This window comes from Actinoplanes sp. NPDC023936 (assembly GCF_040639325.1).
Taxonomy (GTDB): Bacteria; Actinomycetota; Actinomycetes; order Mycobacteriales; family Micromonosporaceae; genus Actinoplanes.
In genome coordinates, this window is the sequence record NZ_JBEZZR010000009.1 from 182,180 (window position 1) to 233,994 (window position 51,815).

59 protein-coding genes and 1 pseudogene (1 of these 60 cut by a window edge) are annotated in these 51,815 nt (G+C 71.2%); 37 read left to right on the forward strand and 23 right to left on the reverse strand.

Features of this window, described 5'->3' with window-relative positions:
- A protein-coding gene (locus AB0F72_RS15295) for a TIGR00730 family Rossman fold protein (RefSeq protein WP_360430639.1) crosses the window boundary here: on the reverse strand, positions 1-110 show its 5' end (the start). The gene continues 439 nt to the left of window position 1, outside the view; 110 of the gene's 549 nt are visible here — the first part of the coding sequence; it begins with the start codon at positions 108-110; its stop codon lies beyond the left edge, outside the window.
- A 1-nt stretch (position 111) separates the two neighbouring features.
- Positions 112-885, reverse strand: a complete 774-nt coding sequence (locus AB0F72_RS15300) for a TIGR00730 family Rossman fold protein (RefSeq protein ID WP_360430641.1) — start codon at positions 883-885, stop codon at positions 112-114.
- Positions 886-1,042: 157 nt separating this feature from the next.
- On the opposite strand from AB0F72_RS15300, the gene AB0F72_RS15305 reads away from it, so the two are divergent.
- Positions 1,043-1,222 carry a hypothetical protein gene (locus AB0F72_RS15305; protein ID WP_360430643.1) on the forward strand — a complete coding sequence of 60 codons (180 nt, stop codon included), beginning with the start codon at positions 1,043-1,045 and terminating at the stop codon, positions 1,220-1,222.
- Positions 1,223-1,256: 34 nt separating this feature from the next.
- On the opposite strand, the gene dapE is transcribed toward AB0F72_RS15305, so the two are convergent.
- On the reverse strand, positions 1,257-2,327 hold the full coding sequence (dapE, locus tag AB0F72_RS15310) for a succinyl-diaminopimelate desuccinylase (protein WP_360430645.1): 1,071 nt from the start codon (positions 2,325-2,327) through the stop codon (positions 1,257-1,259).
- Between the two features lie 34 nt (positions 2,328-2,361).
- On the opposite strand from dapE, the gene dapD reads away from it, so the two are divergent.
- A complete protein-coding gene (dapD, locus tag AB0F72_RS15315) occupies positions 2,362-3,342 on the forward strand; it encodes a 2,3,4,5-tetrahydropyridine-2,6-dicarboxylate N-succinyltransferase (RefSeq protein ID WP_360430647.1) in 981 nt (326 codons plus the stop codon).
- 34 nt (positions 3,343-3,376) lie between these two features.
- Here dapD and AB0F72_RS15320 read toward each other — a convergent pair whose 3' ends face one another.
- A complete protein-coding gene (locus AB0F72_RS15320) occupies positions 3,377-4,213 on the reverse strand; it encodes a LysR family transcriptional regulator ArgP (RefSeq protein WP_360430649.1) in 837 nt (278 codons plus the stop codon).
- Between the two features lie 71 nt (positions 4,214-4,284).
- Here AB0F72_RS15320 and AB0F72_RS15325 point away from each other — a divergent pair, with 71 nt between their 5' ends.
- From AB0F72_RS15325 to AB0F72_RS15345, 5 genes are all read left to right on the forward strand, one after another.
- On the forward strand, positions 4,285-4,884 hold the full coding sequence (locus AB0F72_RS15325) for a LysE/ArgO family amino acid transporter (protein WP_360430651.1): 600 nt from the start codon (positions 4,285-4,287) through the stop codon (positions 4,882-4,884).
- Positions 4,885-4,919: 35 nt separating this feature from the next.
- Positions 4,920-5,972: a MerR family transcriptional regulator gene (locus AB0F72_RS15330; RefSeq protein ID WP_360430653.1), complete on the forward strand. Its 1,053-nt coding sequence runs from the start codon at positions 4,920-4,922 to the stop codon at positions 5,970-5,972.
- An 86-nt stretch (positions 5,973-6,058) separates the two neighbouring features.
- A complete protein-coding gene (locus AB0F72_RS15335) occupies positions 6,059-6,853 on the forward strand; it encodes a methyltransferase domain-containing protein (RefSeq protein ID WP_360430655.1) in 795 nt (264 codons plus the stop codon).
- A 308-nt stretch (positions 6,854-7,161) separates the two neighbouring features.
- Positions 7,162-7,842, forward strand: a complete 681-nt coding sequence (locus AB0F72_RS15340; protein ID WP_360430657.1) for a hypothetical protein — start codon at positions 7,162-7,164, stop codon at positions 7,840-7,842.
- Positions 7,843-8,062: 220 nt separating this feature from the next.
- Positions 8,063-9,061 carry an SDR family oxidoreductase gene (locus AB0F72_RS15345; protein ID WP_360430659.1) on the forward strand — a complete coding sequence of 333 codons (999 nt, stop codon included), beginning with the start codon at positions 8,063-8,065 and terminating at the stop codon, positions 9,059-9,061.
- 34 nt (positions 9,062-9,095) lie between these two features.
- On the opposite strand, the gene AB0F72_RS15350 is transcribed toward AB0F72_RS15345, so the two are convergent.
- Genes AB0F72_RS15350 through fdxA form a run of 3 tightly spaced genes read right to left on the reverse strand, consistent with a single transcriptional unit; the run spans position 9,096 to position 11,196 of the window.
- Positions 9,096-9,764, reverse strand: a complete 669-nt coding sequence (locus AB0F72_RS15350) for an SIMPL domain-containing protein (RefSeq protein WP_360430661.1) — start codon at positions 9,762-9,764, stop codon at positions 9,096-9,098.
- A gap of 8 nt (positions 9,765-9,772) precedes the next feature.
- On the reverse strand, positions 9,773-10,873 hold the full coding sequence (gene dapC / locus AB0F72_RS15355) for a succinyldiaminopimelate transaminase (protein ID WP_360430775.1): 1,101 nt from the start codon (positions 10,871-10,873) through the stop codon (positions 9,773-9,775).
- A complete protein-coding gene (gene fdxA / locus AB0F72_RS15360; RefSeq protein ID WP_360430663.1) occupies positions 10,870-11,196 on the reverse strand; it encodes a ferredoxin in 327 nt (108 codons plus the stop codon). Before fdxA ends, dapC begins: the two co-directional genes overlap by 4 nt.
- Before the next feature lie 82 nt (positions 11,197-11,278).
- Between fdxA and AB0F72_RS15365 the strand changes: the two genes are divergently transcribed.
- On the forward strand, positions 11,279-12,256 hold the full coding sequence (locus tag AB0F72_RS15365; protein ID WP_360430665.1) for a GNAT family N-acetyltransferase: 978 nt from the start codon (positions 11,279-11,281) through the stop codon (positions 12,254-12,256).
- Here the strand turns inward: AB0F72_RS15365 and AB0F72_RS15370 are convergent.
- The 3 genes from AB0F72_RS15370 to mshB form a co-directional block, all read right to left on the reverse strand.
- Entirely contained in the window at positions 12,253-12,720 is a 468-nt protein-coding gene (locus tag AB0F72_RS15370) for a hypothetical protein (RefSeq protein WP_360430667.1), read from the reverse strand. The two genes, AB0F72_RS15365 and AB0F72_RS15370, sit on opposite strands and share 4 nt — an antisense overlap.
- 65 nt (positions 12,721-12,785) lie before the next feature.
- The gene (locus tag AB0F72_RS15375; RefSeq protein ID WP_360430669.1) at positions 12,786-13,298 is read right to left on the reverse strand and encodes a hypothetical protein; all 513 of its coding nucleotides are present in this window, start codon (positions 13,296-13,298) and stop codon (positions 12,786-12,788) included.
- On the reverse strand, positions 13,295-14,188 hold the full coding sequence (gene mshB, locus AB0F72_RS15380; protein WP_360430671.1) for an N-acetyl-1-D-myo-inositol-2-amino-2-deoxy-alpha-D-glucopyranoside deacetylase: 894 nt from the start codon (positions 14,186-14,188) through the stop codon (positions 13,295-13,297). Before mshB ends, AB0F72_RS15375 begins: the two co-directional genes overlap by 4 nt.
- Before the next feature lie 93 nt (positions 14,189-14,281).
- On the opposite strand from mshB, the gene AB0F72_RS15385 reads away from it, so the two are divergent.
- The 18 genes from AB0F72_RS15385 (at position 14,282) to AB0F72_RS15470 (ending at position 33,790) form a co-directional block, all read left to right on the forward strand.
- Complete coding sequence (locus tag AB0F72_RS15385; protein ID WP_360430673.1) at positions 14,282-16,144, forward strand: prolyl oligopeptidase family serine peptidase; 1,863 nt, start codon at positions 14,282-14,284, stop codon at positions 16,142-16,144.
- 17 nt (positions 16,145-16,161) lie between these two features.
- On the forward strand, positions 16,162-16,686 hold the full coding sequence (locus AB0F72_RS15390) for a Uma2 family endonuclease (RefSeq protein ID WP_360430675.1): 525 nt from the start codon (positions 16,162-16,164) through the stop codon (positions 16,684-16,686).
- Between the two features lie 31 nt (positions 16,687-16,717).
- Positions 16,718-18,154, forward strand: a complete 1,437-nt coding sequence (locus AB0F72_RS15395) for a TldD/PmbA family protein (protein ID WP_360430677.1) — start codon at positions 16,718-16,720, stop codon at positions 18,152-18,154.
- Entirely contained in the window at positions 18,151-19,629 is a 1,479-nt protein-coding gene (locus tag AB0F72_RS15400) for a metallopeptidase TldD-related protein (protein ID WP_360430679.1), read from the forward strand. The genes AB0F72_RS15395 and AB0F72_RS15400 overlap by 4 nt, the downstream gene beginning before the upstream one ends.
- Before the next feature lie 199 nt (positions 19,630-19,828).
- Positions 19,829-20,617 (forward strand): hypothetical protein, encoded by a 789-nt coding sequence (locus AB0F72_RS15405; protein ID WP_360430680.1) that lies wholly within the window; start codon positions 19,829-19,831, stop codon positions 20,615-20,617.
- Between the two features lie 84 nt (positions 20,618-20,701).
- Positions 20,702-22,597 (forward strand): fumarate reductase/succinate dehydrogenase flavoprotein subunit, encoded by a 1,896-nt coding sequence (locus tag AB0F72_RS15410; RefSeq protein WP_360430682.1) that lies wholly within the window; start codon positions 20,702-20,704, stop codon positions 22,595-22,597.
- Entirely contained in the window at positions 22,594-23,583 is a 990-nt protein-coding gene (locus AB0F72_RS15415; protein WP_360430684.1) for a succinate dehydrogenase/fumarate reductase iron-sulfur subunit, read from the forward strand. The genes AB0F72_RS15410 and AB0F72_RS15415 overlap by 4 nt, the downstream gene beginning before the upstream one ends.
- A gap of 29 nt (positions 23,584-23,612) precedes the next feature.
- Positions 23,613-24,344 carry an alpha-ketoglutarate-dependent dioxygenase AlkB gene (locus tag AB0F72_RS15420; protein WP_360430686.1) on the forward strand — a complete coding sequence of 244 codons (732 nt, stop codon included), beginning with the start codon at positions 23,613-23,615 and terminating at the stop codon, positions 24,342-24,344.
- 420 nt (positions 24,345-24,764) lie between these two features.
- Positions 24,765-25,466: an ABC transporter ATP-binding protein gene (locus AB0F72_RS15425; RefSeq protein ID WP_360430688.1), complete on the forward strand. Its 702-nt coding sequence runs from the start codon at positions 24,765-24,767 to the stop codon at positions 25,464-25,466.
- 94 nt (positions 25,467-25,560) lie between these two features.
- Entirely contained in the window at positions 25,561-26,280 is a 720-nt protein-coding gene (locus AB0F72_RS15430) for an ABC transporter ATP-binding protein (RefSeq protein WP_360430690.1), read from the forward strand.
- A complete protein-coding gene (locus AB0F72_RS15435; protein WP_360430692.1) occupies positions 26,280-27,158 on the forward strand; it encodes a branched-chain amino acid ABC transporter permease in 879 nt (292 codons plus the stop codon). The genes AB0F72_RS15430 and AB0F72_RS15435 overlap by 1 nt, the downstream gene beginning before the upstream one ends.
- A complete protein-coding gene (locus tag AB0F72_RS15440) occupies positions 27,155-28,183 on the forward strand; it encodes a branched-chain amino acid ABC transporter permease (protein WP_360430694.1) in 1,029 nt (342 codons plus the stop codon). The genes AB0F72_RS15435 and AB0F72_RS15440 overlap by 4 nt, the downstream gene beginning before the upstream one ends.
- A gap of 2 nt (positions 28,184-28,185) precedes the next feature.
- Positions 28,186-29,454 (forward strand): ABC transporter substrate-binding protein, encoded by a 1,269-nt coding sequence (locus AB0F72_RS15445; RefSeq protein ID WP_360430696.1) that lies wholly within the window; start codon positions 28,186-28,188, stop codon positions 29,452-29,454.
- Positions 29,455-29,500: 46 nt separating this feature from the next.
- On the forward strand, positions 29,501-30,250 hold the full coding sequence (locus AB0F72_RS15450) for an SDR family oxidoreductase (protein ID WP_360430698.1): 750 nt from the start codon (positions 29,501-29,503) through the stop codon (positions 30,248-30,250).
- On the forward strand, positions 30,247-31,020 hold the full coding sequence (locus tag AB0F72_RS15455) for an SDR family oxidoreductase (RefSeq protein ID WP_360430700.1): 774 nt from the start codon (positions 30,247-30,249) through the stop codon (positions 31,018-31,020). The genes AB0F72_RS15450 and AB0F72_RS15455 overlap by 4 nt, the downstream gene beginning before the upstream one ends.
- Positions 31,017-31,997 (forward strand): phosphotransferase family protein, encoded by a 981-nt coding sequence (locus AB0F72_RS15460; RefSeq protein WP_360430702.1) that lies wholly within the window; start codon positions 31,017-31,019, stop codon positions 31,995-31,997. The genes AB0F72_RS15455 and AB0F72_RS15460 overlap by 4 nt, the downstream gene beginning before the upstream one ends.
- 6 nt (positions 31,998-32,003) lie before the next feature.
- Positions 32,004-33,209, forward strand: coding sequence for an acyl-CoA dehydrogenase family protein (locus AB0F72_RS15465; RefSeq protein ID WP_360430704.1), 1,206 nt, complete (start codon positions 32,004-32,006; stop codon positions 33,207-33,209).
- Positions 33,206-33,790: a TetR/AcrR family transcriptional regulator gene (locus AB0F72_RS15470; RefSeq protein WP_360430706.1), complete on the forward strand. Its 585-nt coding sequence runs from the start codon at positions 33,206-33,208 to the stop codon at positions 33,788-33,790. The genes AB0F72_RS15465 and AB0F72_RS15470 overlap by 4 nt, the downstream gene beginning before the upstream one ends.
- A 552-nt stretch (positions 33,791-34,342) precedes the next feature.
- Here AB0F72_RS15470 and AB0F72_RS15475 read toward each other — a convergent pair.
- The 4 genes from AB0F72_RS15475 to AB0F72_RS15490 all read right to left on the reverse strand — a co-directional run bounded on the left by AB0F72_RS15475 (position 34,343) and on the right by AB0F72_RS15490 (position 38,241).
- Entirely contained in the window at positions 34,343-34,930 is a 588-nt protein-coding gene (locus AB0F72_RS15475) for a DUF6886 family protein (protein ID WP_360430708.1), read from the reverse strand.
- 184 nt (positions 34,931-35,114) lie between these two features.
- Positions 35,115-36,203 (reverse strand): alcohol dehydrogenase catalytic domain-containing protein, encoded by a 1,089-nt coding sequence (locus tag AB0F72_RS15480; RefSeq protein ID WP_360430710.1) that lies wholly within the window; start codon positions 36,201-36,203, stop codon positions 35,115-35,117.
- Positions 36,200-37,612: an aldehyde dehydrogenase family protein gene (locus AB0F72_RS15485; RefSeq protein ID WP_360430712.1), complete on the reverse strand. Its 1,413-nt coding sequence runs from the start codon at positions 37,610-37,612 to the stop codon at positions 36,200-36,202. The genes AB0F72_RS15480 and AB0F72_RS15485 overlap by 4 nt, the downstream gene beginning before the upstream one ends.
- A complete protein-coding gene (locus AB0F72_RS15490; protein ID WP_360430714.1) occupies positions 37,609-38,241 on the reverse strand; it encodes a TetR/AcrR family transcriptional regulator C-terminal domain-containing protein in 633 nt (210 codons plus the stop codon). The genes AB0F72_RS15485 and AB0F72_RS15490 overlap by 4 nt, the downstream gene beginning before the upstream one ends.
- A 112-nt stretch (positions 38,242-38,353) precedes the next feature.
- Here AB0F72_RS15490 and AB0F72_RS15495 point away from each other — a divergent pair, with 112 nt between their 5' ends.
- Positions 38,354-39,895: a long-chain fatty acid--CoA ligase gene (locus AB0F72_RS15495; RefSeq protein WP_360430716.1), complete on the forward strand. Its 1,542-nt coding sequence runs from the start codon at positions 38,354-38,356 to the stop codon at positions 39,893-39,895.
- Here AB0F72_RS15495 and AB0F72_RS15500 read toward each other — a convergent pair.
- The gene (locus AB0F72_RS15500) at positions 39,884-40,306 is read right to left on the reverse strand and encodes a (deoxy)nucleoside triphosphate pyrophosphohydrolase (RefSeq protein WP_360430718.1); all 423 of its coding nucleotides are present in this window, start codon (positions 40,304-40,306) and stop codon (positions 39,884-39,886) included. The genes AB0F72_RS15495 and AB0F72_RS15500 overlap by 12 nt on opposite strands.
- 185 nt (positions 40,307-40,491) lie before the next feature.
- Between AB0F72_RS15500 and AB0F72_RS15505 the strand changes: the two genes are divergently transcribed.
- Together AB0F72_RS15505 and AB0F72_RS15510 are read left to right on the forward strand one after the other, a co-directional pair.
- Positions 40,492-40,803, forward strand: coding sequence for a 4a-hydroxytetrahydrobiopterin dehydratase (locus AB0F72_RS15505; protein WP_014447501.1), 312 nt, complete (start codon positions 40,492-40,494; stop codon positions 40,801-40,803).
- A 24-nt stretch (positions 40,804-40,827) separates the two neighbouring features.
- Positions 40,828-41,190, forward strand: a complete 363-nt coding sequence (locus AB0F72_RS15510) for a PH domain-containing protein (protein WP_360430721.1) — start codon at positions 40,828-40,830, stop codon at positions 41,188-41,190.
- 34 nt (positions 41,191-41,224) lie between these two features.
- Here AB0F72_RS15510 and AB0F72_RS15515 read toward each other — a convergent pair whose 3' ends face one another.
- The gene (locus AB0F72_RS15515) at positions 41,225-42,115 is read right to left on the reverse strand and encodes a hypothetical protein (RefSeq protein ID WP_360430723.1); all 891 of its coding nucleotides are present in this window, start codon (positions 42,113-42,115) and stop codon (positions 41,225-41,227) included.
- A 203-nt stretch (positions 42,116-42,318) separates the two neighbouring features.
- Between AB0F72_RS15515 and AB0F72_RS15520 the strand changes: the two genes are divergently transcribed.
- Complete coding sequence (locus AB0F72_RS15520) at positions 42,319-42,516, forward strand: hypothetical protein (RefSeq protein ID WP_360430725.1); 198 nt, start codon at positions 42,319-42,321, stop codon at positions 42,514-42,516.
- A 139-nt stretch (positions 42,517-42,655) separates the two neighbouring features.
- Here the strand turns inward: AB0F72_RS15520 and AB0F72_RS15525 are convergent, their stop codons facing one another.
- The 3 genes from AB0F72_RS15525 to AB0F72_RS15535 form a co-directional block, all read right to left on the reverse strand.
- Positions 42,656-43,330, reverse strand: a complete 675-nt coding sequence (locus AB0F72_RS15525) for a peptidase E (RefSeq protein ID WP_360430777.1) — start codon at positions 43,328-43,330, stop codon at positions 42,656-42,658.
- Between the two features lie 62 nt (positions 43,331-43,392).
- Positions 43,393-44,226, reverse strand: a complete 834-nt coding sequence (locus AB0F72_RS15530; RefSeq protein ID WP_360430727.1) for a nucleotidyltransferase domain-containing protein — start codon at positions 44,224-44,226, stop codon at positions 43,393-43,395.
- Positions 44,227-44,271: 45 nt separating this feature from the next.
- Positions 44,272-45,156 carry a G5 domain-containing protein gene (locus tag AB0F72_RS15535; protein WP_360430729.1) on the reverse strand — a complete coding sequence of 295 codons (885 nt, stop codon included), beginning with the start codon at positions 45,154-45,156 and terminating at the stop codon, positions 44,272-44,274.
- A 243-nt stretch (positions 45,157-45,399) separates the two neighbouring features.
- Here AB0F72_RS15535 and AB0F72_RS15540 point away from each other — a divergent pair, with 243 nt between their 5' ends.
- Positions 45,400-45,876, forward strand: a complete 477-nt coding sequence (locus tag AB0F72_RS15540) for a MarR family transcriptional regulator (protein WP_360430731.1) — start codon at positions 45,400-45,402, stop codon at positions 45,874-45,876.
- Between the two features lie 44 nt (positions 45,877-45,920).
- Entirely contained in the window at positions 45,921-46,568 is a 648-nt protein-coding gene (locus tag AB0F72_RS15545) for a phosphoesterase PA-phosphatase (protein WP_360430733.1), read from the forward strand.
- Here the strand turns inward: AB0F72_RS15545 and AB0F72_RS15550 are convergent.
- Entirely contained in the window at positions 46,534-47,016 is a 483-nt protein-coding gene (locus tag AB0F72_RS15550; protein ID WP_360430735.1) for a GNAT family N-acetyltransferase, read from the reverse strand. The genes AB0F72_RS15545 and AB0F72_RS15550 overlap by 35 nt on opposite strands.
- Positions 47,017-47,060: 44 nt before the next feature.
- On the opposite strand from AB0F72_RS15550, the gene AB0F72_RS15555 reads away from it, so the two are divergent.
- Entirely contained in the window at positions 47,061-47,657 is a 597-nt protein-coding gene (locus AB0F72_RS15555; RefSeq protein WP_360430737.1) for a TetR/AcrR family transcriptional regulator, read from the forward strand.
- A gap of 9 nt (positions 47,658-47,666) precedes the next feature.
- On the opposite strand, the gene AB0F72_RS15560 is transcribed toward AB0F72_RS15555, so the two are convergent.
- Both AB0F72_RS15560 and AB0F72_RS15565 read right to left on the reverse strand, forming a co-directional pair.
- Positions 47,667-47,960 (reverse strand): DUF1905 domain-containing protein, encoded by a 294-nt coding sequence (locus tag AB0F72_RS15560; protein WP_360430739.1) that lies wholly within the window; start codon positions 47,958-47,960, stop codon positions 47,667-47,669.
- Between the two features lie 31 nt (positions 47,961-47,991).
- On the reverse strand, positions 47,992-48,483 hold the full coding sequence (locus AB0F72_RS15565; RefSeq protein WP_360430779.1) for a GNAT family N-acetyltransferase: 492 nt from the start codon (positions 48,481-48,483) through the stop codon (positions 47,992-47,994).
- A gap of 123 nt (positions 48,484-48,606) precedes the next feature.
- Between AB0F72_RS15565 and AB0F72_RS15570 the strand changes: the two genes are divergently transcribed.
- A complete protein-coding gene (locus tag AB0F72_RS15570) occupies positions 48,607-49,188 on the forward strand; it encodes a Uma2 family endonuclease (RefSeq protein WP_360430741.1) in 582 nt (193 codons plus the stop codon).
- Between the two features lie 27 nt (positions 49,189-49,215).
- Here AB0F72_RS15570 and AB0F72_RS15575 read toward each other — a convergent pair.
- A pseudogene (locus tag AB0F72_RS15575) lies at positions 49,216-49,617 on the reverse strand (XRE family transcriptional regulator); the annotation flags it as partial.
- Between the two features lie 307 nt (positions 49,618-49,924).
- Here AB0F72_RS15575 and AB0F72_RS15580 point away from each other — a divergent pair.
- The 3 genes from AB0F72_RS15580 to AB0F72_RS15590 form a co-directional block, all read left to right on the forward strand.
- Entirely contained in the window at positions 49,925-51,115 is a 1,191-nt protein-coding gene (locus tag AB0F72_RS15580) for a helix-turn-helix transcriptional regulator (RefSeq protein WP_360430743.1), read from the forward strand.
- A gap of 223 nt (positions 51,116-51,338) precedes the next feature.
- Complete coding sequence (locus AB0F72_RS15585) at positions 51,339-51,551, forward strand: hypothetical protein (RefSeq protein ID WP_360430745.1); 213 nt, start codon at positions 51,339-51,341, stop codon at positions 51,549-51,551.
- Positions 51,548-51,815, forward strand: a 268-nt coding sequence (locus tag AB0F72_RS15590) for a hypothetical protein (protein WP_360430747.1), incomplete at its 3' end; no start/stop codon positions are given. The genes AB0F72_RS15585 and AB0F72_RS15590, both read left to right, overlap by 4 nt.

The following is a 51,815-nucleotide window of genomic DNA, read 5'->3' on the forward strand; positions in this document are numbered from 1 at the left end:
ACCAGCACGTGCCCGCGCTCGGCGAGGACCCGGCCGGTCTCCTCGGCCAGGTCGAGCCAGCGCTGTTCGAGTGTGGTGGAGGAGGCGCAGAACACGCAGACCGCTGCCACGTCAGAGTTTCCCCTCGGCGAGCGCCGCGTCGGCGTCCACGATGATCCGGACCGCCTCGGCGACGTCGTCGGTGACCTGTAACAGTTCGAGATCCATGGCGTTGATCTTGCCCTCGTCGAGCATCCGGCGCTTCATCCAGTCGAGCAGGCCGCCCCAGTACTCGACGCCCATCAGGATGACCGGGAAGCGGGTCACCTTCTTCGTCTGGACCAGCGTGATCGCCTCGAAGAGCTCGTCCAGCGTGCCGAACCCGCCGGGCAGCACGACGAAGGCCTGCGCGTACTTCACGAACATGGTCTTGCGGACGAAGAAGTAGCGGAAGTCGATGCCGACGTCGACCCAGTCGTTGAGGCCCTGCTCGAACGGGAGCTCGATGCCGAGCCCGACGGACATCCCGCCGGCCTCGGTGGCTCCCCGGTTCGCCGCCTCCATGACGCCCGGACCGCCGCCGGTGATCACCGCGTAGCCGGCCTCGGCGAGGGCCGCGCCGAGGCTCTCGGCCAGCTCGCACTCGAAGCTGTCGGCGCCGCTGCGGGCCGAGCCGAAGACGCTCACCGCGGGCGGCAGGTCGGCCAGGGTGTCGAAGCCCTCGACGAACTCGGAGAGGATGCGCAGCGCCCGCCAGGCGTCCTTGGTCTTCCACTCGCCGCGGTGATGCGAGTCGAGGAGTTTCTCGTCGGCCGTGCTCGGCGGGATGGAGTCGCGGCGCAGAGTGACGCCTCCACGGTGACGCTCCGGGCCTGGACTCGATCGCCCGTTGGTGCTCTCCGTCATGCGTCAAAGGTAGTGCGGACGGTCAGTACCCGGTGAATAACCGGGTGCGTTTCGACAAGAGGATTGCGACCCGCAGACCTTTTTGCCAGATTGAAGCAACCGACCGTAGCCCTGTGACGTCTGTACTGTTACCGACCCCAATCACTGGCAGGTGCCTGTGACAAACCGATACGAGCGCCTCAAGATGCAGCGCCGCATGCAGCGCCGGATCCGCCTGGTGGTGGAGGAACGGCGGATGGCTTTCGCGGCACGTGACACCGAGCCCGTGGTGGATCCCGAGGCGACGATGGAGATTCCGCTGCGCGCCGTCGGCCGCGTCGCGGTGCAACCGGGTTAGGGCGCCGGCCGGCGGTCAGGGCGCCAACCAGCGGTCAGGGCGCCAGCCAGCGGTACAGCGTGGCCGCGCCGTCCCTGATCTTGCCGATCTCGACGTGCTCGTCGGGGGCGTGCGCCAGCGCCGGGTCGCCGGGTCCATAGTTGAGCGCCGGGATGCCGAGCGCCGCGAACCTGGCCACGTCGGTCCAGCCGAGCTTCGCGGCCGGCTCGATGCCGATCGCGCCGAGGAAGTCACGGGCCGGCGCGGCGTCGAGCCCGGGCAGCGCGCCCGGCGCCGAGTCGGTCACCTCCAGCTCGTACCCCTCGAAGACCTCCCGCAGGTGATCCAGGGCCTGCTGCTCGGAGCGGTCCGGCGCGAACCGCAGGTTGACGTCGATCCAGGCCTCGTCGGGCACCACGTTGCCGGCGATGCCACCGGAGATCCGGACCGCGCTCAGCCCCTCCCGGTACGTGCAGCCGTCGATCGTCACGGTCCGCGCGTGGTAGCCCTCGAGCCGCCGCAGCACCTCGCCCATCGCGTGGATCGCGTTGACGCCACGCCACGCCCGCGCGGTGTGCGCCCGCCGGCCCTGCGTCCGTACCCGCACCCGCATCGTTCCCTGGCAGCCCGCTTCGACCACCCCGTACGTCGGTTCCAGCAGCACCGCGAAGTCGGCCTCCAGCCACTCCGGGTGCGCGCTCGCGACCAGGTTCAGCCCGTTGAACTCGGACTCGATCTCCTCGGCCTCGTAGAAGAGGTAGGTGATGTCGTACGCCGGGTCGGGCAGGGTGGCCGCGAGGTGCAGGGCGAGGGCGACCCCGGATTTCATGTCCGACGTGCCGCAGCCGTAGATGAGGTCCTCGGCGACAGTGGACGGCCAGTTGTCGTTGATCGGCACCGTGTCGAGGTGACCGGCCAGCACGACCCGCTGCGCGCGACCGAGCTCGGTGCGCGCCATCACCGTGTTTCCGATCCGGTGCACGGTCAGGTGCCCGACCCGGCGGAGGGCGTCCTCGACGCAGTCGGCGATCACCTTCTCGTCGCGGGAGACGGACTCGATGTCGACCAGGGCGCGGGTCAGCTCGACCGGGTCTACCAGCACGTCCGGGGTAAGCGGGTTGGCCATGTGCGCACCATACCGGTGGTCCCGGAGCACGCAGATGGCTCGTCAGGGGTCCGGTAGGGTTCGGGTCGTGGAAACCGCGATCTCGACTGTGCCCGCCTGGGGCATCGGCCTTGCCACCGTGACCGCCGAGGGGCAGGTGCTCGACACCTGGTTCCCGGCCGGCTATCTGGGCCTGGGCGAGGAGCCCGCCGACGCTCCGGCGCTCCCGGCCGGGCAGACCGGCCCGAAGCTGCTTCCCGGACTCTCGACGGTTGAGGTCCGCGTCACGATCAAGTCGCTGGCCGACCCGATCGCCGACGCGTCCGACGCGTACCTGCGGCTGCACCTGCTCTCGCACCGGATGGTCCGGCCGAACGCGCTCAACCTGGACGGCGTCTTCGGCAAGCTGGCGAACGTGGCCTGGACCTCGGCCGGCCCGTGCCCGCCGGAGCGGGTCGACGAGCTGCGCTTCCTGGAGCGCGCGGCGGGCCGTCAGCTCGCCGTCTACGGCGTCGACAAGTTCCCGCGCATGATCGATTACGTGGTCCCGGCCGGCGTGCGGATCGCCGACGCGGACCGGGTGCGGCTCGGCGCTCACCTCGCCCCCGGCACCACCGTGATGCACGAGGGATTCGTCAACTTCAACGCGGGCACGCTCGGCACCTCGATGGTCGAGGGCCGGATCGTGCAGGGCGTGGTCGTCGGGGACGGCTCGGACATCGGCGGCGGTTCGTCGATCATGGGCACCCTCTCCGGCGGTGGCAAGGAGAAGGTGCGGATCGGCGAGCGCAGCCTGCTCGGCGCGAACGCCGGTGTCGGCATCTCGCTCGGCGACGACTGCGTGGTCGAGGCCGGCGTCTACATCACCGCCGCGTCCAAGATCACGCTGCCCGACGGCCGTGTGGTGAAGGCCATCGAGCTGTCCGGTGTGAACAATCTCCTCTTCTGGCGCAACAGCGTCTCCGGCGCGCTCGAGGCAAAGCCCCGCAAGGGTACGGGCATCGAGCTGAACAGCGCCCTGCACGCCAACGACTGATCAACTACTGACAACGCCTGATCAACGACACTGGTCAGACGCGTAACGACCTGGCGGCCGCCGTGCGAACGGCGGCCGTCAGCGTTTCCAGGATCTCCGACTCGATCTTCCAGCGCTGCCAGTAGAGCGGCACGTCGAGATGCCGGCCGGGCGCGATCTCGACGTAGCCGCCGGTGGCGAGATGCGGCCGGGCATGCTGCTCCGGCACCATCCCCCAGCCCAGACCGAGCCGGATCGACTCCTCGAAGGACGCCGCCGCCGGCACGTAGTGCACGGGCGGATGGTGCCGGCCCTCCAGAAGACCGCCGGTCAGGAACCGGTGCTGCAACTCGTCCTTGCGGTTGAAGACGACCACCGGCGCGCTGCTCAGGTCGGAGGCGTCGAATCCGGGCGCCGCGACCGCGAGATAGCGCATCACGCCGAGCCCCTCCACCCGGCAGCCCTGCACCGGGGTCCGCTCCGAGGTGACCGCCGCCATCGCCGTGCCGTCGCGCAGCAGCCCGGCCGAATGGTCCTGGTCGTCGGTGTGCAGTTCGAACAGCACGCCGGGCACCTGGACCAGCACCGGCAGGAACCAGGTGTTCAGCGAGTCCGCGTTCACCACGATCGACAGCCGGGTGTCGTCACGGGCCTGCGCGAGAGCCTCCCGCTCCAGCAGCGCGACCTGACCGGCGAAGCGGACCAGCGCCTGCCCGGCCGTGGTCGCCACGCACGGCTTGCCCCGCCGCACCAGCACCTGGCCGACGGACTGCTCCAGCGCCTTGATCCGCTGGCTGACCGCGGACGGCGTGACGTGCAGCGCACGCGCCGCTGCCTCGAAGCTGCCCTGTTCCACCACGGCCTGGAAAGTAGCGAGCTGCACCTGATCCACGTAAGGAAATCTAATCCGTCTTCAGAATCTTTAGCTGGAGTGCACGCCGGAGAAAACCTAGCGTCGGAGGCATGCTCACCTCCGCACTGGCCGGCTTCGCCGCGTCCGCCGTGCTCATCATCGCCATCGGAGCGCAGAACGCGTTCGTCCTGCGTCAGGGGCTGCGCCGGGAACACGTACTCCCGGTGGTGCTGACCTGCGCCTTCTCTGACCTCGCGCTGATCTGCGCCGGCATCGCCGGCCTCGGCGCCGTGATCAACGCCCAGCCCGGCCTGGTCACCGCGATCCGCTGGGTCGGCGCCGTCTTCCTCCTCGGTTACGCGGCGCTCGCCGCCCGCCGGGCACTGCGACCGCAGCGGCTGGAGACGACCGGCCAGGCGCCGGCCACCCTCCGCGCCACGCTGCTCACGTGCCTGGCGCTCACCTACCTCAACCCGCACGTCTACCTGGACACGGTGCTGCTGCTCGGCTCGGTGGCACAGCAGCATCCGCACCGCTGGCTGTTCGGCATCGGCGCCGCCACGGCCAGCCTCGTCTGGTTCTTCGCGCTCGGCGCCGGCGCGCACCGGCTCGCCCCGCTGCTGGCCCGGCCGTCCGCCTGGCGGGTGCTGGACGGCCTGATCGCGACGGTGATGACCGCCCTGGGGATCACGCTGATCGTGCAAGCTTGACTCTCCAGCAGGTCGAGACACCAGGGTCGGACACCGTGAGCGAGACACGAGGCATCGGCGACGCGGCGCGGGCGAGCGGTCTGAGCGTCAGCGCGCTGCGCTACTACGACGGCGCCGGCGTGCTGGTCCCGGCCGTCGTGGACCCGGCGACCGGCTACCGCCGGTACACCGCCGACCAGATCAAGGCGGCCCGGCTCATCGCCGGGCTGCGGCGGGTGGGCATGCCGGTCGCGGACATCGCGCAAGCGGTCCACGACCTTCCCGACCCCTCCCGGGTACGGGTGACGCTGGACGCCCACCTCACCCGGCTGGAAGCCGGGCTGGCCGATGCCCGTCGTGAGCTCCTTCGCCTGCACGCGCTACTCGACCTGGAGGAGAACCTGATGACCCGCCTGACCCTGTCCACCACCGCTCTGCACGCCGCGCTCGACGCGGTCCGGTTCGCGGCGGCGGCCGCCACCGACCCGGTCCCGCCGGGCGTGCTCTTCGAGACCGGCGAGGGGATGCTCACCCTCGTCACCACCGACCGTTACCGGCTCGCCGTCGCCTCGGTCCCGGCCGAGGTGGAGGGACCGGCGGCCCGGCGGTTCCTGCCGCTGGACCTGGCCGACGACATGCGCGGACTGCCCGCCGGGCCGGCCACCCTGGACCTCACCGCGGACCGGGCGCGGGCGCAGGCCGGCGACGTGATCGTGGAGGGCAAGCCGATCGAGATGGACTTCCCGGACTACCAGCGGCTGCTGCCGGCGACCGGCGCGGGGACCCGGCGGATCGCGGTGGACACGGCCGTCCTGCGTGAACAGCTCGCGGCGGCGCCGGTGGTGCCGAAGGAGCACGACGGTCACCCGTACCCGGTCTCGATCCTCGGCCTGGACCGGGCAGGAAGCCTGCGCCTGGTCACCGAGGGTGAGTGGGAGGCGGACCAGGACGCGCACGTCGCGGTGAACCGGGAGTTCCTGCTGCAGGCGCTGGACGCCGGCGGGCCCGGGCAGCTCGTGCTGGAGCTGGACGGCCCGCTGCGACCGCTCGCCGTCCGGGTGCCGGGCGACGAGAGCCGATTCTCACTGCTGATGCCGGTCCGTCCCTGACCCTCCCGTCCCGGGCGTCCGCCCCTGGTCAGAGCTTCGCTGGTAACCGTTCAGACACAGTCCGGCACCGGTACCGCAAGAGACCCGTGATCGAGTCGCTGATCCGGCGCGGGCCCGGTTACGTTTCCCGGGTGCGCAGCAACCGGCAGGGGGAAGAGCTCAACGCCGCGGCTACCGGCGCCTCCATGACCGGGTGGGAATTCGCCTGGCTGGACGGCCTGGCCGTGGAGTCCGAGCCGTCCTGGTCGTACCCGGATCTCGCCCGCCCGCTGCTGCGCCGCTCCTCGAGCGTGCTCGACCTGGACACCGGGGGCGGCGAGCTGCTCGCCGAGCTCGCGCCGCTGCCGCCGCACACCGTCGCGGTGGAGAGCTGGGCCCGCAACACCCCGGCCGCCGCGGCGCGGCTCAGCCCGTTCGGCGTGCCGGTGCGCACCGAGCTGCCGGCCGGGGAGAACGAGTTCGACCTGGTGCTGAGCCGGCACGGGCGGCTGCCCGCGCCGGACATCGCCCGCCTGCTCAAGCCGGGTGGCGTGCTGCTCACCCAGCAGGTCGGCAGCGACGACCTGGCCGATCTGAACGTCGCGCTCGGCGCACCGCCACCGCATCCGCGCCGGTGGGACGCCGAGGTCGCGGCCGCCTCCCTGCAGACCGCCGGCCTGCGCGTGACCGAGGTCCGCGAGGAGCACCCGCCGGTGACGTTCCGGGACCTCACCGCGGTGGTCCATCAGCTGCGCACGGTGCCCTGGCAGATCCGCGACTTCACCCCGCAGCGGTACGAGCGGGCCCTCGCCCGGCTCGGCGCGCTGATCCGGGCGCGCGGAGAGTTCACCGCCCGGGCGCACCGATTCCTGCTGCGCGCCGAGCGTCCGCTCGCGGCGTGAGGCCGGCGCGCGTCGCGGCTCGTCGTTGGGCGGCTGTCCGGGCTGGGTGGCACGGTCCCGGCTGACCGGAATCGCCCGTCGACGCAATGGCATCGTGCGATGTCATCACTCAGGTGGGTTAAACCGTATGGCCACACCTGTCCGATTTATGCGCTGGAACGGCGTACGGAAATCCGATCACATCGGACATCTCCATCGGGGAACGTTGGATGAGCGCCGACACGGCACATTCCGACGAGCCTTCGAGAAGGAGCGAGCCGCATGTCCCACCGCAGCGCACCACCAGCGGCCGCCGGGGAGGCCGTCCCGTGAATCGGCGCGACGTCCTGACGACCTTCCGTGAGGGCGGCGCCCGGCCCAACCGCGGGCCCGGCGACCCGCAGCGGGACTGGTCCCGCGGGAAACCGCCGGAGCCGAGCATCGAACTGGACCCGGCGGACCACGAGGAGCCCACCTGGGAGGTGCACCGCCCCGGCTCTCCCCGGCGCCGGTTCGACCGCCGGGCCCGGGTCATCCTCACCGCCGCCGCCGTCGCGGCCCTGCTCGCGAACGCCGGCGCGGCCTGGGCGTACTGGCGGTTCACCGGACCCGGCGGCGAACCCGCGGCAGACGTCGGCACGGTCGCTGCCGGCACCCCGTTCGAGCTGGCGCTGAGCGCCACCTCGGACCCCGAGCAGACGCTTGCCGCCGACGGCTCCGGCAACCTCACGGTCACCGTGACCAACCAGCATCCGGTACCGATCCGGATCACCGCGATCCGGCCGGGCGCCGGCCGCGCCACGGTCGACGACGCGCACCGCGACGCCGGCTGCCCGGCGCCGCGGGTGCGGGTCAGCCGCGAGGTGTTCCCGGTCTCCTGGGACGTTCCGAAGAACACCGTGGGGGCGTTCGTGCTGCCCGGCGCCCTCTCGATGCGGGCCGGCGGTCCGGCCGCGTGCCGCGGTGCGACGATCATCGTGCCGATGCGGGCTCAGGCCGTACGGCCCTGAGGTTCTCCGGCAGCGGCCCGGCGCCTGGCCCGGCACTGCGTGTGGAGTTGGGGTGCGGAGCGCGCCTGAAGTCAACACTCAGACGGGCTTTCCGGCCTGCGTGTGGAGTTGGGGTGCGGAGCGCACCTGAACTCAACACGCTCGGGTCGGCTTGGGGGCACTTCGGGTGCGTGGCGAGGTGCAGGTTTTCGCGGGCCGGATCCGGTCAATCAGTCAGGACATGACGCGGATCTCGGTGGTGACCGGCGCGAGCGCCGGAATCGGACGGGCGGTGGCCCGTGGACTGGCCGCACGCGGGGACGCCGTCGCGCTGCTCGCGCGCGGCGAGGACGGCCTGGAAGCCGCAGCGGACGAGGTGCGCCGCGCCGGTGGCACAGCGCTCCCGCTCGTGGTGGACGTCGCCGACGCCGCCGCGGTGGAGGCCGCCGCGGACCGGGTGGAGAAGGAGCTCGGGCCGATCGACCTGTGGGTGAACGACGCGTTCTCCAGCGTCTTCGCCCCGTTCCTGGAGATCGGGACGGACGAGTTCGCGCGGACCACCGAGGTGTCCTACCTGGGGTACGTCTACGGCACCCGGGCCGCGCTGTCCCGGATGATCCCTCGCGACAGCGGCGTTGTCGTGCAGGTCGGCTCGGCGCTGGCGTATCGCGGGATCCCGCTGCAGAGCGCGTACTGCGGCGCGAAGCACGCGGTGCAGGGATTCACCGAATCGGTACGCGTCGAACTGCTCCACGACAAGCGCAACGTGCACGTGACGATGGTCCAGATGCCGGCCGTCAACACCCCGCAGTTCGGCTGGGTGCTGTCCCGCCTGCCCCGGCACGCCCAGCCGGTGCCCCCGATCTACCAGCCGGAACTCGCCGCCCGGGCGGTGCTCTACGCCGCCGACCACCCGAAGCGCCGGGAGTACTGGGTCGGCGGCTCGACCGCGCTCACCCTGGCCGCGAACGCCGTGGCGCCCGGCCTGCTCGACAGGTACCTGGCCCGGAAGGGCTTCGACAGCCAGCAGACGTCCCAGCCGCATGACCCGGACCAGCCGGCCAACCTGTGGTCGCCGGCCGACGGGCCGGCCGGCCCGGACGCCGGAGCGCACGGCGAGTTCGACGATCAGGCGAAGAACCGCAGCCTGCAGCTCTGGGCGTCACAGCACCACGGACTACTGGCCGGCGCCGCGGGCGTGGCTCTCGCCGGCGCGGCCTGGGCCCTCCGCAGGCGCTGATTTCTTCCCGGCGCTGATCCCTGTCGAGCGTTGATCAGGTGCTGGTGGGTCGGCCCGGCAGGGTGGGCCGGCTGATGGTGACGGTGACCCGGACCTGGGCGCGCACGGTCTGCGCCTCCGGCTCCAGATCCAGCGCCGGCCCGCTCTCCGCGCTCCGCGCCCGGACGCCGCCGGCCGCGAACGCCATCGGGCCCTCGTCGAAGCCGCCCGCGCCGTCGTTGATCTCGACGAGCTCGGCGATCTCGGCGCCGACCGCTGCCGCGTACTCCGCGGCCCGGGTCAGGGCATCGGTGATCGCCGCGCCGCGGGCCTCCGCGCCGGCCCGGCTGCCCGGCCGCAGCTGCCACCACGGCCCGTCGACGGTGGTCAGCTCCTCGGCGGCCAGCCGCAGCATCAGGTCGCCGAGCACGGTGAAGTCGGTGACCAGCACCTGCGTGCCGATGCTGCCGTGATAGGCCGCCACCTCCTCGCCGCGCCGCTTCGTCTGCGGGTGGACGTGCAGGCCGGTGGTCTCGCGCCGCTCGATCGCGGCGGCGAACCCGTCCAGCACCGCGGCGATCGCGGCCGAGCGCTCGGCGAGCCGGTCCAGCACGGCTTCCCGGTCACGGCCCTTGGCGGCCGTCCGGACGTGGACGGCCGCGATCTCGGGCGGGACCTCACGGACGGCCTCGCCCCGGGCCACGACCACCGGCGAGCGCTCCATGATCGATCTCAGAACGGCTCGGCGAGCCGGTCGGCCGCGGCCGCCACCCGCTCGTCGGTCGCGGTCAGGGCGATCCGCACGTGTCCCGCCGCGGCCGGGCCGTAGAAGGCGCCGGGCGCGGCCAGGATGCCGCGCCGGGCCAGCCGGTCGACGGTGACCCAGCAGTCCTCGTCGCGGGTCGCCCAGAGATAGAGGCCGGCCTCCGAGTGGCTGATCTCGAAACCCGCCTTGGTGAGCGCGGACCGCAGAGTGTCGCGGCGCGCCGCGTAGCGCTCACGCTGCGCGGCCACGTGAGCCTCGTCGTCCAGCGCCGCGACCATGGCCGCCTGCACCGGCGCCGGCACGATCATGCCGCCGTGCTTGCGCACCGCCAGCAGCTCACCGACCAGGGCCGGGTCGCCGCCGACGAACCCGGCGCGGTAACCGGCCAGGTTGGAACGCTTGGAGAGCGAGTGCACGGCGAGCACACCGGTGTAGTCGCCACCGGTCACCTCGTCGGCGAGCACCGAGACCGGGGTGCTCTCCCAGCCCAGCGAGAGGTAGCACTCGTCGCTTGCCACGACCACGCCGCGCTCACGGGCCCAGGACACCACCTTGCGCAGGTGCTCGACCGGGAGCACCTTGCCCGTCGGGTTGGACGGCGAGTTGATCCAGAGGAGCTTGACCCGCCGGTCCGGGCCGAGCGCGGTGAGCGAGTCGGACCGGATCACCTCGGCGCCGGCCAGGCGGGCGCCCACCTCGTACGTCGGGTAGCAGACCGACGGGATCACCACGACGTCACCGGGACCGATCCCGAGCAGCGTGGGCAGCCAGGCGACCAGCTCCTTCGACCCGATCGTGGGCAGCACGCCCAGCTCACCGGAGGCGCCGCAGGCACGGGCCAGCCAGCCGGCGATCGCGGCGCGCAACCGTGGCGTGCCGGCGGTCAGCGGGTAACCGGGCGCGTCCGAGGCGTCCGCGAGGGCCTGCCGGACGACCGGCGGGACCCTGTCGACGGGGGTGCCGACCGAGAGGTCCACGATGCCGTCCGGATGGGCCGCGGCGATCGCTTTGGCCGGCTCCAGCAGGTCCCAGGGGAAGTCCGGCAGGGCCGACGACAGAGCGCTCAGTGCCCTTCTCCGCGCGGAGGCTGGGCGATCACGAACGGGGTGTCCTTGTCGATCTTGCCGACCTTGGAGGCGCCACCGGGCGAACCGAGGTCCTCGAAGAACTCGTAGTTCGCGTTGGTGTAGTCCTTCCACTGCTCCGGGACGTCGTCCTCGTAGAAGATCGCCTCGACCGGGCAGACCGGCTCGCAGGCCCCGCAGTCGACGCACTCATCGGGGTGGATGTAGAGCATCCGGTTGCCCTCATAGATGCAGTCGACCGGGCATTCCTCGATGCATGCCTTGTCGAGAACATCGACGCAGGGCTCAGCGATGATGTAGGTCACGGGTCTTCCCTTCAAAGCCACGCCGCGAGAACCGCCGACGACGAATTGCAGAGCCTAGTATTCCCGCCGAGGGAGGTAATGCGTGCTCCGACAACAGGATGTGGGACACCGGGTGGTGGTACGCCGAATTGTAGGCGTAACCGGAGACCGCACGCTCTTCACGGATGCGCTCGGTGAGCTCGTCGACCTGACGGAGACCGATCTCACACTCGCGACCGCGAAAGGAACGGTACGCGTTCCGCTGCGTGAGGTGCACCGGGCCAAGCGGGTTCCACCCGCCCGGCGTGCCGTCGCCGCCGATGTGATCTCTCTGGAGCTCGCCGCCGACGAGGCGTGGCCCGCCCCGGTCCGCTCCCGGCTCGGCGGCTGGATCCTGCGCGCTGCGGACAACTGGACCGGCCGCGCCAACTCGGCGCTCGCCGTCGGCGACCCGGACCGGCCGCTGGACGAAGCGATCGACGCCGTCGTCCGCTGGTACACCGAGCGCGGCCAGCAACCCCTGATCAACGCGCCGATGCCGCTCGCCGCCCCGGTGAACGCGGCGCTCGACGAGCGCGGCTGGACCGCCCGGCCGCTCACGCTGGTGCAGACCACGCCGCTGGCGCCGCTGCTCGCCGCGCCGGCCCGGACCGGGGCTGACCGGGCCGGTCTGCCGCCGGTCGATCTGGCCGACACCGCCTCCGACGACTGGTACGCGATGGTCGCTGAGCACAAGGGTGCTCTACCCGGAACCGCTCTGCGCATTCTCAACGGCGTACCGGAAAGGGTTTTCGCCCATGTCCGGGACTCCGGCGGCGAGCTGCTCGCGGTGGCCCGGGGCGCGGTGACCGGACCGGATCGCTGGCTCGGCGTCTCGCTGCTGCAGACCGCGCCGGCCGCGCGCCGCCGGGGCCTGGGCGGGCACGTGGTGCGCGCGCTGGCGCAGTGGGCCTCGCAGCGCGGCTCGACCCGCGCTTACCTCCAGGTGGAGGAGCGCAACGCGCCGGCGGTCGCGCTCTACCACCGGCTCGGTTTCACCACCCACCACACCTATCTGACGCGGCAGCTCGAGCAGGGCTAGCGGCGGACCACGCGGCGCGGGCGGGTGGCGCGGGCCCGGGTGAACGCGGCCAGGGACTTCGACCGGTAATCCCGGCCCAGCATCACGGCGACGCCGAACCCGAGCGCGGAACCGATGATCGCGCAGGCCGCGTAGATCCAGATCTGGGTGAAGAAGTCGCCGGCGCCGTTCGCGAACGGGGTGCTGCCGCTCAGGAACGGTCCCACCAGGACGGTCAGCAGCATCCCTCCCAGCGCGCCGAACCCGATCTCGGGCAGCCAGGCGCTGGTGCGGACGCGCTGGGAGCGCAAAAAGGTGAGCACGCCGAGGGTCAGCGCGATGAGGGCGAACATCACGATCGACGCCCGGTTCTGCGCGCTGGCCGAGCCGTCGAAACCGAACCGGACCACGAGCCGCGCGACCGCGTTGATCACAAACAGTCCGGCCGCCAGCACCGCGATCCGGAACCAGCGCTGCTGCCTCATCTCATCCTCCCGGGGAAGAAACGTTCGTCGTCCCGGTCATCTTGGCGGATGCGGCGCGTGGATTCCTAGAGGCTGCCTGAGAGTCCGCTGTCAGTGCGCCGCGCGGCCACCGGTTTCAAGATCATCCGGTACGAGTAGACGGCGTACGCCAGGCTGCCGGTCAGGATCATCACGAGCGCCACCCAGTTGTCCCCGCTGAGCAGGTAGTCACCCTCGGTGGTCCGGGTGCCGGCCGCGGCCAGCATGATCAGCGTCCAGAGTGCCCACGGCGGGCCGAGCGCCCAGCGGCGGCCGGTCACCGTCACCGCGAACCAGGCGATCACCAGGTTCGCCCCGATCGCCACCGGGATGGCGATCGGGATCAGCACCCCGCCACTGGCCCAGAGCGACTCGCCTTTCAGCAGGGAGGCCACGCCGCTGGAGCGCAGCGTGGTCAGCTCCAGCTCGAACAGCGCTGTGACGAGGGTGGCGACCACCGCGACGACGACGCCGGCGACCCGGATGACGGTGTCCCAGCCGCGCCACGGCTCCCGCCGGGCGGCCGCGGGCGGCTGCTCGATGGTGTCCGGAGCCGTCATTCCTTGATCTCCAAGCCCTCGAAGAGGTCGTCCTCCCAGTGGAACGGCCCGGAGCCCGGCCCACGCTCGCCCTTCACCAGCGTGTAGTACTCCACGCCCATGAACTCGCCGCCGAAGTCACCGGCGATGCCGTAGAGCCAGGAGTTGTCCGGGATCTGGGTGGCGTGCGCGCGCATCGCCGCGGTCTTCTTCGCCGAGTGGTCGGTGCCGTCGATGCGGGCCGCGATCTGGTCGTCCGGCGTGCCGAACGGCAGGTCCTCGACGTGCTCGACCTCGGCGAACGGGTTGCCCTCGGACTCCCGGAACGCCGCCATGCCGTCCTTCATGACGCTCAGCGGCATCGCGCTCCAGTAGATCTTCTCCGGCCCGTCCGGTCCGGCCAGCTCGGCGGCACGCATCGCCACCCGGTGCGCCTGGATGTGGTCCGGGTGACCGTAGAACCCGTTCTCGTCATAGGTGATCATGACCTGCGGGCGGACCTCGCGGATGATCTCGACGAGGAGGGCGGCGGCCTCGTCCAGGTCCGCGCCCCAGAACGCCCGGGGGTGCTCGTTCGTCGGCAGACCCATCATCCCGGAGTCGCGGTACCGCCCCGGCCCGCCGAGCATCCGGTGATCGGTCACGCCGAGCGCCGCACAGGCGCGATGCCACTCCACCAGCCGGTAACCGCCGAGCTGGTCGGCGTGCGCGGCGCCGAGCTGGGCGAGCTCCGGCACGTGGATCTCACCCTCCTCACCGAGGGTGCACGTCACCAGCGTCACGTGAGCGCCGAGCGCGGCGTAGTGCGCCATGGTCGCCCCGGTGCCGATGACCTCGTCGTCGGGGTGCGCGTGCACCAGCAGCAGGCGGCGTGCGGGCAGAGGCTCGTTGGTCGCGGCCGATTCAGTCACGGCCGATACTGTACTGGCGGCCGGGAGCGGCCCGGCGGCACGAGCCCGCGGTTTGACCCCCGCGAGACCGCCTCGATCAGCGATGCTGTCAGCGTGGAGTTCCCGGCACTCGCCGAGCGCACCGGCGGATTCAGACATGGCGCGCCGCACACCGTGACGATCGGCGCCGACGCCGCCCGGATCCTGTTCCTGCGATCGGCCGGACCGGACGACCCCGATTCCGCGCTCTGTGCGCTGGACCTGGCCGGCGGCGCCGAACGGCAGGTCGCGGACGGGCCGATCGACGCGTACGCGGCCGACCGCGACGCCCGGGTGGTGGCCTTCGCCCGGGCCGGCGAGCTGTTCCGGGCCGACCTGGTCGCCGGGACCGTCACCCCGGTGCCGACCGCCGGACCGGTGCACGACCCGCGGCCCGCGCCGGCCGGACACGACATCGGCTACGTCACCGACCCGGACGGCGCGGCGACGCTGCGGGTGGTCGGCCCGGACGGCGACCGGCTGCTCGCCGGCGAGCCCGGCAACGCGTGGCGGGAGCACGGCGGCACCATCGCCTGGGGCATGCCGGGGTCCGGGGCGGCCGAGTTCGGGCGTACCCGTGGCTGGTGGTGGTCCCCGGAAGGGACCCAGATCCTCGCGGTACGCACCGCGAAGACCGCCAGCCTGCACCTGCTCGACCTGGACGGCGGCTGGGTCGACGTGCACTGGGACCGGGAGACCTACCCCTACCTGGCGCAGGTCCACTGGGAGTCCGGCGGACCGCTGATCACCGTGCTGCGCCGGATGCAGCAGCACGGCCTGGTGCTCTCGGTCGACCCGCGCACCGGCGAGACCCAGGTGCACGCGGAACTCGCCGACGCCCGCTGGGTGGAGCCGGTGCCCGGCACCCCACGCCACCTGCCGGACGGGCGGGTGCTGGTCGGCGGCGAGCTCGCGCACGACGGCTTCGACGCCCGCTGCCTCTTCGCCGACGGCAGCCTGCTCACCCCGCCCGGCCTCTACGTGCGCCGGGTCGCCGGCACGCTGCCCCGCGACGGCGGCCCGGCCGGCTCACCGGACCTCGTGGTCGAGGGCAGCCTCGGCGATCCGGCGGTACGGGAGGTGTTCCGGGTGCGTACCGCGGTCGGGAGCGGCGGGCCCGAGGTCACCCGGATCGCCGGGCTGACCGGACGGGACGGCGTGGTGGTCGGCGGGGACGTGCTGGTCGCCGGGGATCAGGTGTGGCACGGCGACGAGCGGGTGGCGGTGCTGCGGTCGTCGGCGGCCGGGTTGCCGTACCGGCCCGAGCCGGTGCTGGAACGGGTCACCGACCGCCGGTTGCCGGCCGCCGTCCTCTATCCGTCCGGCTTCGTCGCCGGGTCCCGCCTGCCGGTGCTGCTCACCCTGGGCGCGGGGCCGGGACACCAGCAGGTGCGGGCGGACGCCACCGCCTGGCGCGAACGGGCGTGGCAGGAACGGCAGTGGTGGGCGGACGCCGGCTTCGCCGTCGTCTCGATCGACCCCCGGGGTACGCCGGGAGTCGCGCCCAGCTTCGAGAAGGCGGTGCACCGGCGACTCGCCGACGTGTCCCTGAACGATCTGGCCGACGCGCTGCACGCCCTGCTCGGCAAGCATCCCGACCTGGACCTGAGCCGGGTCGCGCTGCGCGGGCACGGCCTCGGCGGCTGGCTCGCGGCCCTCGCCGTGCTGCGCCGCCCGGAGGACTTCCACCGTGCCGTCGCCCGGGATCCGGTGATCGACTGGACCGACCTGCCGGCGCCGATCGCCGATCGGTACCTGGGTGATCGGGGTGACTCGGCCGACGTCTACGCCCACCACAGCCTGCGCTTCGCCGGGTCGTCGGACGCGGTCCTGCTGGTCGGCGCGGAGCTCCCCGGCTGCCCGTCGGTCCCCGCCGCCACCCTCGCCGCAGAGCTAGCCTTCCTGAGAGGTCACGCTCCGGAGGTCACCCGAAGTTAGTCACTGAGAGAGGCGCCATGGTTACGGAAGCGGAATTCCTGGCTCTCGGCGAAACGCGTGAGCGCATCGAGCTCTTCGACGGAACCCTGCACCTGGCACCGGCCTTGACTCCGCGTCATCAGCACTTCACCTCCGCATTGGTTGCCGCTCTCGTCTCCGCGACGCCCCACACCGGGATACAGGTTCTCAGAGCGGTGAACGTGCGTGTCGGTCCCGACCGGATCGCGATTCCCGACCTGGTCGTCACCGAGGAGATCGACCTCGACGAGCTTGTCGTCGACGCGTCGGCGGTGCGCTTGGTCTGCGAGATTCTCTCGCCGTCCAACGGCGACACCGACAAGGTGCTCAAGAGGCACTACTACGCGACAGCCGGCATCCCGTGGTACCTGCTGGGCGACCCGGTGACCGGGACCCTGCGGCTGTTCGCGCTCGACGGCTCGGCGTACAGCGAGGTTCAGGTCGCCACGCCCGGCACTCCGCTGCGGCTGACCGAGCCGGTCGCCGTGACCATCGATCCGGGGCAGTTGCTGCCGCCTCGCTGAAGTCGTCGTACCCGGCGCATAGGGTCGGTTCATGACCCATTTCGATGAGGCGGGCGCGGCGGTGCAGGCCGCGCTCGACGCGGGCGCGAGATATGCGGACGCCCGCGTCATGGTGCGGCGCACCGAGGCGATGTCGGCCCGGGACGGTGCCGTCGAGGACGTCGGTTTCGACGAGAGCGCGGGCATCGGCGTCCGGGCGCTGGTCGGCTCGGGGTGGGGCTTCTACGCCGTACCCGATCTCTCCGAGCCCGCGGCGCGCGCCGCCGGCCGCCGGGCCGCCGAGATCGCCGCCGCCAGTGCCTCGGTGGCCGGCCCGCCGGTCGGCCTGGTCCCGGCCGACAGGGTCGTGGCGAGCTGGGCCAGCGACTGCGTGATCGACCCGCTCGGCGTCTCGCTCGCCGACAAGGGCGACCTGCTGGTCCGGGCGACCACCGCCGCCACGGAGGCCGGCGCCGACCTGGCCGAGGCCAACTACTCGGTGTGGGACACCCGCAAGTGGTTCGTCTCCAGCGAGGGACACCGCATCGACCAGCACATCCGTGAGTGCGGCGCGGGCGTCACCGCCAGCGCGTTCGGCGACGGGGAGATCCAGCGCCGGTCCTGGCCGTCGTGGCGCGGACAGTTCGGCACCCGCGGGTGGGAGCTGGTCGAGGAGATCGACCTGGTCGGCAACGCGCCGCGGATGGCCGAGGAGGCCCGGGCGCTGCTCACCGCGCCGCTCTGCCCGTCCGGCGAGACCACTCTGGTGCTCGGCGGCGAGCAGCTCGCGCTGCAGATCCACGAGTCGGTCGGGCACGCCATCGAGCTGGACCGGATCCTCGGCTGGGAGGCGGCCTTCGCCGGCACCAGCTGGCTCGACCTGAGCCGGCTGGGCTCGCTGCGCTACGGCTCCGAGCTCATGAACATCACCATCGACCCGACGTTCCCCGGCGCCCTGGGCAGCTTCGGCTTCGACGACGAGGGCACGCCGGCCACCAAACGGCACGCGGTGCGCGACGGGATCTGGGTCGGCGTGCTGGCCGGGCGCGACTCGGCGTCGGTCGCCGGGCTGGACTACGCCGGCAGCGTCCGCTCCGACGGCTGGTCACGGCTGCCGATGGTGCGGATGACGAACGTCGGCCTGGAACCCGGCCCGCACACCCTCGACGAGATCATCGCGGCCACCGACGACGGGGTGTTCATGGACGTCAACCGGTCCTGGTCGATCGACGACCGGCGGCTGAACTTCCAGTTCGGGTGCGAGATCGGCTACGAGATCAAGAACGGGAAGCGGGGACGGATGCTGCGCAACCCGACCTACACCGGGATCGGCCCCACGTTCTGGCAGTCGATGGACATGCTCTCCTCCGAGACGGTCGCCTGGGGCACGCCGAACTGTGGAAAGGGCCAGCCCGGCCAGATCGGGCACACCGGGCATCCGGCGGCGCCGGCCCGGTTCACCAACGTCCGGGTGGGGGTGCGCGGATGAGCGCCGAGCTGGATGTCGCCGCCCGGGTCGTCGAGCTGATCCGCGAGCTGGCGGGACGCGGCGCCGAGGCCGAGGTGGTGGTGCGGAACGAGGTCGAGGCGCTCACCCGGTTCGCGAACTCGGCGATCCACCAGAACGTCGCGGACGTGACCACCGGCGTGCGGCTGCGGCTGCACACCGGCGGGCGCACCGCCGGCGGATCCACCACGGTCACCGACCCGGACGGGCTGCGCACGCTCGTCGAGCGCACCCTGGCGGCGGCCCGGGTGAGCCCGCCCGACGCGAGCTGGGCGGGCCTGACCCGGCCGGCCGCGCTGCACGTATCGGCCGGGCACCCGGGCTCCGGCGAGCACTCCGGGCTGTCCTTCGGGTTCGACGAGGCGACAGCACACGCCGGCCCGGCCGACCGGGCCGCGCGGGTCCGCGACTTCGTCGACGCGGCCGGCGGGCTGGAGACCGCCGGCTACTGCCGGACCGTCGCCGTCGCGGCCGCGTTCGCCAACACCGCCGGGCAGGCCGTCGAGGGGCGGACCGTGGAAGCCGCGATGGACGGCATCGCCCGGTCCGGCTGGACCGCGTCCGACGGGGCCTCCGCCGGCTGGGCCGACGGCGTGGCCCGGCTGGCCGCGTCCCGGCTGTCCGGCATCGACGGCGCGGCACTCGGGGCCCGCGCCGCGGCCAAGGCGCGGGCCGCCGGTCAGCCGGCCGAGCTGCCACCCGGCTCGTACGAGGTGGTGCTCGAACCGGACGCGGTGAAAGACCTGCTGGAGAACCTCGCGACGTTCGGGTTCAACGGCAAGTCGTGGGTGCAGCGCCAGTCCTTCGCCGAGCTGGGCCGGGCCCAGTTCGACCCGGCGGTGACCATCGTGGACGAGCCGCTCGGCAGCCGGGCCGAGCCGGCGCCCGGGCTGCCGTTCGACGACGAGGGCACGCCGCGCCGGTCACTGGTCCTGGTCCGGGACGGGGTGACCCGGGCGGTCGCCCACGACCGGACGTCGGCCGCGCAGGCCGGCGCCGAGTCGACCGGGCACGCCTCGCCGTACTCGCGGTCCTGGGGCCCGCAGGCCACTCACCTGCGGCTGGAGGCGTCGGATCCGGTCGCGTTCACGGCGGACGGCACGTCCACGGCGGACGGCCCGGCCGCGATCGCCGAGTCGGCCCGGCCGCTCGTCGCCCGGGTCGCCCGCGGCCTGCTGATCACCGACCTCTGGTACACCCGGGTGCTCGACCCGAAGAGCCTCGTCGTGACCGGGCTGACCCGCAACGGCGTCTGGCTGATCGAGGACGGGAAGATCGTCTCGGCGGTGGGCAACGTGCGGTTCACCCAGTCGTACCCGCAGGCGCTCGGCCCCGGCCGGGTGCTCGGCATCGGCGGCGAGTCGGTGCTGCTCCCCGAGTCGTGGGGCCGTGCCCGGTACGCGGCGCCCGCCCTGCACCTGGCCGGATGGAACGTCACCGGGAACGCGTCCGGATGACCCGTTAACCCATTCATGATCGTCCAATCGACGCGGGATGGGGATTTTGTGGTCCACTTCGCATCCCCGCGCAGCGGGATGTCGGACCCTCGGCGTAACGTGTGCCCCACATCACTGTCGCTCTGCGGCAGCTGAGTGGGGCACAGCTGTGTCCAAACCCGGCTGCGCGCAGACCTGAACGGCACATTCAGGAGATGGAATGACGACCACGGCAACGAAGCCGGGCGGGCGGGCTCGCGCGGCGATCGCCGCGCGGACACTGCGCACCGACCGGTGGTGGCTCGCCCCCCTGATCACTTTCGTCGGCCTGAGCGCCTGGGTCACCTACGCGACGGTCCGCGTCTTCATGCACAAGTGGTTCTACGTGGAGGAGTTCCACTACCTCACACCGTTCTACTCACCGTGTCTGACCGAGCGATGCGGCGACGCGGCCCTGTTCGGCACCCCGCTGCCGAACTTCTTCCTGCTCCCGGAAGCGGCGTTGACCCTGCCGTTCCTGCTGCTCTTCCGGCTCACCTGCTACTACTACCGGAAGGCGTACTACCGCTCGTTCTGGCTGTCGCCGCCGGCCTGCGCGGTGCCGGACGGGCACAAGCGCTACTCCGGTGAGACCCGCTTCCCGCTGATCTTCCAGAACGCGCACCGGTACGCCTTCTACGCCGCCGTGATCATCTCGTTGATCAACACGTGGGACGCGGCGCTGGCACAGACGACCGGCCTCGGCCTCGGCAACGTGATCCTCTGGGTCAACGTGATCATGCTGTGGGCGTACACACTGTCCTGCCATTCCTGCCGGCACATCGCCGGCGGCCGGCTGAAGCACTTCTCCCAGCACCCGGTGCGGTACCGCTTCTGGACCTTCGTCTCGAAGCTCAACACCCGGCACATGCAGCTGGCCTGGATCACGCTCGGCACCCTGGCGCTCACCGACTTCTACATCATGGGTCTCGCCGCCGAGTGGTACTCCGACCTGCGGATCATCAACTGAGGGCCCCATGAGCGAGCTTGCGAGCGAATCATCAGGCACAGTCTTCGACTCATGGCGGCGCCGGAGCGAAGCGGAGGGGACGTCATGACCACCGCGATCGAACGACACCTGTACGACGTCGTCGTGATCGGCGCCGGCGGCGCCGGGCTGCGCGCGGCGATCGAGGCCCGGCTGGCCGGCAAGCGCACCGCGATCATCTCGAAGTCGCTGTTCGGCAAGGCGCACACGGTGATGGCGGAGGGCGGCGCGGCCGCCGCAATGGGCAACGCCAACTCCCGCGACAACTGGATGGTCCACTTCCGGGACACCATGCGCGGCGGCAAGTTCCTGAACAACTTCCGGATGGCGGAGCTGCACGCCAAGGAGGCGCCGGAGCGGATCTGGGAGCTGGAGACGTACGGCGCGCTCTTCGACCGCACCAAGGACGGCAAGATCTCGCAGCGCAACTTCGGCGGCCACGAGTACCCGCGGCTCGCCCACGTCGGCGACCGGACCGGCCTGGAGCTGATCCGCACCCTGCAGCAGAAGATCGTCTCGCTGCAGCAGGAGGACTACGCCGAGACCGGCAGCTACGACGCGCGGATCCGGGTCTTCCAGGAGACCACCGTCACCGAGCTGCTGCTCGACGGCGACCGGGTGGCCGGCGCGTTCGGCTACGACCGCGAGTCCGGTGAGTTCCTGCTCTTCGAGGCGCCGGCCGTGGTGCTCGCCACCGGCGGCGTCGGCCGCAGCTACAAGGTCACCTCGAACTCCTGGGAGTACACCGGCGACGGCCACGCGCTGGCCCTGCGCGCCGGCGCGACGCTGATCAACATGGAGTTCCTGCAGTTCCACCCGACCGGCATGGTCTGGCCGCCCAGCGTCAAGGGCATCCTGGTCACCGAGTCGGTGCGCGGTGACGGCGGCGTGCTGCGCAACTCCGAGCAGAAACGCTTCATGTTCGACTACGTCCCCGACGTCTTCCGCAAGCAGTACGCGGAGACCGAGGAGGAGGCCGACCGCTGGTACACCGACCCCGACAACAACCGCCGCCCGCCCGAGCTGCTCCCCCGCGACGAGGTCGCCCGCGCGATCAACAGCGAGGTCAAGGCGGGACGTGGCAGCCCGGCCGGCGGGGTCTTCCTGGACGTCTCCACCCGGATGCCGGCCGAGCAGATCATCCGGCGCCTGCCGTCGATGCATCACCAGTTCAAGGAGCTGGCCGACGTCGACATCACCAAGGAGCCGATGGAGGTCGGGCCGACCTGCCACTACGTGATGGGCGGCGTCGAGGTCGACCCGGACACCGGCGCGGCGCTCGGCCGGGTGCAGGGGCTGTTCGCCGCCGGTGAGGTCTCCGGCGGCATGCACGGGTCCAACCGGCTCGGCGGCAACTCCCTCTCCGACCTGCTGGTCTTCGGCAAGCGGGCGGGCGAGCACGCGTCGTCGTACGTCGACTCGCTCGGCAAGCGGCCCAAGCCGTCGAAGGTGGACGTGGCGGCCGCCGTCGAGGTGGCGCTCGCTCCTCTGGTGCGGGGCGAGGGCGAGAACCCGTACACATTGCAACAAGATCTTCAGGCGGTGATGGGTGACCTGGTCGGCATCATCCGGCGCGAGGGCGAACTGACCGACGCCCTGAAAAGACTTCACGAGCTGCGGGTACGGGTGGCGAACGTGGCGGCCGACGGTGGCCGGCGCTACAACCCGGGCTGGCACCTGGCGCTCGACCTGCGCAACATGCTGATCGTCTCGGAGTGCACGGCGAAAGCGGCGCTGGAGCGGGAGGAGTCGCGGGGCGGGCACACCCGCGAGGACTTCCCGAAGATGAGCCCGCTGTGGCGCCGGATCAACCTGATCTGCTCGATCGACGAGTCCGGCGACGTGCACCTGGAACGCAAGCCGGTGCCGCGGATGCGCGGCGAGTTGGCAGCGCTCTTCGACCGCAGTGAGCTGGCGAAATACCTGACCGACGAGGAGCTGGCCGAGTTGGAGGCAGAATGAAACGCCACTTCCGCGTCTGGCGCGGGGATGCGTCCGGCGGCGACCTGACCGAGTTCGACGTCGAGGTGAACGAGGGCGAGGTGGTCCTCGACATCATCCACCGGTTGCAGGCCACCCAGGCGCCGGACCTGGCCTGCCGGTGGAACTGCAAGGCCGGCAAGTGCGGCTCCTGCTCCATGGAGATCAACGGCAAGCCGCGGCTCGGCTGCATGACCCGGATGTCGACGTTCACCGAGGACGAGACGATCACGATCACGCCGCTGCGGACCTTCCCGGTGATCCGCGACCTGGTCACCGACGTGTCGTTCAACTACGAGAAAGCGCGGGAGACGCCGGCGTTCGCCCCGCCGGTCGGGGTGGCCCCCGGTGAGTACCGGATGCAGCAGATCGACGTGGAACGCAGCCAGGAGTTCCGCAAGTGCATCGAGTGCTTCCTCTGCCAGAACACCTGCCACGTGGTCCGCGACCACGAGGAGAACAAGGAGGCGTTCTCCGGCCCGCGGTACTTCATCCGGGCCGCCGAACTCGACATGCATCCGCTCGACGCGCGCGGCGACCGCAAGGAGTACGCGCAGTCCAGCCAGGGCCTCGGCTACTGCAACATCACCAAGTGCTGCACCGAGGTCTGCCCGGAACACATCAAGATCACCGACAACGCGATCATCCCGATGAAGGAGCGCGTGGTGGACCGTCGTTACGACCCGCTGGTCTGGCTCGGCCGCAAAATCTTCAGGCGGGACGAGCTCGAGGGTACGGAGTCGATGGCGCCCACCGGCTCCACCGGCGTCACCGGCGTCGCGGCGGGGGTGCCGCTCTCCAGCGCCCGGCTGCCCGAGGGCCCGCCGGTCGGCGCGGACGGTCACATGGACGTCGCCGAGCTCGCGGCGCCGATCCAGGGCGGCCCGTCACCGTTCGGCGAGGACGTCACGTTCCCGCTGCCGCCCGAGGAGATCGTTTACACCCACCCGTCCACGGACAAGCGCTGATCTTCGAACGCCCGTACTAAACTGGCGGGATGAGCAGCAGTTACCAGCCTTCGATGCTCGATCTCCTGGGCGGCGGGCCGGCGCTTCCCGACGGGCCGGCGCTTCCCGACGGGCCGGCGCTTCCCGACGGGCCGGCGCTTGGCGGCGGGCCGTCGCTTGGCGGCGGCCTCTCCGGGGGTGTGGCGCTTTCGCCGCTGGCCGGGGCCACCCGGCATCGGCTCACCGCGGGGGCCTGGGTGGATGTGCTGCCCGGCTGGATGCACGGCTCGGACACGGTCTTCGAGACGCTGCTCGGCATCGATTGGCGGGCCGAGCGGCGGAAGATGTATGACGACGTCGTCGACGTGCCGCGGCTGCTGCGCTGGTTCGGTGGCGGCGAGACGCTGCCGCATCCCGCGCTCGCCGAGGCGAAAGCGCTGCTCAACGCCCACTACGGCGAGGAGCTGGGCGAGGAGTTCGTGACGGCCGGCATGTGCCTCTACCGCGACGGCCGGGACAGCGTCGCCTGGCACGGCGACACCGTGGGCCGTTCAGCGCGCCACGACACCATGGTCGCGATCGTCTCGTTCGGCTCCCCGCGGAACCTGCTGCTACGCCCCCGCGCAGGCGGGCACGACACGCTGCGGTTTCCGCTCGGCCACGGCGATCTGATCGTGATGGGCGGCTCGTGCCAGCGCACATGGGAACACGCCATCCCGAAAACGGCCCGCCCGGTCGGGCCGCGGGTGAGCGTCCAGTTCCGACCCCAGGGCGTCGCCTGATCACCACCGAGCCGCAGCAGCACCGCCGCGCCCGCCAGCACCACCGGCCCGCCGGCCAGCACCGCCGCGCCGCTCCCACCGCCGCACCGCCTGCCACGGCAGCAGTCGCCGCGGCGATCTTGGCGATTTCCACAAACAGTCCGGCGTCGCGCAACCATCCAAGATCGTCGCGGAGGGGAGATCGGGGCGGAGCGCGCGGGGGTGAGCGGCGGCGGGGCGGCGCGGGGCCGGCGGCGCGGGCAGGGCGGCGCGCGGTGGGCGGCGCGCGGTGAGCGGCGCGCGGCGGGGTGGGGCTGAGCTGCGGGGAAATCATGAGGTAACAGGGACATTGCAAGTGGTTGACGGCGCGGCCGAGAAAGTTACACTCCTAGTGTAAATAGTTGACCATCACTCCACGCAGGACTTCTACCGGTCCGGGAGGTGGCTGTGGCAACAGACGAACTCGCCCTTCACCACATAACCGTTCGCTTCGGCGGGCTGACTGCTCTCGATGACGTGTCCCTGCGCGTGACGCCGGGGAAGATCGTCGGGGTGATCGGGCCCAACGGGGCGGGCAAGACGACACTTTTCAACGTCATCTGCGGATTCGTGCCGCCGACCGAGGGCACCCTCACCCTCGACGGGCGGCCCTGGCGACCCCGGCCGCACCATCTCAGCCGGCTCGGGATCGCCCGGACACTGCAGGGCGTCGGCCAGTTCGCCGGCATGACGGTGCTGGAGAACGTGATGGTCGGCGTTCGCGGCCGGCGGGCCGAGGCGGAAGCGCTCGCCGCGCTGGAGCGGTGCGGTGTCGCGAAGTACGCGGCGGCCCATCCCGGCGCGCTGCCCTATGCGATCCGGAAACGGATCGAGCTGGCTCGCGCTCTGGCGTCGAAGCCGCGCGTTCTGATGCTCGACGAGCCGGCCGGCGGCCTGGACACCGACGAGATCCACTGGCTCGGTGACCTGATCAAAGAGGTCGGCACCACGGTTCTGCTGGTCGAGCACCACATGGACCTGGTGATGTCGGTCTGCGACGAGATCCTGGTTCTGGACTTCGGCAAGCCGATCGCGCTCGGCACCCCCGCCGAGATCAGCACGAACGAGCGGGTCACCGAGGCGTACCTCGGCACACCCGCCTAGAAAGCACAAAGACTCCGTCAGGCAAGCCGGCCCTCCGGGCACGGCTTTCGTTGGCATACCCGAAATTTCGTGAAACAACCGGAGGAGACACGGCATGAGCAGCGCACTGCTGCGGGTCGAGGGGCTCACCGCCGGATACGGTGCGGCGCCGGTCCTGCACGACGTCAACCTCACCGTCCAACCCGGAGAGATCGTCGCTGTTCTCGGCGCGAACGGGGCCGGCAAGACCACGCTCCTGCGCACCCTTTCCGGACTGGTCCGCAGCAGCCGCGGCCAGGTGGTCTTCGACGGCGCGGACCTGAAGGGCACCAAGGTCGAACGGATGGTGCGCCGCGGCATCGCGCACGTCCCGGAGGGGCGCGGTGTGGTCACCGAGCTCACCGTCGACGAGAACCTGCGGCTCGGCGGCCTGTGGCGGCGCGATCAGGCCGACGCGAAACGTGCCCTCGACGAGGTGTACGAACGGTTCCCGGCGCTGGCACAACGTCGTGCCTTCGCCGGGCACCAGTTGTCCGGCGGCGAGCGGCAGATGCTCGCGCTGGGCCGGGCGCTGGTCGGCCGGCCCAGGCTGCTGCTGCTCGACGAACCGTCGCTCGGGCTGGCCCCCAAGATCACCGCACAGATCATGGCGCTCCTGCGGGACCTGCGGGAACGTACCGGGCTCGCGGTTCTGCTCGTGGAGCAGAACGTCCGCAGCGCGCTCTCCATCGCCGACGAGGGTGTGGTGCTGGCCCTCGGCCGGGTGGTGACCCGCAACAAGGCGTCCGCGTTGCGCGACGACGCCGATCTCCGTCATGCCTACCTGGGGTTCTGATGAGCCAGTTCATCTATCTGACCTTCGACGGGCTGAGCCGGGGCGCCGTCTACGCGGCGTTCGCGCTGGCCCTGGTGCTGATCTGGCGGGCCGCCCGGATCGTCAACTTCGCGCAGGGCGCGATGGCCGTGGCGGCGGTCTACGCCGGCTACTCGGTCACGAGCGCGACCGGTTCCTACTGGCTCGGCTTCATCACCGCCCTCGTCGCGGGACTGATCCTCGGCGTGGTCGTGGAGCGGGTGGTGATGCGGTTCGTCGACCACTCGTCGCCGCTGAACGGCGTGGTGGTGGCGCTCGGCCTGGTCCTGGTGATCCAGGGCGTGCTCGGCATCATCTACGGCAACGAGTTCCAGCCGGTGGAGACGCCGTTCAGCCGGGACGCCTTCGAGATACAGGGCATCGCCGTGCTGTCCCGATACGACCTGTTCGTGTTCGCCGCGGTGGGCGCGGTGGTCGTCCTTCTCACGCTTCTCTTCACGCGTACGGCGGTGGGGCTCCGGATGCGCGCCGCGGCGTTCGCACCTGATGTCTCCCGGCTGCTCGGTGTCTCGGTGGGCGGCATGCTGACGCTCGGCTGGGCACTCGCCGCGGCGGTCGGCTCGCTGGCCGGGATGCTGGTCGTCCCGACCGAACTGGGCCTGCACCCGACCGCCATGGACGTGGTGTTCATCTCCGCGTTCACCGCGGCGGTGGTCGGCGGCCTGGACAGCCCGATCGGCGCGGTCACCGGCGGTCTCGTGGTGGGGCTGCTGCTCTCCTACGTCAGCGGTTACGTCGAGCCGACGGTCGCCCCGATGGCAGTCCTTCTCCTGCTCGTGGTGGTGCTCCTCGGCAAGCCGGGCGGGCTCTTCTCCAGCTCGAAGGCGAGGGTGGCATGACCGACATGAAACAGAAGACGGCCGCTCAGGACGTACCCACGACAAGCGCGCCGCAGCGGACCAGCCGGCGCCGCCTCGCTCCGATCCTGGTCGTCCTGGCCGGCGCGGGTCTGATTCTGATCCTCAGCTACACGCTGCCACCGTTCCGGAACTACCAGCTCGCGACGGTCGGCGCCTATCTCTGCGTGACCGCCGGGCTGACCCTCCTGACCGGACTGAACGGCCAGTTGAGCCTCGGGCACGGCGCGCTGATGGCGACCGGCGCCTACACGTTCGCGCTGACACAGAACAAGTGGCTCAACCTGCCGCTCAGTTTCGTCCTGGCGATCGCGGTGACCACGGTGGCCGGCGCGGTGATCGGGCTGGCCGCGGCCCGGCTGCGCGGACCCTATCTGGCCGGTCTGACCCTCGCCGTCGCGATCGTGGTCCCGTCGGTGACGAGCACGTTCGACGAGACGTTCAACAGCGATCAGGGCCTGTCGGTGGTGCTCGACCCGCCGCCCGGGACGATCCCGATGGAACGCTGGCAGGCCTGGCTCTGCTGGGCCGGCGCGCTGGTCACCGTGCTGGTCCTGGCCATGCTGGTTCGCGGGCGGTTCGGACGGGACCTGCGCGCGGTGCGGGACGACGAGACCGCCGCGAAGCTGGCCGGCATCAACGTCGCCCGTACCCAGGTCCTGGCCTTCGTCGTCAGCGCGGTCTGCGCCGGCCTGTCCGGCGCGCTGTTCGCCCTGCTCGCGCAGAGTGTCTCGCCGGGCGCCTTCCCGCTGACCCTCTCGCTGTTCCTGGTCATGGCGATCGTGATCGGCGGCCTGGGCAGCCTGTTCGGCGCGCTGTGGGGCGCCGTCCTGCTGGTCGCCCTGCCCGCGTTCGCCCAGTCGATCGCCGAGCAGGCCGGCTCGCACCGTCTCGAGGGGAACCTCGCCCTGGTCGTCTTCGGCGTGGTGCTCATCGTCGTCATGCTGGCCGCCCCCGGCGGCCTGGCATCCATCCGCTTCAACTTCATTCGCAGATTCAGGAGGTAACGATGAAACGCATCGCGACGACCTTCGTCGCCGCCGTGGTCCTGCTCGCCGCAGGCTGCAGCAGCGACGGCGACAGCAGTGGCGGCTCCGGCGGCGCCGACGTGCCAGGTGTGACCGACACCGAGGTGAAGATCGGCACCCATCACCCGCTCACCGGACCGGCGGCCGCCGGGTACGCGAGCATCTCGCCGGCCACCAAGGCGTACTTCGACTTCGTCAACGCGAACGGCGGCGTGCACGGCCGCAAGATCACTTACACGGTCAAGGACGACGCCTACAACCCGGCGACCACCCAGCAGGTGGTGCGCGAGCTGGTGCTGCAGGACAAGGTCTTCGCGATCATCAACGGGCTGGGCACGCCGACGCACACCGGCGTCCTGGACTTCCTCAAGACGAACCGGGTCCCGGACCTGTTCGTCGCGAGCGGCAGCCGCAGCTGGAACCAGCCGGACAAGTATCCGGGGACGTTCGGCTTCAACCCGGACTACACGGTCGAGGGCAAGATCCTCGGAACGTACGTGAAGGAGAACCTCGCCGGGAAGAAGGTCTGCTTCCTCGGCCAGGACGACGACTTCGGCCGGGACAGCCTGGTCGGCCTGGAGCAGGTCGTCGGCACGGTCACGGCCAAGGGCAGCTACGTGACCAGCAACCCGAACGTCGGACCGCAGATGGGCGAGTTCAAGGCGGCCGGCTGTGAGGTCGTCGTGCTGGCGACCATCCCCGGGTTCACCGCGCTCTCCATCGGAACGGCCGCGAAGATCGCCTACAAGCCGCAGTTCGTGGTGAGCAACGTGGGCGCCGACCCGACCACCGTGAGCAAGGCCCTGGGCGCCGGCGCGCCGCTGATGGAGGGCCTGGTGGCGGCGAACTACCTGCCGCTGAGCACCGACGAGGCGAACCCGTGGGTCCAGCTCTTCAAGAAGGTCAACACCGAGTACAACGGCGGCGCCGAGTTCGACAACAACGTCATCTACGGCATGTCGGTGGCCTACCTCTTCGTCCAGTCGCTGCAGGCGGCCGGCAAGGACCTGACCAGGGACGGCATCATCGCGGCCGTCAAGAAGAACAACTTCCAGGGCCCCGGCCTGGTCCCGCTGCGCTTCTCCGACAGCGACCATTCCGGGTACGGCGGCACGCAGCTCACCAAGATTGAAAAGGGCACGGCGGTCTACCTGGGCAGCCCGTACACCACCGACGACAAGGCGGCCCCGGTCGCGCCGCACCAGCCGCAAGCCGTGACGCCGCCGTCCAACGGCGTTCCGGCCGCGTAATATCTGCACCCGTACTGCACATACACGACTTTCTGGAGGTTGACCGATGGCGGACCAGGTAGCGATCGTGACCGGAGCCAGCCGGGGAATCGGGTTCGCCATCGCGCAACGCTTCGTGTCCCAAGGGGCGAAAGTCGCCGTCACCGGCCGCGACGCCGACGCCCTCGAGGCCGCCGTGAAGGAACTCGGCGGTCCCGAGGTGGCGATCGGCGTCGCCGGCAAGGGTGACGACCCGGCACACCGCGCCGCGGTGATCGACGCGGTCACCGGCCGGTTCGGCTCGATCACCACGCTGGTCAACAACATCGGGATCAACCCGGCGTACGGGCCGCTCGCCCAGCTCGATCTGGGCGCCGCCCGCAAGATGGCCGAGGTCAACCTGATCGGCACGCTGGGCTGGGTGCAGGAAGCGCTGCGCGGCGGCCTCGGCTCCGCCGACGGCGGATCGATCGTGAACATCTCCTCGGTCTCCGGCGTCCGACCGGCGCCGGGGATCGGGTTCTACGGCACCACCAAGGCGGCCCTCATCCACCTCACCGAGGAGCTCGCCATCGAACTGGCGCCCAGGATCCGGGTCAACGCGGTCGCCCCGGCCGTCGTGAAGACCCGGTTCGCCACCGCTCTCTACGAGGGACGCGAGGCGGAGGTGGCGGCCACGTACCCACTGGGCAGGCTCGGCAACACCGACGACGTGGCCGGCACCGTGGCGTTCCTCTGCTCACCGGACGCCTCCTGGATCACCGGCCAGACCATCGTGATCGACGGCGGCGTCACCCTCACCGGGAGCGTCCAGTGAAGCGCGTCGTCGTCACCGGCGCGGGCGGCGGGATCGGGGCCGGTCTGGCCCGCCGGTTCGCCGCAGACGGCGCCCGGGTCGTGGTCAACGACCTGAACGCCGACGCGGCCCGGTCGGTCGCCGACGAGATCGGCGGGCTCGCGGTGCCCGGCGACGCGGCGAGCGAGACCGACGTCCGCGCGCTCGTCGACGCGGCCTGGGCCGACCTCGGCGGGATCGACCTGTTCTGCTCCAACGCCGGCGTCCTCTCCTCGGGCGACGAGAACACCCCGGACGCGCAGTGGCAGCGCGACTTCGGCGTGAACGTGATGTCGCACGTCTACGTCAGCCGGGCCCTGCTGCCCCGCTGGCTGGACAGCGGCGAGCCGAAACGGCTGCTGATCACGGTCAGTGCGGCGGGCCTGCTCACCCTGCTCGGCAGCGCCACCTACTCGGTGACGAAACACGCCGCGCTGGCGTACGCGGAGTGGCTGCGGGCCACGTACGCACATCGGGGTTTGATCGTCCAGGCGCTCTGCCCCCAGGGCGTCCGCACCGACATGCTGACCCGGGGGAACGAGGACGGCAGCGGCAGCGCGGCGCTGCTCGCCGAGGGCGCGCTGACGCCCGAGGCCGTCGCCGACCAGGTGGCCGCGTCGCTGACCGGCACCGGTTTCCTGATCCTGCCGCACGCCGAGGTCGCGGAGTACTACCGCTTGCGCGCGAGCGATCCGGACCGTTGGCTGGGTGGCATGAACAAGATGCAGCGTGGCTTCGAGGGTGCTCGGTGAAGGGGCTCGACCTGGACGCCCTCCAGGCCTATCTGGACAGCCCGCCCCTGAGCGGGACGATGTTCGCCGGCGGGCGGTCGAACCTGACCTACGCGGTGACCGACGGGGTGAACCGGTGGGTTCTGCGGCGGCCGCCGCTCGGTCACGTGCTTCCCACGGCTCACGACATGGCGCGGGAGCACCGGGTGTTGTCGGCGCTGTCCGCAGCCGGGTTCCCGGTGCCGCGACCGGTCCTGCTCTGTGCCGACATCTCGATCATCGGCGCACCGTTCTATCTCATGGAGCACGTCGACGGGACGATCTACCGCGACGTCGCCCAGCTGGCGTCCGTCGATCTCGGAGAGCTGACGCTCCGGCTCGTCGACACCCTCGCGGACCTGCACTCGCTCGACCCCGCGAAGATCGGGCTCGAAGACTTCGGCCGCCCGGAAGGCTTCAACGAACGCCAGGTCCGCCGCTGGAAGAAGCAGCTCGACGCGTCCCGCAGCCGCGAGCTCTCCGGCATCGACGAGCTGCACGCCCGGCTCGCCACCGACATCCCGGCCGGCGGCCCCGGCGCGGTCGTGCACGGCGACTACCGCCTCGACAACGTGCTGATCGGCGACGCGCTCGAGGTCAACGCCGTGCTGGACTGGGAGATGTCGACTCTCGGCGACCCGCTGAGCGACCTCGCCCTGATGCTCGTCTACGCCGGGCGCCCGTTGCTCGTCCGCGACGGCGCACCCGTCGCGCCGATCGACCTGCCCGGTCACCCGTCGCTCGCCGCGATGTCCGCCCGGTACGCCGAGCGCAGCGGCCGGGACGTCAGCGACCTGCACTGGTACATCGGCTTCGCCGCGTTCAAGCTCGCCGTCATCCTCGAGGGCGTGCATTACCGATTCACCCAGGGCCAGACCGTCGGCGCCGGTTTCGACACCGTCGGAGCGATGGTGCCCGCACTCGTCGAGCAGGGCCACCGAGCGTTGGAAGGACACTGATTCTTCATGGAGTTCGAGTTCGACGCGAAGACCGAGGACTACCGGAAGAGGCTGCTCGCCTTCATGGACGAGCACGTGTATCCGGCCGAGTCGTCGTACCACGCCGACCCCGACAGCTGGGGTCCGCCGCCGATCCTGGAGAGTTTGAAGGCTGCCGCCAAGGAGGCCGGCCTCTGGAACCTCTTCCTCCCGGGTGAGCACGGCGCCGGCCTGACGAACCTGCAGTACGCCCCGCTCGCCGAGATCACCGGCCGCAGCCCGGCCATCGCGCCGGCCGCGCTGAACTGCGCCGCCCCGGACACCGGCAACATGGAGGTGCTCGCCGAGTTCGGCACGCCGGAGCAACAGGAGCAGTGGCTCAAGCCGCTGCTGGACGGCTCGATCCGGTCCGCGTTCGCGATGACCGAGCCGGGTGTCGCCTCCTCGGACGCCACCAACATCGGCACGCTGATCGAGCGCGACGGCGACGACTACGTCATCAACGGGCGCAAGTTCTACATCACCGGCGCGATGAACCCGAACTGCCGGATATTCATCGTGATGGGCAAGACCGACCCGGCCGCGGCCCGCCACGTGCAGCAGAGCCAGATCCTCGTGCCCCGCGACACCCCGGGCGTGACGGTCAAGCGCGGCATGACGGTCTTCGGGTACACCGACGGCGATCACGGCGGGCACGCCGAGATCATCTTCGAGAACGTACGGGTACCGGCCACCAACCTGATCGGCGAGGAGGGCGGCGGTTTCGCGATCTCGCAGGCCCGCCTCGGACCCGGACGGATCCACCACTGCATGCGGCTGATCGGCATGGCCGAACGAGCCCTCGAACTGCTCTGCACCCGCGCCCTGGCCCGCACCACGTTCGGCAAGCCCCTCGCCGAGCAGGGCGTCATCCAGGACTGGATCGCCGAGTCCCGGGTCCGGATCGAGCAGGCCCGGCTCCTCGTGCTCAAGGCCGCCTGGCTGATGGACACGGTCGGCAACAAGGGCGCGCACACCGAGATCCAGGCCATCAAGATCGTGGTGCCGGGCACCGTAGAGTGGATCATCGACAAGGCGATCCAGGCGCACGGCGCGGCCGGTACCAGCCAGGACACCCCGCTCGCCGGGCTCTGGGCCTCGGCCCGCACGCTGCGGCTCGCGGATGGCCCGGACGAGGTGCACAAGCGTTCCCTGGCGCACCGTGAGTTGAAGCGATACCGGAGTAGTTCGTGACCACACCCCCACGCGTCGACGGTCGTACCGCGCGATCCGAACGGACCCGCAACGCGATCGTCGACGCTCATCTCCGCCTGATCAGCGAAGGCGATCTGCGTCCCACCGCGGACCGGATCGCCAAGCTGGCCGGGGTGTCGCTGCGCGCGCTGTGGAGCCACTTCGCCGACATGGAAGCCCTGATGACCGCGAGTGGTCAGCGGGTGCTGGAACAGCGCGACACGTCCTACTCCCCCGTGCCGCCGGACCTGCCACTCGCCGAGCGGATCGCCGCGTACTGCGAGCAGCGCGCCCGCCTGCTGGAGGAGATCGCGCCGGCGGCGCGCGCCTCCGCGCTCAAGGAGCCTTTCTCGGCCGGGTTGCAGCACTACCGCAGGTTGCATGTGGCCCGGGTACGCGAGGAGCTGACAACCACCTTCCCGGCCGAAATCGGTCAGGACGAGGAGTTGCTGAACGCTCTCACGTCGGTCAGTCAGTGGCCGACCTGGTCGACGTGGCGCGACGTGATGGAGATGTCGATCGAGTCCGCCGAGGCGGCCCTGCGCCGCACGGTGGCGGCGCTGCTCGCTCCGGCGGTGTGAGGACCCGCCCGGCGTTGCCCGGGCTCCGGCCGTGAAGTCCGGCCGCTCGGTTTTCGGCCGCTCGGTTTTCGGCCGCTCGGTTTTCGGCCCCTCGGTTCGGCCCGACGTTTGCTCGCCGGCCCAGCCGTAGCGGAGAGCTGTTGCAGCAGCTTGATCACATGCCCCCGCTACGGCTCGACCCGGCGCGATGCCACTCGACGGCATCGATCGGCCCGCGGGATACGCGAATCGTCGCACCGATGTCCACGCAGGCCGCCGAACCGCACGCCGATGTCACGACGGGTCACCACCCCGGCGGAGCGTTGCGGCTTTGCGGCATCCTGCGGGGCCCCGAGCGTCCACACGTTTCCGCACAGCGCCAGGTTTACCCCGGATGCCGACACCGTCGGTGACGATCACGCGCTTGAACGGCGACCCGCCCACCCGCGCTGACCCGAACCCCACACGCTCGGCGACATCACCCGCTGCGCCGGCGAGCCGTCGCTGACGCAGGTCACCGCAGGCGGCGGAGTCAACCGGTGGTTGCACCAGCCGGTTCAATCCGCCAGCTGATCAGGAGACTGAGCTACGGCTCGCCGCCGGATTGCCCGATTCATCCGTCGAACCGGGCCGGGGACGGGCACGACAGAGCCGGATGCCGCTGAAACCCAGGGTGCTCGTGACCACCTCGTCCCAGAACTGCCACAAATCGCCGAGCAGCCGCAACTGAATCCCGGCCGCAGCATGGCACGCGATCAGATCACCGACCGGCTCCGGCGGCCCGAGCGGCTCCACCGGCTCGACCGCCACCCACGCGTACGGGCGCGGCTCCCCGAATGGCCGGAACGGCCCGGCCGGCAACCGGTAGGCATAGAGAGTGGTGTCGCGCATCGCGTCCAGCCACCCGTACTCGATCGCGTGCACCCGCTCCCCGCACCCGGCGCCGACGATCCGCTCCCGATCCGCGTCGGTCGTGCCGGGCCGCACCCAGGCCATCACGCGCGGGCACTGGCGCGGGAACCAGTAGCTGGGCGCCTGGTCCCGGTCGACAGCCCAGACATACGCCTCCGGCTGCCGAGCGGTCACCGCCACGTGCGGCACGAACCGCTCGATCGTCGGATCCTCCGAGAAGTGCAGAACGTGTCCCGCTTCCGGTCGCATCTCCTGTTCCTACCGCATCCGTGCCGCCTCTCCGTCGTCGGCGTGATGCGACGGAGATCGGGTGAGGCGTAGCTTCGAGGCGACGGAACTCTGGGCCAGTGTGGCTCAGTGTTCAGCAGCAGAGCGGTTCGCAGCCTGTTACGGAGTCCGGAGCCGGCTGGTGGACCGGCTCCGGAACAGCGCGTCAGAGGACGACGACCGAGCGGGCGCCCTCGCCGCGGGACATGTGGTCGAACGCGGCCGGCACGTCCGCCAGGCCGATCCGGTCGGTGATCAGGAAGTCGAGCGGGAGTTTTCCGCTCAGGACGTCCTCGGCCAGGGCCGGCACCTCGATGTCGGTGTCCGCCTGGCCGTAGACCGACGCGCGCAGGATCCGGGCCGAGCTGAAGATCTCCAGGGCGCTCAACTGGACCATGTCGTCGGCCGCGCCCATCCCGACGACAGTGACCTGGCCGCCGGTCCGGGTCGCTCGCCACGCCGCGCGGATCGTCGACGCCCGGCCCACGCACTCGATGGCGTGGTCGGCGCCGCGCTTGCCGGTGCGGGAGCGGATCTCCCGGGACAGGTTCTCCGAGGAGACCACGAAGTCGGTGGCGCCGGCCGCCTCGGCCAGGCCCTTCTTCGACTCGTTGACGTCGACCGCGATCACCTGGCCGGCGCCGGCCGCGCGGGCCGCCGCCACCGCGGACAGACCGACCCCGCCGAGCCCGATGACCAGCACCGATTCGCCGGGAGCGACCCGCGCGGTGTTGCGGATGGCGCCGGTCCCGGTGAGCACGGCGCATCCGAGCAGGGCCGCGAGATCAAAATCCAATTGCGGGGGTACGCGTATGACAGCGTTCTCCGGCATCACGACCTGCTCCGCGAACGCGCCCACACCGAGCGTCACGTGCACCGGCGCGCCGTCGAGGGTGAGGCCGTTCTCCAGGGCCGCGATGCCGTGCGAGGTGGAGCAGAGCCACGGCTGGCCGTGCTCGCAGAACCAGCAGCTGCGGCAGGCCGGCTGCCAGTTCAGCACCACGTGGTCGCCGACCGACGCCCGGGTGACGTGCTCGCCGACCTCGACCACCTCGCCGGCCGCCTCGTGGCCGAGCACCAGCGGGTGCGGCGGGCGGAGCGTGCCGTTGATCATCGAGAGGTCGGAGTGGCAGACGCCGGCCGCGCGGATCTTCACCCGCACCTGGCCCGGGCCGATCTCGGGGAGCCGCAGTTCGACGAGTTCGGCCGGGGTGCCTTCGGTGCGCACGACCAGGCCGGTCATGTAGTGGGTCATCGCTGAATGGCCTTCACCTGCTGGAATTCCGCCAGGCCGTACGCGCCCAGCTCCCGGCCGATGCCGGACTGTTTGTAACCGCCGAACGGCGCGAACGGGTTGAACGCGCCGCCGTTCACGTCGACGGCGCCGGTGCGCAGCCGCCGGGCCACGGCGAGGGCCCGGTCGGTGGAGCCCCAGACCGCGCCGGCCAGCCCGTACCGGGAGTTGTTGGCGATCGCCACGGCCTCGTCGTCGTCGCCGAACGGGATGATCGACAGGACCGGGCCGAAGATCTCCTCCTGGGCCAGCTCGCTGTCCGGGTCGACGTCGGCGAAGACGGTCGGCGCCACGAAGTGCCCGGTGTCCGGCAGCGGCGCGTCCAGCCCGCCGGCGACGAGCCGGGCGGACGAGGCCCGCTCGATGAACCCGCGCACCCGGTCGCGCTGCCCGGCGGAGGCCAGCGGCCCGAGCCGGGTCGCCGGGTCGAACGGGTCGCCCAGTGTGTATCCGGCCGCGGTCTTGGCGGCCAGCTCGACGGCCTCGTCGTAGTGGGAGCGGTGCACCAGCATCCGGGTCCACGCGGTGCACGTCTGCCCGGAGTTGAGGAACGCGTTGCCGACCCCGACCTTCACGGCCTTGACCAGGTCGGCGTCGGCGAGGATCACGTTGGCGGACTTGCCGCCAAGCTCCAGCGACACCTTGGCGATCCGGTCCGCGGCGGCGTGCGAGACGGCCCGGCCGGTCGCGGTGGAGCCGGTGAACGAGACCAGGTCGACGTCGGGGTGCCCGGCGATCGCCGCGCCGACCACCGGGCCGGTGCCGGTGACCAGGTTCAGCACGCCGGCCGGCAGCCCGGCCTCGTGGGCCGCGTCGAACAGCAGGTACGCGACGAGCGGCGTCATCTCGCTCGGCTTGAGCACCACGGTGCAGCCGGCCGCCAGGGCCGCGCCGACCTTCGCCACGATCTGGTGCAGCGGGTAGTTCCACGGGGTGATCGCACCGACCACGCCGGCCGGCTCGTGGACGACCAGCGAGTTGCCGATCGTCTCCTCCTCGCTCGCCCGGGCGGCCAGTTCCGCGTACCCGGAAAGCACCGTGAGGGGAAGCCCGGCCTGGACCGCCTTCGCGACCTTGAGGGGCGTCCCCAGCTCGCGTCCCACCGTCTCGGCGATCTCCCCGGCGCGTGCCGCCAGCGCCTGGTGCAGGTGGCCGAGCGCCGCGCCGCGCTCGGCCGGCGACGCCGACGCCCAGCCGTCCGCGGCCTGGCGGGCGGCGGAGACGGCGAGGTTCACGTCCTCGGCGGTGCCGGCCGGGACGTGCCCGAACACCTCCTCGGTGTACGGGTTCTCCACCTCGATCCGCTCGCCCGAGTCCGGCGGCACCCACTGCCCGCCGATGTAGAGCTGCTCACGGAATACCGACGTCATCGGCGTACCCCCTGGTCGTAGCGTTCGGTCAGGCCGGTGATCAACAGATCCAGCCCCAGTTCGAAGGCGCCCTCGTCGACCGCGTCGCGATGGGCGGCGAGCTCGTGGGCGCGGTGCAGGTGCGGATAGCGCTCGTCGTAGAGCTCCGGGTCGGCGGCGAAACCGAGCGCGAACGAGCCGAGCGCCGAGCCGGTGATCAGGTATCGCATCAGGGCGCCGATGTGGGTGGCCCGGGCCCGGGACCAGCCGGCCTCGATCAGCGCGCCGTAGACCGCCTCGGCCATCGCCAGGCCGGCCGGCCGCCGGCCGGGACCGGTGGCCAGCACCGGCACGATGTTCGGATGCGCGGTGAGGACCGCGTGGTACGACTTCGCCCAGAGCCGCAGCCCTTCGCGCCAGTCGCCATTGCGGAACACCTCGATGTCCACCTGCGCGACCACCGACTCGGCGACCGCGTCGACGATCTCGGCCTTGGTCGCGAAGTGGTTGTAGAGCGACGGGCCCTGCACGCCCAGCTCGGTGGCGAGCCGCCGCATCGACAGCGCGTCCAGGCCCTCCGCGTCGATCAGCGCGGACGCCGCCTCGACGATGCGCTCCCGGGTGAGCAGCGCCTGCCGGGGCCGAGCCATGAGAACTCCTCAGGAAATTACGGAATCAGCACTGGACGTGTAAAAACTTACACCGCTAGTTTAGGCGGAACTGCGACGTACATCACTCGCGAAACTACGAAGGAGGCTCCGCATGACGACGCTGTCCCTGGCGACCGTCCTCGCCGAGGCCGCGCGCCGCCATCCCGACAAGGTGGCGATCGTCGATGCCGGCGGCGAACGGATCACCTACCGCGAACTCTGGGCGCAGACCCGGGCGTACGCGGCCGGCCTCCGCGAGCTCGGCATCACGCCGGGCGACACGATCGCCGTGATGATCCCGAACGTCGCCGACTTCCCCCGGGTCTACTACGCGGCGCTCACGGTCGGCGCCCGCATCGTGCCGATCTCGCTGCTGCTCACCCCGGAGGAGGTGGGTTACGTCCTCACCGACAGCCAGGCGAACCTGATCGTCACGCACTCCGCGTTCCTGCAGGCCGGCGGCGCGGCGGCACAGGCCACCGGGACCCGGCTGGTCAACGTGGGCCCGCTGCCGGCCGACCTGCCGAACGCTCCGGCCCGGCTGGAGGAGCTGGCGGCGAAGGTCGAGCCGGTGCACACCTACGTGACGACGGAGGCCGAGGACACCGCGGTGATCCTCTACACCAGCGGGACCACCGGCAAGCCGAAGGGCGCGCTGCTCACCCACCTCAACCTGGTGATGAACGCGGCCGTCAACGTCTTCGACGTGCACCCGCTGACCGGCGACGACGTGGTCCTCGGCTGCCTGCCGCTGTTCCACACGTTCGGCCAGACGGTCGGGATGAACGCCACGTTCCGGCTGGGCGGGACGCTGGTGCTGCTGCCCCGGTTCTCCGGTGAGGCGGCGATCGAGCTGATGCTCAAGGAGAACGTGACGATCTTCCACGGCGTGCCGACGATGTACATCGGCCTGCTGGAGGCGGCGCCGAAGGCCGACCGCCTGCCGCGGCTCAAGCTCTGCGTCTCCGGCGGCGCGTCGCTGCCGGTCGCGGTGCTGGAGAAGTTCGCCGAGGCGTTCGGCTCACCGATCTGGGAGGGTTACGGGCTCTCCGAGACGTCGCCGACCGCGACCACGAACCAGCCGGTGTTCGGCGCGAAGCCGGGCACTGTCGGGCACCCGATCTGGGGCGTCGAGGTGGAGATCGCCCGGCCGGAGGTCCCGGAGCGCATCGAGTTCCTGCCGGACGGCGAGCTCGGCGAGATCGTGATCCGCGGGCACAACGTCTTCGCCGGGTACCTGAACCGGCCGGAGGCCACCGCCGAGGCCCTGGTCGACGGATGGTTCCGCACCGGCGACCTGGGCGCGCGGGACGAGGAGGGATTCATCCGGATCGTGGACCGGACCAAGGACCTGGTGATCCGCGGCGGCTTCAACGTCTACCCGCGGGAGGTCGAGGAGGTGCTGGCCCGGCATCCGGCGATCCAGCAGGTCGCGGTGATCGGGGTGCCGGACGCCACGCTCGGCGAGGAGATCTGCGCGGTGGTGGTGTGTGAGGACAAGGGCGTCACCGAGGAGGAGCTGATCGACTGGTCGAAGGAGCGCCTGGGCAAGCACAAGTACCCCCGGCAGATCCGGTTCGCCGAGACGCTCCCGCTCGGGCCCAGCATGAAGGTGCTGAAGCGGGAGCTGCGCCAGCAGTACTCACACCAGTAGCGAGGGCAGCTCCGCCACGATCGGCTTGTCGGCGGGCAGCCACGGGACACTGTTCAACTGGTCCACGGTCAGCCAGCGCATGGACGTGTGCTCCAGCGCCTCCGGGACGTCGCCGTCCAGCAGGGCGGCGGCGTAGACCCGGAGCACGGCGCGGCCGTGGGCCAGTGGCACATCCGGGCCGACCCGGTCACCGACCTTGACCCGGACGCCCAGCTCCTCCACGCACTCGCGGGCCAGCGCCGCCTCCTCGGTCTCCCCCGGCTCCACCTTTCCGCCCGGGAATTCCCATTTGCCCGCCGCCTCGGGGGGCGCGCTGCGCTGGCAGGCGAGCACCCGCCCGTCGGTGATGATCACCGCCGCTACGATCACCCTGGGTGATGGCGAGGTTTTGACGTTCGGTTCCGGCGGCATAGGAACAAAGATCGCACAAAAGTTCACCGATCAGGTTGCCCGCTGGTGCCCCGATCGTCACGCAAACACGTATATGTGGGCGTGGACAGAGGTGGTCCGACGGACGAAACTGTGGGGCACCGACCATGACGACACGGCGACAGTTCGGCCACAAGCCGGCAACGACGCCAAGGGGGGTGCGGCTGATGCGGTCCAGACGACGCCGGGGCAACGGCGCCGACTACCTGAGTGACGCGATCGCGCTACTGGGCGGGTGGACACGAGACGGTGTGCAGTTGCGGCGGGATCTCCCGTGCGACGACAGTCAGCATGCCGCATTGACCGAGCGGATCAAGGTGGCGGCGGACACACTCGCCATCCGGCCCAGCATCCGGCGGGTCGACGGTCACACTCAGATCTGCCTGGGGTCCTCCGACGGCACGGCGATTACCGATGGTGAGGTCACGCTGGCCGCCCGGATCGAGGACTTCTACCGCACCGTGGTGGAGCGTTCGTAGATATCCGGCGATACGCTGCGCCGCATGAGCGACGTGGTGTACGACAACAAGGGTCAGCTGGAGCAGATCCAGAGCGGGCTGCTCGAGGGTGAGCAGATCATCGCGGTCTACGACGCGATCGGTGCGGGCACCGGTTTCATCGGCCTGACCAACCGCCGGATCATCGTGCAGGACAAGTCCTTCGTCGGGAAGCGGTTCGCCATCACCAGCATCCCGTACGCGAAGGTGAGCAGCGTGAGCGTGGTCAGCAACAAGAGCTGGGCCGGCCAGTTCTTCTCCTCCGGCACCATCGCGATCACGGTCGGCACCCACGTCTACGAGATCGAGTTCCGCGGGTCCGACAAGGCGCACCAGGTGCACAACCTGATCCTCAGCCGCGCGTCCTGAGTCCTGTCCTGCTTGAGTCCTACCCTGCTGAGCCCTACCGCCCGCCGACCGCCTGCGTGAGATCCCAGACGTAGCGCCGGCCGGCGGGTTTCTCGTCCCGCCACACCACCTCCCACCGGCCCCGGTCGTCGCGGTGCGGCTCGCCCATCCGGCCGTACCCGGAGCGTTCCTTCACACTCGGTGGCTGGTCGCTTTCGGGGAACGAGAACGTCACCGCGAACCGGGTGAACGCCGACGGGGTGCCGCTCACCGTCGGCAGCCGGTCCTCCCAGGCCAGCTGGTCCCAGCCGCGCTCGCGCAGCGGCCGCCACAGGCCCTGCGGCCGGTACTCCACCTGCCACTCGGTGGGCGTGGTCATCGCCGGGTCGAAGATCAGCCAGATCCGCAGCAGCCGGGCCTGCTCCAGCGGCAGCACGGTTATCGTGCCGCCGACCGGGCGCAGCGTCCGGAACGAGATCTCGTCGAGCCGGGCCAGCCGGTCGGTGTCGGTGGGCACGATCGGCCGCATGGTCCGGTGCGTGACGAGCGGCTCCGGCGTGGTGATCCGCTTCTCGACGATCCGGTCGCTGTCGTCGTCCGAGCCGACCGTCACGAGCACGTCCAGGGTCTCCGAGAAGAGCGGCTTCTCCCGCTCGCTGATCCGCTGGATGGCGTCGAGGTAGTGCTGGTGGCCGGCCTGCTGCAGGGTGAGCGACTTCGTCGCTTCCAGGAGTTCGGCGCGCAGCTCACGGATCTTGACGACGAAACCGATCTGCCAGACGCGCACCACGAAGTAGAGAAGGCTGGCGAGGAAGACCGCGGTCAGCACCCACTGGGCGGTCCGGGTCGGGATGCCGGCGAGCTGGGCTACGCCGGAGGTCAGGCCGATGAGCGCCATGAAGACGGTCAGAGGGCCTCGGAACAAGGCGTGATACTTCTCTGCCATCGGGACAATGATGGCGAAAGACTACTTACCGACAAATACCTAAAAAGAGTGACAAGACTCGTCCAGGTTCGTACGGACGTACCACTCGCTCATGCCACTTCGAGCCACCCGGGACGGTTACCGACGGGTAACCATTGCTCCCCGATTTCGGGTCGCCGCATGCTACCGGAGGTCCCACCCTCTACCCCCCGGAGGCGATCACGGTGCTGGCTCACCTCGCGCGCCCGCTGACCAGGAGATACCGCACCGAGATGCTCGGACAGGACCTCGGCGGCGTCCCGGCCGGCCCCGGGGGTGGTGAGGGCGGCCAGCCGCACCGGATCGCCGGCAACGCCATCTTCGCGGTGGCGTTCCTGCTCTCCGCGGTGCTGGTCGGTCTCGCCACGGTCGCCCTGTACTGAGCCGGCCGCGGCGGACCATCGCTCAGCGGCAGCTGCCGCCTTCTCCGCCACGCACGGACATCGCACTCCTCGGTTGGGCTGCACTCCTCGGTTGGGCTCCGGTGCGGACAACGGAGCTGGTCACGTCCCGGTTGCGGGTTCAGATTATCGGCAGGACGCGGGTCGGCAGGGCGGTCTCGACAACCGAGCCGTCCGCCGCGCGCTTCAGCTCGTACCCGAGCGGGCCCTCCCGGTCGGCCACCACCTCGTCGAGCCTGGTGCCCCGGTAGACCAGGCCGGCGCCGTCGTCGGTCGCGTACCCGTCGCCCAGCGTCCCGTCGCCGATCAGCTCGTGCATCTTCGGCCGGCGCTGCTCCTCGGCGTCGTAGTGCACGCCGTTGCTGTACGGCAGCCAGCCCAGTCCCTCGGTGAACCCGCGCAGCTCCAAGCCGTAGCTGTCGGTGCTGCCACCCTGGTGCCAGCAGATCGAGCCGGCCGACACGCCGCTCATCACGACGCCGGCCTGCCACGCCTCGTACAGGATCTCGTCGAGGCCGTGCACCCGCCAGAGCGCGCAGAGGTTCGCCACGCTGCCCCCGTCCACCCAGACGATGTCCTGGGACAGGATGTGCGCGCGGATGTCCTCGACGTTCGGCATCGGGAACAGCTGCAGGTGGGACATGGTGAACTCGGTGCCCGCGAAGGCCGCGTAGAACGCGCCGATCCGCGATTCCGGGTCGCCCGTCGCCTGGGTCAGCACGCATATCTTCGGCGCCGTGCGCGCGTTCGCCAGCTCGGCGGCGAAGTAGTGGACGGCGCCCGGGCGCAGGCTCATCGGGCCATGGCTGCCGCGCCGGAAGAAGGCGCTGGTGGCCAGAATAGTGGGAACGTCAGCGGTCACCGCAACATCATGGCGCACGCGTCGACGGTCTCCAGCACGAGATCCGCGGCGATGTCGATGGCCAGGCTCAGGTGCAGCGGGTCACCGCTCACCGCGGCGAACGCCGTGTCGACCCGGGCGGCGAACCGGTCCGGCGCACCGGGCAGCGCTCCGGCCGCGGCCACCGCGCCCTTCTCGTTGATCAGCCACCGGCCGGCGGCGCCGTGCAGCGCGTGCGCGCACACGCCGGCCAGCCGGAACAGGCAGCCCGCCACGTACGCGCTGTCGCCGCGGGTCACCGCCTTGCGGGCCAGGCCGAGCAGGAAGTCGGCCTCCCAGAGGCCGGCCACCAGCGCTTCGGCGAGCGGCCGCGGAAAGACCCGGACGCGATCCTGGAGGGCGGCGAGCTCACCGGACGGGTCACTCAGGACGCGGCCCAGGGCCAGTTCCCCCGGGTACGAGAAATCGGGCACCCCGAGGGGATGACCGGCTTGGGAGTGGAACGCGTACCGTCCCCGCTCCGCATCGGCCCAGCACCGGTGCACCCGGTCCAGGTCCCGATAGATCCAGTCCACCGCGCCGCCGCCGATGGTGAGCCAGCCGCCGCCGTCGACCCACGGCCCCCACCCGCCCGGCTCGGTGACCGTCGCGCCCGCACCGCCGGCCTCCACCGCGAGCCGGCCCAGCCCGACGGTGTCCAGCGGCACCCGGTAGTAGAGGCCGAGGTCGGTGTCGGAGTCCGGCGTGTGCGTCCCGCGAGCCCGGCTGCCGCCGAGCACCACACCGCACACCCCTGGCACGGCGGTCAGTCGGGCGGCGAGTTCGGCCAGATCGGCGTCGGACGGTGCCATGCCCCTACGGTGGATCCCCGGGCCGGGCGGCGCAATCACCGGTGGTCATCGACACAGCGTGCCGGGCTCCCGGCGTACCCGGTCAAGGGTCTCCGGATCGAGAAGCGCGAGCTCCTCGCGGGTCAGGACGGCCGTGTCGTCCCGGTCTCCGGTCTCGTCGGTCCCGTCGGCTCCGCCGGCCCCGTCGGCCACCGGTCCTCCGGTGTCGCCGGAACCGTCCTCCGGGCAGACCGCCGAGCGGCCCAGCGGCATACAGAGCCGCAGCAGGCCCTCGCAGGACCGGTCCGCGGGACGCCGGGCGCCGAAGACCACGATCCGCGGCTCCGGAGCGCGGGTGACCTCGGTGCCGATCAGGATCCGGGCGGTCGGCCGGCCGTCGGTGAGCGTCACCAGGTAGCGCAGGGTCTCCTCGCCGGTCAGGCCAGGCGACTCGATCTTGCGAGTGCCGCGGGGCAGCGACGGGTCCCGGATCACCTGGGTCGGGAACGGGATGTCCCGCGTCTCCACGTCGGTGCGCGTGGTCACCACCGGTTCCGCGACCGAGGACTGTGCGGGCGCGCGGTGCGGCGTCGCGCGCTCGGCGGGCTTCTTCCCGGCGGTACGGGCGGGGCGCGGCCCGGTCCGGTCGGCGCGCTCGTCGTCCACCCGGGCCCGGCTGAGCTGGGCCGCGCCGGCCACCGCCCCCGCAGCCGCCGTGGTCGGTCCCGTGCGCGGCGTCCCCGGCGTGTGCCGCTGAGGCAGTGGCTCGGCCGCGGCCGCCGCCCGGCTCACCACCTCCGGGCTCTCCTCGAGCCGGGGCGCGCCCAGGTCGGGGTCGGCGATCCCGGCGTCGGCCGTGGCGACGGTTCGCGAGTCGTCCCCGGACAGGGTGACCACGCCGGCCACCCCGGCTCCGGCGAGCACGAGCAGCGCGGTCGTGCCCGCGGTCATCCGGACACCGAACGGCAGACGAGCCCACCAAGACTTTCGTGGCATTTCGAGCAGTTGCTGAAGAGAGTCACTAGTTGTCTGGTTTTGCACCGAAGTATTGTGACCCTTCTTCGCCCGCAGGCAAATCACCACAATGTCCCCCAAACTGCTGACGCCCGCTGCCCGTGACCTGGTTCACGCGTTGCCCCGGCGAGGCGGAAAGTCGACAGAGGGCGGCAGGCGCCCGGTCGTACGATCGACGTCATGTCCGCCACCACGACGCCGGCGCCCGCGGCGGGGCCGGTCCCGCTGAGCCCGCAGGAGGAGGCAGTCATGCGCGCGCTCGGCCGATTCCTGATGGTCATGCCCCGCGCGCTGGACGCCGATCTGATGCGTGAGCAGCGCATGTCCGCGAGTGAATACTCGGTGCTGCGCCACCTCTCGGAGACGCCCGGCCAGATGATGCGGATGAGCGAGCTCGCCGTCGCCTGCGACATGTCGCTGAGCGGGATGACCCGTCTCGCCGCCAAGCTCGAATCCCTCGGCCACCTGCGCCGCACCCGCTGCGTGGAGGACGCGCGCGGCGCCAACGCGGTGCTCACCGAGGAGGGCCTGGCCCGGCTCCGCGAGGCGTGGCCGACGCATCTGGCCAGCGTGCGCCGGCACATCTTCGACCACCTCGACGGCCTCGACCTGGACCGGCTCGCCGCCGCGTTCTCCGCGATGGCCGCCGACACCTGATCGGACATTCCGGCATTTCGCCGCCGGGTTGCGAGAATGGGCCGGTGCTCAACGCCGCCGCCTTCCCCGTCACCCGCCCGGAATCCCGCGACGACCTCCCGGCCCGGTCCGACCTGCCGACCCGCATCGCCCGGATCGTGTCCGAAGTGCTCGCCCCCGCCGTCCTGGTCGCCGCCCTGCTGATGGTCGTCGGCTGGCACGCCGGCGAGACGTCCGGGGCGTCGCACTGGTGGGGCCTGCCCGGCGCGCTGTTCGCCGCGGTCATCCCGCTCGGGTACGTGCTGCACGGCGTCCGCAGAGGACGACTCACCAACCACCACATCCCGGAACGCGCCGACCGCCGCGTCCCGCTGCTCTTCGGCACCGCGTCGCTGGCCGCCGGCCTGGCCCTGCTGGTCGCGCTCGGCGCGCCCCGCGAGGTGCTCGCCCTGCTCGGGGCGGGCGGCTGCGGCCTGGCCGTCTTCGCGGCCGTCACCCACTGGTGGAAGATGTCCATCCACGCCGGCGTGGCGTCCGGCACGGTGGCCGCGCTGACCGCGGTCTACGGTCCGGTCGCGCTGCTCGGCGTGCCGCTGGTGGTGCTGGGCTGCTGGGCGCGGGTGCGGCTGACCGCGCACACGCCGGCGCAGGTGGTGGTGGGCGCGGTGGCCGGCGCCGTCATCGCCGGGACGGTGTTCCCCCTGCTGCGCTGAGCGCCCGCTCGTAGCAGACCGAGAGATCCGAACCCACGTACGCGCCGAACAGCGGGATCTGCCGGTAGCCCTCGCGCTCGTAGAAGCGCATCGCGTCCGGCTGGGCGGGACCGGTCTCCAGCCGGATCGTCGTCCAGCCGCGCTCCACGGCGGCTTCCTCCAGTGCTCGCAGGATCGCCGTGGACACCCCGGAGCCACGGGAGTGCGGAGACACGTACATCCGCTTCACCTCGGCGCTCGTGGCATCCAGCCGGCGCAGCGCGCCGCAGCCCACGGCCTGCCCGCCGGCGACGGCCACCAGGAACAGATCGATGTCGGCGGCCGACGGCGGCGTGCCCGGCTCGTGGTCGCCGGTGCCGTAGCGGGCGTCCAGCTCGGTGCGCTGCGCGGCCCGCAGCGCGACACCGTCCGGGTCGTCCCAGGCGCGAACCTCGACGGAAACACTCATGGCGCCTCTCCCTTCGTAACAAGCGTTACGGTAACATCCGTTACGTGTCCCGATCAGCAGACCGTTCAGCACAGGGCGAGGCGTTGTCCCGGGCGGTGTGGAGCGTGCTCGCCGAGCAGGGCCTGGAGCGGCTCACCGTCCGCGCCGTCGCGGCCGCGGCCGGCTGCACGACGGGCCTGGTGATGCACCGCTTCCCGAACCGGCAGGCCCTCCTGCTGCACGCCCGCCGGCTGCTGCACGAGACCACCCGGGCCCGGGTCGAGTCCCTGGAGTCCTCGGCGGCCGACCCCTGCGCGGCCCTGCGCGCGATCCTGCGCCAGGGCATGGCGCTCGACGAGCAGACCCGGCAGGAGGCGATCGTCTGGATGGGCTTCCTGGCCGCAGCCGTGACCGACACCGAGCTGATCGAGGAGCATCGCCGCAACAACCGCGCCTGGCGCGCCCGCGTCGAGCGCCTGGTCTCGGCCGCCGCTCCGGAGTGGACACCGCAGCGGGTCGCGACGGCGGCGCTCGCCCTGATCGCGATGACCGAGGGCGTGGCGGCCTACGCCGCCGCCGACCCCGCCGCCTTCCCGGCGGCGGAGCAGGAGGCCATGCTGGACGCGGCCCTGGCAGCCCACGGCCTGGCCGGTCGGTCCTAGATCAGGGCCCTAGTCCCCGGGCCGGCCCGGACGCAGCCGCACCGACACGACGTCGCCTTCACCGATGCCCTCGGCCTCCCGAACGGCATCCTTGAGCGGAAGCAGATAGCGGCCGTCGCGGGGAAACAGCGCCGTCCGGAACTCGGTAGCCCCAAGAGTGACCAGAACCGGAACCTGACCCCAGTAGATCAGCGACCGCGCCGCTTCCTTGAGCTCGGCGCTGTCCGCGACTGGCATGCCCACGAAGTAGTACGGCGCGGGCCCGCGCCACTCGATGACCTCACCGTCGAACGCCCACTCCACAGTGACCCATCTAACCAGCCCCCGGCCCGCGTCACTCCTCCAGATCCAGGTACATCACGTGCAGGCCGACCAGGCCGTGCTCGGGATGGTCGAACGCTTTCGGGACGGTGGCCAGCACCGCGAAGCCCAGCGAGCGCCACAACCGGACCGCCACCTCGTTCGTCTCGACCACCGCGTTGAACTGGATGCCGCGGTACCCGGCGCGACGGGCCCAGTCGACGACGTGCTCACCGAGGGCGCGGCCGACACCGCGGCCGGCGTGCGCGGAATCGACCATGAAGCTGGCGGTCGCGACGTGAGCGCCTCGACCGGGCCGGTTCGGACCCATCTTGGCGCTTCCGAGCACGGTGGAGCCCTGCACCGCGACCACGGTCCGGCCCGGCGGGTGTTCCATCCACCACGCGCGGGCCTCTTCCAGGGAGAGATCCGCCGGGTAGGCGTACGAATGCCCCGCCGCGACGATCTCACTGAAGAAGGGGTAGATCGAGGGCCAGTCGCCGTCCTCGGCGTCGCGGATCATCACCGGGTCACCGTAGAACCGACCCGTCACGCCGGGCAACGCGATGGCGTGCCGGGCGAGCCGATGGGCGCCTGCCACCAGGTGACGACACCGGTCACGGCGGTTACCGAGTGCTACGGTGACGAAATGACCGCGGTGCCCGAGTGGATGCGCCCACCCCGGCCAGAGGGGTGGTTCGCCGACGACCTCGACCACCTTCCCGAAGCCCCGCGACACACCGAGCTCATCGATGGAGCACTCGTCTTCATGATGTCCCCCCAGCGGGTCTGGCACGCTCGAATGATCACCGCGCTGGTGAACGCACTGACGAGCCAGGCGCCGGCCGGCATCGAAGTCGACCGAGAAATCACCATCCGACTCGATAAGTGGAATCGCCCGGAACCCGACCTGCTAGCCACAACGGGACCTTACGACCCGAACCGCACCTGTTACACGCCGGACCAGGTGCTCCTCGTCATTGAGGTGGTCTCTCCGGAGTCGGCGCACCGCGATCGAACGGTCAAGCTCCGCAAATATGCGGAAGCCGGCATCCCGCACTATTGGCGCGTCGACGACGAGCACACGTCGCCGGTCGTCCACGCCTACGAGCTCGACGAGCCGACCCGCGCCTACGCGCCGAGCGGCATCCATCGCCACGAATTGCGGACCACGACGCCGTTCGCCATCGAGATCGACCTGGATGGGCTGGTTCCCGGCCGCCGGAGCTGAACCCGGAAGCATCGGGCCGCCGCTCCGCTATCCGGCTTCGGGCGGCCGGGCGTAGTTCGCCAGCGTGGCCTTGCTGGTGCTCGCGTCCTGGAAGGTCAACTCCCACGGACCGGTGTTGACGTCCATATCCTTGCCGAAGCCGAGCCACTTACCCGTCAGCCGGCGCCCCGTCGGTTCGGCAAGCAACTGGAGGGCGCCGTGATAGCGAGCGCCCTTGTAGTGCCCCTGCGGGTCGGTCCGCTCCGTCCAGGTGCCGGTCAACACGGTGCCGTCCACCGTGAGATCCATGGTCAGCGTGGACGCTGCCGACTCCGGCAGCGATCGCACCGTCAGCTGGTCATCATGCTGAATCAATACAACGAAGTGCCGTCCGGCGTACGTGTCCGCCCGGCTGCTGCTGAAGTACTCGTATTCGCTGAGCCACACGCCCGAACAACCACTGGCCGACCGGGCCGGGCCAGTCGCGGGGACAGCGGACCGGCGGACTTCGAGGTCGTGTCCACCACGGCCGTCCTCGACCACCACGACGTCCACGTCCGCAGGGGACACGGCACTGACGGGTGGGAGGCGCAGCGCATGATCAAGGACCTATCCCCCGCACATGGACCGCGGATGTCCTCCCTTCGGTGCAGCTCACTGCGGCCGTCCACAGCGTTGCGAACATTGACGTACCGTCGATATCGGCGGCCGGAGTAGAGGCCGGCCGCCGCACCCTGACCTCTACCAGGGAGCACGGATGACGACCGGCCGAGAGACGTTCGAGCAAGCCCTGGTCCGCCTCCGCGGCGCTACCTCACTGCGAGAGCTGGCCCGCCAGGCCCGCATAGACGCCGGGCACCTGTCCCGCGTGGCACGAGGGGTGCGCCCACCCAACCCAGATCTGGCCCGCGCCCTGGATAGAACGCTAGGAACCGGCGGCCAGCTGGAAGCGATCATCGCGGAGCGAAAGCCCGCGCGGTTCGAGGTCAACGACTTCCGGCCCTGGGAAACCGCCGAGCTCCTCGGCCGAATCCGGGCCAGCGCCATCAACACCGGCACGATTGAATCCCTCGAAGCCACGGTGATTGAGCTGTGCTGCGAGTACCCGACCCGCGATGCCCGGAGCCTTCGGCAGGAGGCGCACGGCTGGCTTGGTGAGATTGACCGGCAGCTGCGCAAACCGGTTGGCCTCGCTGCACACGAAGGGCTGCTTCACGCCGCTGGCTGGCTGGCTCTGCTGACCGGCTGCCTGGAGTACGACATCGGCCAGCGAGCGGCGGCCGAGGCGACCAGGGTGGCCGCGCGGCAGCTCGGCGAGGAGGGCGGGAACCCGGAAATCATCGGCTGGAGTTTCGAGATGTCGGCATGGTTCGCGCTCACCCAGGGCAGGCTCCGGGCGGTGCTCGACGCTGCACGGGCCGGCCAGGCGGCCGCGCCTGGGGGCTCCGCGGCCGTACAGCTCGCCGGCCAGGAAGCGAAGGCCCACGCCCGTGTTCGCAACAAGGCAGGTGTGCGGGATGCCCTGGAGCGCGGGCGGACGCTGCTCGCGTCGCGGCCGGATCCGCTGCGGCCGGACCACCACTTCATCGTCGACCCGGCGAAGTGGGACTTCTACGCGATGGACGCCTATCGCCTCGCTGGTGACGACGCGCGAGCAGCGCAGCACGCGCGAACGGTGCTGAAGCTGGGTGCGAGCCCGGACGGCGAGCTGGCACCGATGCGGATGACGGAAGCCAGGCTGACACTCGCCGCGCTCGCGGCCCGCAACGGGGATCTGGAGCAGGCGGTCACGGCGGGCATCGGGGCACTCAACGGCCAGCGCAAGTCGCTGCCGTCGCTGCTGATGGTCGGCGGCGAGCTGGACGCCGAGCTCCACGAACGGTACCCAGGCGAGTCCGGGCCTGCGGACTTCCGGGAAGCCCTGCGATCGGTCGCTGCCGGTACGTGAACCGCCCTGTTGCCAGCGTTGCCAGATCCTGGCAGCGGGCATCTGGCAGCGCGCCACTACTCCACCTCGCGTGATCGCTCCGTAACGATCAGATGTGCGGCGGTGGACTGGCGTCGATTGGACATCTTCGGCCGGCCCGCTCCCGCGCACAGCGGCGGCGGGCGCTCGCTTCACGGCATGGCCCGCCGTCGCCCCGACCCCGAAGCCCAGCTCGGTGGAGGCGATGAGCGTGACCAGCTACGAGATCACCCACGCGCCGCGGCGCCAGCTGCTGCCATGGCGCCAGGCCTGCCGGTACGACGGCCAGCGGTGGCCCTGCCCTGCTGAGCGCGCCCTACGGACGGCAGGGCGCGGCGACGGCGAGGTCGACGCCTTCATCGATCTGGTCGACGCTCTGGGCGACTGGGCTCCTGCCTGGGCGCGGAGGATGCGATGAACATCGGCAAGCACTACCCGGCCGCGCCGATCGCTCACGACCCGCACCTGTGCGACGAGCCGCCCCCGGGCATCGCGTACCCACCGCACGCCGTGCTCTCCCGCTACCCGAACCTGCGAGCGCACACCTGCATCACCGCCGAGACCCGCGCCAAGGGCCGCCTCGTCGCCCTGGAAGACCCGGACACCGAGCCGCACCCCTACCAGCCGTCGAGCAGAAGCTCCTGCGAGGACGGCATCCCGGCCGCCCGGCCGTTGTGCGCGG

Bases quoted from the DNA above. Each gene is read 5' to 3' on its own strand.
- AB0F72_RS15300 (WP_360430641.1), bottom strand. From the start codon at position 885: ATGACGGAGAGCACCAACGGGCGATCGAGTCCAGGCCCGGAGCGTCAC.
- dapE (WP_360430645.1), bottom strand. From the start codon at position 2,327: ATGGCCAACCCGCTTACCCCGGACGTGCTGGTAGACCCGGTCGAGCTG.
- dapD (WP_360430647.1), top strand. From the start codon at position 2,362: ATGGCTCGTCAGGGGTCCGGTAGGGTTCGGGTCGTGGAAACCGCGATC.
- AB0F72_RS15325 (WP_360430651.1), top strand. From the start codon at position 4,285: ATGCTCACCTCCGCACTGGCCGGCTTCGCCGCGTCCGCCGTGCTCATC.
- AB0F72_RS15345 (WP_360430659.1), top strand. From the start codon at position 8,063: ATGACGCGGATCTCGGTGGTGACCGGCGCGAGCGCCGGAATCGGACGG.
- AB0F72_RS15350 (WP_360430661.1), bottom strand. From the start codon at position 9,764: ATGGAGCGCTCGCCGGTGGTCGTGGCCCGGGGCGAGGCCGTCCGTGAG.
- AB0F72_RS15370 (WP_360430667.1), bottom strand. From the start codon at position 12,720: ATGAGGCAGCAGCGCTGGTTCCGGATCGCGGTGCTGGCGGCCGGACTG.
- AB0F72_RS15375 (WP_360430669.1), bottom strand. From the start codon at position 13,298: ATGACGGCTCCGGACACCATCGAGCAGCCGCCCGCGGCCGCCCGGCGG.
- AB0F72_RS15390 (WP_360430675.1), top strand. From the start codon at position 16,162: ATGGTTACGGAAGCGGAATTCCTGGCTCTCGGCGAAACGCGTGAGCGC.
- AB0F72_RS15395 (WP_360430677.1), top strand. From the start codon at position 16,718: ATGACCCATTTCGATGAGGCGGGCGCGGCGGTGCAGGCCGCGCTCGAC.
- AB0F72_RS15400 (WP_360430679.1), top strand. From the start codon at position 18,151: ATGAGCGCCGAGCTGGATGTCGCCGCCCGGGTCGTCGAGCTGATCCGC.
- AB0F72_RS15405 (WP_360430680.1), top strand. From the start codon at position 19,829: ATGACGACCACGGCAACGAAGCCGGGCGGGCGGGCTCGCGCGGCGATC.
- AB0F72_RS15410 (WP_360430682.1), top strand. From the start codon at position 20,702: ATGACCACCGCGATCGAACGACACCTGTACGACGTCGTCGTGATCGGC.
- AB0F72_RS15415 (WP_360430684.1), top strand. From the start codon at position 22,594: ATGAAACGCCACTTCCGCGTCTGGCGCGGGGATGCGTCCGGCGGCGAC.
- AB0F72_RS15420 (WP_360430686.1), top strand. From the start codon at position 23,613: ATGAGCAGCAGTTACCAGCCTTCGATGCTCGATCTCCTGGGCGGCGGG.
- AB0F72_RS15430 (WP_360430690.1), top strand. From the start codon at position 25,561: ATGAGCAGCGCACTGCTGCGGGTCGAGGGGCTCACCGCCGGATACGGT.
- AB0F72_RS15435 (WP_360430692.1), top strand. From the start codon at position 26,280: ATGAGCCAGTTCATCTATCTGACCTTCGACGGGCTGAGCCGGGGCGCC.
- AB0F72_RS15440 (WP_360430694.1), top strand. From the start codon at position 27,155: ATGACCGACATGAAACAGAAGACGGCCGCTCAGGACGTACCCACGACA.
- AB0F72_RS15445 (WP_360430696.1), top strand. From the start codon at position 28,186: ATGAAACGCATCGCGACGACCTTCGTCGCCGCCGTGGTCCTGCTCGCC.
- AB0F72_RS15450 (WP_360430698.1), top strand. From the start codon at position 29,501: ATGGCGGACCAGGTAGCGATCGTGACCGGAGCCAGCCGGGGAATCGGG.
- AB0F72_RS15465 (WP_360430704.1), top strand. From the start codon at position 32,004: ATGGAGTTCGAGTTCGACGCGAAGACCGAGGACTACCGGAAGAGGCTG.
- AB0F72_RS15475 (WP_360430708.1), bottom strand. From the start codon at position 34,930: ATGCGACCGGAAGCGGGACACGTTCTGCACTTCTCGGAGGATCCGACG.
- AB0F72_RS15480 (WP_360430710.1), bottom strand. From the start codon at position 36,203: ATGACCCACTACATGACCGGCCTGGTCGTGCGCACCGAAGGCACCCCG.
- AB0F72_RS15485 (WP_360430712.1), bottom strand. From the start codon at position 37,612: ATGACGTCGGTATTCCGTGAGCAGCTCTACATCGGCGGGCAGTGGGTG.
- AB0F72_RS15490 (WP_360430714.1), bottom strand. From the start codon at position 38,241: ATGGCTCGGCCCCGGCAGGCGCTGCTCACCCGGGAGCGCATCGTCGAG.
- AB0F72_RS15495 (WP_360430716.1), top strand. From the start codon at position 38,354: ATGACGACGCTGTCCCTGGCGACCGTCCTCGCCGAGGCCGCGCGCCGC.
- AB0F72_RS15500 (WP_360430718.1), bottom strand. From the start codon at position 40,306: ATGCCGCCGGAACCGAACGTCAAAACCTCGCCATCACCCAGGGTGATC.
- AB0F72_RS15505 (WP_014447501.1), top strand. From the start codon at position 40,492: ATGCGGTCCAGACGACGCCGGGGCAACGGCGCCGACTACCTGAGTGAC.
- AB0F72_RS15510 (WP_360430721.1), top strand. From the start codon at position 40,828: ATGAGCGACGTGGTGTACGACAACAAGGGTCAGCTGGAGCAGATCCAG.
- AB0F72_RS15515 (WP_360430723.1), bottom strand. From the start codon at position 42,115: ATGGCAGAGAAGTATCACGCCTTGTTCCGAGGCCCTCTGACCGTCTTC.
- AB0F72_RS15525 (WP_360430777.1), bottom strand. From the start codon at position 43,330: ATGAGCCTGCGCCCGGGCGCCGTCCACTACTTCGCCGCCGAGCTGGCG.
- AB0F72_RS15530 (WP_360430727.1), bottom strand. From the start codon at position 44,226: ATGGCACCGTCCGACGCCGATCTGGCCGAACTCGCCGCCCGACTGACC.
- AB0F72_RS15535 (WP_360430729.1), bottom strand. From the start codon at position 45,156: ATGACCGCGGGCACGACCGCGCTGCTCGTGCTCGCCGGAGCCGGGGTG.
- AB0F72_RS15540 (WP_360430731.1), top strand. From the start codon at position 45,400: ATGTCCGCCACCACGACGCCGGCGCCCGCGGCGGGGCCGGTCCCGCTG.
- AB0F72_RS15550 (WP_360430735.1), bottom strand. From the start codon at position 47,016: ATGAGTGTTTCCGTCGAGGTTCGCGCCTGGGACGACCCGGACGGTGTC.
- AB0F72_RS15570 (WP_360430741.1), top strand. From the start codon at position 48,607: ATGACCGCGGTGCCCGAGTGGATGCGCCCACCCCGGCCAGAGGGGTGG.
- AB0F72_RS15580 (WP_360430743.1), top strand. From the start codon at position 49,925: ATGACGACCGGCCGAGAGACGTTCGAGCAAGCCCTGGTCCGCCTCCGC.
- AB0F72_RS15585 (WP_360430745.1), top strand. From the start codon at position 51,339: ATGAGCGTGACCAGCTACGAGATCACCCACGCGCCGCGGCGCCAGCTG.